The sequence below is a fragment of the Sphingomonas sp. GV3 genome (genome assembly GCF_031082075.1).
Taxonomy (GTDB): domain Bacteria; phylum Pseudomonadota; class Alphaproteobacteria; order Sphingomonadales; family Sphingomonadaceae; genus Sphingomonas; species Sphingomonas beigongshangi.
Window position 1 is genome coordinate 197,672 of sequence record NZ_JARWLE010000001.1, and the last position, 57,671, is coordinate 255,342.

General features: G+C 68.2%; 51 protein-coding genes and 1 tRNA gene (1 of these 52 cut by a window edge). 24 read left to right on the top strand and 28 right to left on the bottom strand.

Translation table 11 applies throughout. From position 1 onward, the window contains the following. The first annotated feature begins 131 nt into the window (after positions 1-131). A complete protein-coding gene (locus tag RF701_RS00965) occupies positions 132-2,084 on the top strand; it encodes a DUF3857 domain-containing protein (RefSeq protein ID WP_308813775.1) in 1,953 nt (650 codons plus the stop codon). A 94-nt stretch (positions 2,085-2,178) separates the two neighbouring features. Beyond that, entirely contained in the window at positions 2,179-3,585 is a 1,407-nt protein-coding gene (locus RF701_RS00970) for an MATE family efflux transporter (RefSeq protein ID WP_308813776.1), read from the top strand. A 5-nt stretch (positions 3,586-3,590) separates the two neighbouring features. Here RF701_RS00970 and RF701_RS00975 read toward each other — a convergent pair whose 3' ends face one another. Continuing rightward, on the bottom strand, positions 3,591-4,511 hold the full coding sequence (locus RF701_RS00975; RefSeq protein WP_308813777.1) for an NADP-dependent oxidoreductase: 921 nt from the start codon (positions 4,509-4,511) through the stop codon (positions 3,591-3,593). A gap of 96 nt (positions 4,512-4,607) precedes the next feature. Continuing rightward, positions 4,608-6,047 (bottom strand): L,D-transpeptidase family protein, encoded by a 1,440-nt coding sequence (locus RF701_RS00980; RefSeq protein ID WP_374758573.1) that lies wholly within the window; start codon positions 6,045-6,047, stop codon positions 4,608-4,610. Between the two features lie 253 nt (positions 6,048-6,300). Between RF701_RS00980 and RF701_RS00985 the strand changes: the two genes are divergently transcribed. Genes RF701_RS00985 through RF701_RS00995 form a run of 3 tightly spaced genes read left to right on the top strand, consistent with a single transcriptional unit; the run spans position 6,301 to position 8,421 of the window. Beyond that, entirely contained in the window at positions 6,301-6,687 is a 387-nt protein-coding gene (locus RF701_RS00985; protein WP_203311220.1) for a hypothetical protein, read from the top strand. After that, a complete protein-coding gene (locus tag RF701_RS00990; protein WP_308813778.1) occupies positions 6,672-7,307 on the top strand; it encodes a PAS-domain containing protein in 636 nt (211 codons plus the stop codon). The genes RF701_RS00985 and RF701_RS00990 overlap by 16 nt, the downstream gene beginning before the upstream one ends. A gap of 52 nt (positions 7,308-7,359) precedes the next feature. Continuing rightward, positions 7,360-8,421, top strand: a complete 1,062-nt coding sequence (locus RF701_RS00995; protein ID WP_246848451.1) for a retroviral-like aspartic protease family protein — start codon at positions 7,360-7,362, stop codon at positions 8,419-8,421. Here RF701_RS00995 and RF701_RS01000 read toward each other — a convergent pair. Genes RF701_RS01000 through RF701_RS01025 form a run of 6 tightly spaced genes read right to left on the bottom strand, consistent with a single transcriptional unit; the run spans position 8,372 to position 15,386 of the window. Continuing rightward, positions 8,372-9,358: a glycosyltransferase gene (locus RF701_RS01000; protein ID WP_308813779.1), complete on the bottom strand. Its 987-nt coding sequence runs from the start codon at positions 9,356-9,358 to the stop codon at positions 8,372-8,374. The two genes, RF701_RS00995 and RF701_RS01000, sit on opposite strands and share 50 nt — an antisense overlap. After that, complete coding sequence (locus tag RF701_RS01005; RefSeq protein ID WP_210359464.1) at positions 9,355-10,242, bottom strand: polysaccharide pyruvyl transferase family protein; 888 nt, start codon at positions 10,240-10,242, stop codon at positions 9,355-9,357. The genes RF701_RS01000 and RF701_RS01005 overlap by 4 nt, the downstream gene beginning before the upstream one ends. Next, the gene (locus RF701_RS01010; protein ID WP_210359465.1) at positions 10,239-11,312 is read right to left on the bottom strand and encodes a glycosyltransferase; all 1,074 of its coding nucleotides are present in this window, start codon (positions 11,310-11,312) and stop codon (positions 10,239-10,241) included. The genes RF701_RS01005 and RF701_RS01010 overlap by 4 nt, the downstream gene beginning before the upstream one ends. Next, positions 11,309-12,232 carry a galactosyltransferase-related protein gene (locus RF701_RS01015; protein WP_308813780.1) on the bottom strand — a complete coding sequence of 308 codons (924 nt, stop codon included), beginning with the start codon at positions 12,230-12,232 and terminating at the stop codon, positions 11,309-11,311. The genes RF701_RS01010 and RF701_RS01015 overlap by 4 nt, the downstream gene beginning before the upstream one ends. Then, entirely contained in the window at positions 12,229-13,371 is a 1,143-nt protein-coding gene (locus RF701_RS01020) for a glycosyltransferase (protein WP_308813781.1), read from the bottom strand. The genes RF701_RS01015 and RF701_RS01020 overlap by 4 nt, the downstream gene beginning before the upstream one ends. Continuing rightward, on the bottom strand, positions 13,368-15,386 hold the full coding sequence (locus tag RF701_RS01025) for an HAD-IIB family hydrolase (protein WP_308813782.1): 2,019 nt from the start codon (positions 15,384-15,386) through the stop codon (positions 13,368-13,370). Before RF701_RS01025 ends, RF701_RS01020 begins: the two co-directional genes overlap by 4 nt. A gap of 298 nt (positions 15,387-15,684) precedes the next feature. On the opposite strand from RF701_RS01025, the gene RF701_RS01030 reads away from it, so the two are divergent. From RF701_RS01030 to RF701_RS01040, 3 genes are all read left to right on the top strand, one after another. Continuing rightward, positions 15,685-16,317, top strand: coding sequence for a DNA starvation/stationary phase protection protein (locus RF701_RS01030; protein ID WP_287980042.1), 633 nt, complete (start codon positions 15,685-15,687; stop codon positions 16,315-16,317). A gap of 190 nt (positions 16,318-16,507) precedes the next feature. Continuing rightward, a complete protein-coding gene (locus RF701_RS01035) occupies positions 16,508-16,843 on the top strand; it encodes a hypothetical protein (protein WP_308813783.1) in 336 nt (111 codons plus the stop codon). A 636-nt stretch (positions 16,844-17,479) separates the two neighbouring features. Continuing rightward, entirely contained in the window at positions 17,480-18,268 is a 789-nt protein-coding gene (locus tag RF701_RS01040; protein WP_308813784.1) for a PEPxxWA-CTERM sorting domain-containing protein, read from the top strand. A 174-nt stretch (positions 18,269-18,442) separates the two neighbouring features. On the opposite strand, the gene RF701_RS01045 is transcribed toward RF701_RS01040, so the two are convergent. From RF701_RS01045 to RF701_RS01085, 9 genes are all read right to left on the bottom strand, one after another. After that, on the bottom strand, positions 18,443-18,988 hold the full coding sequence (locus RF701_RS01045; protein ID WP_308813785.1) for a hypothetical protein: 546 nt from the start codon (positions 18,986-18,988) through the stop codon (positions 18,443-18,445). 106 nt (positions 18,989-19,094) lie between these two features. Beyond that, the gene (locus RF701_RS01050; protein ID WP_308813786.1) at positions 19,095-19,457 is read right to left on the bottom strand and encodes a hypothetical protein; all 363 of its coding nucleotides are present in this window, start codon (positions 19,455-19,457) and stop codon (positions 19,095-19,097) included. A 221-nt stretch (positions 19,458-19,678) separates the two neighbouring features. After that, positions 19,679-20,968, bottom strand: a complete 1,290-nt coding sequence (locus tag RF701_RS01055) for an RHS repeat-associated core domain-containing protein (RefSeq protein ID WP_308813787.1) — start codon at positions 20,966-20,968, stop codon at positions 19,679-19,681. After that, positions 20,947-21,150 (bottom strand): hypothetical protein, encoded by a 204-nt coding sequence (locus tag RF701_RS01060; protein WP_308813788.1) that lies wholly within the window; start codon positions 21,148-21,150, stop codon positions 20,947-20,949. Before RF701_RS01060 ends, RF701_RS01055 begins: the two co-directional genes overlap by 22 nt. A 250-nt stretch (positions 21,151-21,400) precedes the next feature. Continuing rightward, positions 21,401-21,475 (bottom strand) — tRNA-Glu (locus RF701_RS01065). Between the two features lie 79 nt (positions 21,476-21,554). Beyond that, positions 21,555-23,363, bottom strand: a complete 1,809-nt coding sequence (gene recJ, locus RF701_RS01070) for a single-stranded-DNA-specific exonuclease RecJ (RefSeq protein ID WP_308813789.1) — start codon at positions 23,361-23,363, stop codon at positions 21,555-21,557. Then, positions 23,363-24,043, bottom strand: a complete 681-nt coding sequence (locus RF701_RS01075; RefSeq protein ID WP_210358667.1) for a 2OG-Fe(II) oxygenase — start codon at positions 24,041-24,043, stop codon at positions 23,363-23,365. The genes recJ and RF701_RS01075 overlap by 1 nt, the downstream gene beginning before the upstream one ends. 93 nt (positions 24,044-24,136) lie before the next feature. Beyond that, positions 24,137-25,057, bottom strand: a complete 921-nt coding sequence (locus RF701_RS01080) for an RcnB family protein (protein ID WP_308813790.1) — start codon at positions 25,055-25,057, stop codon at positions 24,137-24,139. 127 nt (positions 25,058-25,184) lie between these two features. Further along, the gene (locus RF701_RS01085) at positions 25,185-25,730 is read right to left on the bottom strand and encodes a 2Fe-2S iron-sulfur cluster-binding protein (RefSeq protein ID WP_308813791.1); all 546 of its coding nucleotides are present in this window, start codon (positions 25,728-25,730) and stop codon (positions 25,185-25,187) included. 207 nt (positions 25,731-25,937) lie between these two features. On the opposite strand from RF701_RS01085, the gene RF701_RS01090 reads away from it, so the two are divergent. After that, positions 25,938-27,245 (top strand): sugar MFS transporter, encoded by a 1,308-nt coding sequence (locus RF701_RS01090; protein WP_210358670.1) that lies wholly within the window; start codon positions 25,938-25,940, stop codon positions 27,243-27,245. A 6-nt stretch (positions 27,246-27,251) separates the two neighbouring features. Here the strand turns inward: RF701_RS01090 and RF701_RS01095 are convergent, their stop codons facing one another. From RF701_RS01095 to RF701_RS01115, 5 genes are all read right to left on the bottom strand, one after another. Further along, positions 27,252-28,412, bottom strand: a complete 1,161-nt coding sequence (locus tag RF701_RS01095; RefSeq protein WP_308813792.1) for a CaiB/BaiF CoA-transferase family protein — start codon at positions 28,410-28,412, stop codon at positions 27,252-27,254. Then, entirely contained in the window at positions 28,409-29,593 is a 1,185-nt protein-coding gene (locus RF701_RS01100; RefSeq protein ID WP_308813793.1) for an acyl-CoA dehydrogenase, read from the bottom strand. Before RF701_RS01100 ends, RF701_RS01095 begins: the two co-directional genes overlap by 4 nt. A 90-nt stretch (positions 29,594-29,683) precedes the next feature. Beyond that, positions 29,684-31,828, bottom strand: coding sequence for a TonB-dependent receptor domain-containing protein (locus RF701_RS01105; protein ID WP_308813794.1), 2,145 nt, complete (start codon positions 31,826-31,828; stop codon positions 29,684-29,686). Positions 31,829-31,915: 87 nt separating this feature from the next. Beyond that, complete coding sequence (locus tag RF701_RS01110) at positions 31,916-32,224, bottom strand: hypothetical protein (RefSeq protein WP_308813795.1); 309 nt, start codon at positions 32,222-32,224, stop codon at positions 31,916-31,918. Further along, positions 32,221-32,397: a hypothetical protein gene (locus RF701_RS01115; RefSeq protein ID WP_203311198.1), complete on the bottom strand. Its 177-nt coding sequence runs from the start codon at positions 32,395-32,397 to the stop codon at positions 32,221-32,223. Before RF701_RS01115 ends, RF701_RS01110 begins: the two co-directional genes overlap by 4 nt. Positions 32,398-32,514: 117 nt before the next feature. On the opposite strand from RF701_RS01115, the gene RF701_RS01120 reads away from it, so the two are divergent. Next, a complete protein-coding gene (locus RF701_RS01120; RefSeq protein ID WP_308813796.1) occupies positions 32,515-33,105 on the top strand; it encodes a S24 family peptidase in 591 nt (196 codons plus the stop codon). A 19-nt stretch (positions 33,106-33,124) separates the two neighbouring features. On the opposite strand, the gene RF701_RS01125 is transcribed toward RF701_RS01120, so the two are convergent. Beyond that, the gene (locus RF701_RS01125; RefSeq protein ID WP_203311196.1) at positions 33,125-33,295 is read right to left on the bottom strand and encodes a hypothetical protein; all 171 of its coding nucleotides are present in this window, start codon (positions 33,293-33,295) and stop codon (positions 33,125-33,127) included. 161 nt (positions 33,296-33,456) lie between these two features. Between RF701_RS01125 and RF701_RS01130 the strand changes: the two genes are divergently transcribed. The 3 genes from RF701_RS01130 to RF701_RS01140 all read left to right on the top strand — a co-directional run bounded on the left by RF701_RS01130 (position 33,457) and on the right by RF701_RS01140 (position 39,953). Continuing rightward, on the top strand, positions 33,457-33,690 hold the full coding sequence (locus RF701_RS01130) for a hypothetical protein (protein ID WP_238941145.1): 234 nt from the start codon (positions 33,457-33,459) through the stop codon (positions 33,688-33,690). Positions 33,691-33,864: 174 nt separating this feature from the next. Beyond that, on the top strand, positions 33,865-35,838 hold the full coding sequence (locus RF701_RS01135; RefSeq protein ID WP_308813797.1) for an autotransporter assembly complex family protein: 1,974 nt from the start codon (positions 33,865-33,867) through the stop codon (positions 35,836-35,838). Continuing rightward, complete coding sequence (locus RF701_RS01140; RefSeq protein WP_308813799.1) at positions 35,835-39,953, top strand: translocation/assembly module TamB domain-containing protein; 4,119 nt, start codon at positions 35,835-35,837, stop codon at positions 39,951-39,953. Before RF701_RS01135 ends, RF701_RS01140 begins: the two co-directional genes overlap by 4 nt. Here the strand turns inward: RF701_RS01140 and RF701_RS01145 are convergent. Beyond that, positions 39,947-40,492, bottom strand: a complete 546-nt coding sequence (locus RF701_RS01145; RefSeq protein WP_308813800.1) for a TetR/AcrR family transcriptional regulator — start codon at positions 40,490-40,492, stop codon at positions 39,947-39,949. The two genes, RF701_RS01140 and RF701_RS01145, sit on opposite strands and share 7 nt — an antisense overlap. Positions 40,493-40,549: 57 nt before the next feature. On the opposite strand from RF701_RS01145, the gene RF701_RS01150 reads away from it, so the two are divergent. Further along, positions 40,550-41,011, top strand: coding sequence for a monooxygenase family protein (locus RF701_RS01150; RefSeq protein WP_308813801.1), 462 nt, complete (start codon positions 40,550-40,552; stop codon positions 41,009-41,011). Between the two features lie 4 nt (positions 41,012-41,015). On the opposite strand, the gene RF701_RS01155 is transcribed toward RF701_RS01150, so the two are convergent. Continuing rightward, complete coding sequence (locus RF701_RS01155; RefSeq protein ID WP_308813802.1) at positions 41,016-42,440, bottom strand: aldehyde dehydrogenase family protein; 1,425 nt, start codon at positions 42,438-42,440, stop codon at positions 41,016-41,018. 112 nt (positions 42,441-42,552) lie between these two features. On the opposite strand from RF701_RS01155, the gene RF701_RS01160 reads away from it, so the two are divergent. The 7 genes from RF701_RS01160 (at position 42,553) to RF701_RS01190 (ending at position 52,124) form a co-directional block, all read left to right on the top strand. Beyond that, on the top strand, positions 42,553-43,527 hold the full coding sequence (locus RF701_RS01160; RefSeq protein WP_308813804.1) for a quinone oxidoreductase: 975 nt from the start codon (positions 42,553-42,555) through the stop codon (positions 43,525-43,527). A 172-nt stretch (positions 43,528-43,699) separates the two neighbouring features. Then, positions 43,700-47,074 carry a glycosyltransferase gene (locus RF701_RS01165; RefSeq protein WP_308813805.1) on the top strand — a complete coding sequence of 1,125 codons (3,375 nt, stop codon included), beginning with the start codon at positions 43,700-43,702 and terminating at the stop codon, positions 47,072-47,074. A 161-nt stretch (positions 47,075-47,235) separates the two neighbouring features. Then, entirely contained in the window at positions 47,236-48,297 is a 1,062-nt protein-coding gene (locus RF701_RS01170) for an aspartate-semialdehyde dehydrogenase (RefSeq protein ID WP_308813806.1), read from the top strand. Then, positions 48,294-48,740: a GFA family protein gene (locus tag RF701_RS01175; protein WP_308813807.1), complete on the top strand. Its 447-nt coding sequence runs from the start codon at positions 48,294-48,296 to the stop codon at positions 48,738-48,740. The genes RF701_RS01170 and RF701_RS01175 overlap by 4 nt, the downstream gene beginning before the upstream one ends. Positions 48,741-48,856: 116 nt before the next feature. Then, positions 48,857-49,549, top strand: coding sequence for an alpha/beta fold hydrolase (locus RF701_RS01180; protein ID WP_210358900.1), 693 nt, complete (start codon positions 48,857-48,859; stop codon positions 49,547-49,549). 56 nt (positions 49,550-49,605) lie between these two features. Beyond that, the gene (locus RF701_RS01185) at positions 49,606-51,423 is read left to right on the top strand and encodes a M2 family metallopeptidase (protein ID WP_308813808.1); all 1,818 of its coding nucleotides are present in this window, start codon (positions 49,606-49,608) and stop codon (positions 51,421-51,423) included. Continuing rightward, positions 51,417-52,124 carry an SIMPL domain-containing protein gene (locus RF701_RS01190; protein ID WP_308813809.1) on the top strand — a complete coding sequence of 236 codons (708 nt, stop codon included), beginning with the start codon at positions 51,417-51,419 and terminating at the stop codon, positions 52,122-52,124. The genes RF701_RS01185 and RF701_RS01190 overlap by 7 nt, the downstream gene beginning before the upstream one ends. A gap of 84 nt (positions 52,125-52,208) precedes the next feature. Here RF701_RS01190 and RF701_RS01195 read toward each other — a convergent pair whose 3' ends face one another. The 3 genes from RF701_RS01195 to RF701_RS01205 form a co-directional block, all read right to left on the bottom strand. Next, positions 52,209-52,784 (bottom strand): hypothetical protein, encoded by a 576-nt coding sequence (locus tag RF701_RS01195; RefSeq protein WP_308813810.1) that lies wholly within the window; start codon positions 52,782-52,784, stop codon positions 52,209-52,211. A gap of 113 nt (positions 52,785-52,897) precedes the next feature. Further along, positions 52,898-54,334, bottom strand: a complete 1,437-nt coding sequence (locus RF701_RS01200; protein WP_210358689.1) for an AMP nucleosidase — start codon at positions 54,332-54,334, stop codon at positions 52,898-52,900. Between the two features lie 179 nt (positions 54,335-54,513). Beyond that, the gene (locus RF701_RS01205) at positions 54,514-54,993 is read right to left on the bottom strand and encodes a peroxiredoxin (RefSeq protein WP_203311182.1); all 480 of its coding nucleotides are present in this window, start codon (positions 54,991-54,993) and stop codon (positions 54,514-54,516) included. A gap of 107 nt (positions 54,994-55,100) precedes the next feature. Here RF701_RS01205 and RF701_RS01210 point away from each other — a divergent pair, with 107 nt between their 5' ends. The 3 genes from RF701_RS01210 to RF701_RS01220 form a co-directional block, all read left to right on the top strand. Then, positions 55,101-55,661, top strand: a complete 561-nt coding sequence (locus tag RF701_RS01210) for a YqgE/AlgH family protein (RefSeq protein WP_210358690.1) — start codon at positions 55,101-55,103, stop codon at positions 55,659-55,661. A gap of 125 nt (positions 55,662-55,786) precedes the next feature. Continuing rightward, the gene (ahcY, locus tag RF701_RS01215; protein ID WP_203311180.1) at positions 55,787-57,205 is read left to right on the top strand and encodes an adenosylhomocysteinase; all 1,419 of its coding nucleotides are present in this window, start codon (positions 55,787-55,789) and stop codon (positions 57,203-57,205) included. Between the two features lie 206 nt (positions 57,206-57,411). After that, positions 57,412-57,671: the 5' portion of a PAS-domain containing protein gene (locus RF701_RS01220; protein WP_308813811.1), read on the top strand. It continues 2,089 nt past the right edge of the window; 260 of the gene's 2,349 nt are visible here — the first part of the coding sequence; it begins with the start codon at positions 57,412-57,414; its stop codon lies beyond the right edge, outside the window.

Genomic DNA, 57,671 nt, shown 5'->3' on the forward strand with positions numbered 1-57,671 from the left:
TGTTCCGATGTGAAGCAAAATATTGCCTCCCCACAACATATCGTCAGCTTCTTGTAAGCAACGGCCGATATCATTTTTCGATACATGCCCCGTCAGGTGGCCTGCCTGACGGTCCAATCGAAAGAATGACCATGAAGATCTTTTCATGCGCGGTTGCGGCCGGGTCTCTGCTGGCGGCTGCGGCAGGCGTGCGCGCGGAGGATGCCCCAAGCTTTTCCGTCGGTGCGCCCGCCGCGTGGGTCAAGCCGGTCGCGACGCCGGTCGAAGTGGTTCGGGCCGGCCACGCCCCCCATCACATGTTGCTGCGTGCAGACCAGCTGGTCTTCGAACCGGAGGGCGGCATGTCGCTGCACTGGGTCGCCGCGAACCAGGTCGTGACCCCTGACGATCTCGCCAAGCTCGGCACGATCTCGCTGACCTGGAACCCGGAAACGGAGACGTTGCGCATCCATACGGTGGTCATCCGTCGCGGCAGCCAAGTCATCGACGTGCTGAAGGACCAGCACTTCACCGTGCTGCATCGCGAGACGAACCTAGAACGGGCGGCGATCGATGGCCGGTTGACGGCGACGCTGCCGATCGCTGGCCTTGCGGTTGGCGATATCGTGGAGATCAGCGGTACCCGGACCAGCCACGATCCGGCGCTCGGCCGTCACCACGAGGCGCGACTGAACCTGTCGCCCGGCACGATGCAGACGCAATTCGACGCGCAATGGGAAAAGGCCATTCCGATCCGCTGGCGCGCACTGCCCGGCGTTCCCGATCCGCGCATCACCACGGGCCGGACCGAGACGCTGTCGATCAGCGAGACCGACGTACCCGATCCGCATCTGCCCAAATACGCGCCCGAGCGCTTTCGCCAGGCCGACGCGATCCAGTTCTCCGACTGGCATGACTTCGCGGAAGTCTCCGCGACGATGGCGCCGCTGTACGACAAGGCTTCGTTCGTCAAGCCCGGCGGTGCGGTGGAGGCCGAGGCGACCCGCATCGCGCATATGACCGCCGATCCCGTTGCGCAGGCGGAGGCGGCGCTGGCCCTGGTGCAGGAACAGGTACGCTATCTGTACGTCGGGCTGAACGATGGCGGCTATGTCCCTGCTGCGGCGGAGGATACCTGGACCCGTCGATATGGCGACTGCAAGGGCAAGACGGTGCTGCTGCTCGCCCTCCTGCATCAGCTCAAGATCGAGGCGCAGCCCGTCCTCGTATCCGCCGGTTCGTTCGGCGATGCGATCCCGAACTTCCTGCCCTCAGCCGGCCTGTTCAACCATGTTTTAGTCCGCGCGGTCATCGCCGGGCGAACCTATTGGCTCGACGGTACACGCATGGACGATCGGCATCTCGCCGACATTCGCACGCCAGCCTTCCACTGGGGGCTGCCGGTGCAGGCGCAGGGCGGGGCCCTCGTCGCGATGATGCCGCCGCCCGCCGACAAGCCGCTGCGCGAGACGGCGTTGCGGCTGGACGCATCCGCAGGCTTCGATAAGCCGGTCGTCGCGCATGCGGAGGTGACGTTCCGGGGCGATGGCGCGCTGGCCATCCGTCGACAGCTTGCCGCGCTGTCGACCGAGCAGCGCGAACGGACGCTGCGAGGCGTGTTCGGCAAGCAGTTCGACTATATCGCGCCGACGGACGTGCTGTCGCGCTTCGATGCCACCAAAGGCGAAGAGACGCTGGTGCTCAACGGTATAGCGTCGCTGGACTGGACCGACGACGCGCTGGAACTGACCGGCGTGCAGCTGGGCGAGTCGCTGGATCTCGCGCGCGAGCCGGGGACGCCGGCGGACATACCCTATGCCCTGCCTTACCCGAATGCCCGACGCTTTCGGGAGACGATCGTCCTGCCGAATGGCGGGCACGGCTTCACCCTCGACCCGCTTCACTTCGACCAGACGGTTGCGGGCGTCGCGACCCACCGCGACGGGCAGATCGTCAACGGCGTCGTCGAACTGGAAACCGACACCAACAGCCTCGTCCCGGAATTCCCGGCGTCCGAAGCGGCGCCGGCCCAGCAGATGCTGCGCCACCAGTTGCGTGAACATGCCTATCTGCATCGTCCCCCAAATGCGGGTGCTGCATCCTGAGCTGACGGGGGGCGGGGCGGCGATAGCCGGCGCGCGTGACGGGAAGGGCGCGGAAGGCGGTCGGCACGGCGCGCATTTGCTGTAAGGCACTGGCATGCAGCCGACCCTTTCCCCGTCTATTGCCGCTCCGCCACCATCGTCGGTCAAGGACGAGGGGAGGGCGTTGCTGTCGCTTGCCGGGCCGCTGGTCGGCGCGAACCTGTTGCAGATGGCGATCGCCGCGGTCGACGTGATCTTCGTCGCGCGGCTCGGCGCCGTCGACCTGGCGGCCGCGACGCTGGCGGCCTTTCTGTTCAATCTCCTGAGCTATGCGCTGATCGGCCTGACGAGCGCGGCGGCGCCGCTGATCGCCGCGGAGCGTGGCCGCAAGGCGCACGCCGTCCGCGGCGTGCGGCGCGACGTGCGCATGGCGTTGTGGGTCGGGTTGATCGGCGCGGTGCCGGTGATGCTGCTGCTCTGGCATGGCCAGGCCCTGCTGTTGCTTGCCGGCCAGGATGCCGAGGTCGCGCGACGGGCCGGCCTGTTCCTGCGTATCCTGTTCGCCGCCGTGCCGCTGTCGGTCGCGGCGGGCGTGATGCGCATCGCCGCCGCGGCGCTCGGCCGGCCGGGCTGGGCATTCCTCGCGACGGGCGTCGCGCTGCTGGTGGACATCGTCGGCAATTGGGTGCTGGTCTTTGGCAATTGGCACGCGCCGGCGCTGGGGCTGGCCGGATCGGCGCTGGCGAACCTGGTCAGCTTCGCGGTCATGACCCTGACCTATGCGGTGATCCTCGTGCGCGATCCGCGGTTGCGGCGCTATCGCCTCTTCGGCCGCTGGTGGCGTGGCGATGGCGCCCGCGCGCGCGACATCTGCCGTATCGGGCTGCCGATCATGGCGACCTGGATGCTGGAGGGGGGTCTGTTCGGCGGCGCGGCCTTGCTGATGGGCCTGATCGGCGTCACCGACGTTGCAGCCCATGCCATCGCGCTCAACATCGCCGCCTTCGCATTCCAGCTGCCGTTCGGCATCGCCCAGGCGGCGACGATCCGCGTCGGCCTGGCGTACGGCGCCGCGGATCGTCGCTGGATCGCGCTTGCGGGGAATGTCGCGCTGGCGATCGGCGTCGGCGTGATGGCCGTCACCGCCACGATCATCTGGACCGCCCCCCGGTCCCTCATCGGTCTGTATATCGACACGCACGACCCCGCCAATGCGACGGTGGTGGCATTGGCCGTCCGCTTCCTGACGGTGGCGGCGGTGTTTCAGCTGGCGGACGGCGCGCAAGCCGTGGCGGCCGGCGTCCTGCGCGGCATCCAGGACACGCGCGTACCGATGCTGATCGCCGCGTTCGGCTATTGGGTCGTCGGCTTTGGCAGTTCGGTGGCGCTCGGCTTCGCAACGCCGCTCGCCGGAGCCGGCATATGGTGGGGCCTTGCCGCGGGGCTGCTCGTCGTCGCGATCCTTCTCACCATGCGCTGGCGCGCGCGCGGCCGGCTCGGGCTGGAACCCGCGCCGGCCTGAGCGGCTCAAACGACCAGGATGACCTTGCCGCGCGGGTGATCGTTGCGGGCGAAGCGATGCGCATCCTCGACCGCGTCCAGCTTGAACCGGCGCGATATCTCGACCCGAACGGCGCCCTCGGCGACGAGGTCCAGCACCCGGCCGAGCGCCACCGCGTCGGGCTGCGCATGCCAGCGGGGTACGGTGCGAACGCCGAGCGCGGCGGCACGCGCCTCGTCCGGGTCGAGCGTCGACACCAGGATGCCCCCCGGTTTCAACGTCGCGAACGACCTGGCCTGCGTCTCTCCCCCCTGCGTGTCGAAGACGAGGTCCAGTTCAGTGGCGACGTCCTCGAAACGCTGGCTACGATAGTCGATGACGGTATCGGCGCCGAGCGAGGCGACGAAATCGAGATCGTCCGCGGCAGCGGTCGCGAACACGGTGCAGCCCTTCCAGCGTGCGAACTGGACCGCAAGGTGTCCCACCCCGCCTGCCGCGCCATGGATCAGCACCCGCTGACCGGTCGCCAGCCCGCCATGGTCGAACAACCCCTGCCAGGCGGTCATCGCCGCCAGTGGCAGCGCGCCGGCGATATCGGTCGACACCCGATCGGGGATGCGTGTCAGTTCTTCGGCGGTCACCCGCACGCGAGTGGCCTGCGCGCCGCGATCCTGACCGATGAAGGCGCACACGCGGTCGCCCGGCGTCCAGCCTTCGATCTCGCTCGTCTCGATCGTGCCGGCAAGATCGCGGCCCAAGGTGATCGGCAGCTTGGCCTCGCCGACGGGGGCATAGGCGCCTTCCGCCGTCTTCCAGTCGACGGGGTTCACGCTTGCCACCTCCGCGGCGACGATCACGCCGCCCGCAGAGGCGGGAGGATCGACGCGCTCGACCACCAGCGTTTCGGGTTGCGTGAAGCGGTGAACCCGCACGGCTTGGACTGTCATCGTTGGATCCTCGATTGGGGTGCCGCATGCCCAACCAAGGTCTTCACGCGCCGTTCCCGTACAGCTGCCGACGGACGCGTCAGGCGAGCGACGGCGTCACGGCCCGATGTCCGCGGCGCCCTTCTGGACGCGCAAGGCCTTGCCCGCCTTGAAGCCGAGCGCGGCACCGACGCGATCGTCCCACCCGTACGGGTCGTTGCGGACGATCGGTTCGCCGTCGTCCCCGAACAGCACAGTCTGGTACAGCATGCGAACGGGGATCTGCCGCGGCAGCTTGACGAACGTTTCCTTGCCTGTTGCGCGCGCTTGATGCCAAGCGTCTAGCACGCCCTCGTCGGTGGCGATCATTTCGGCGAAGCCGAGCGCGTCGTCCACCCGAACGCAGCCATGGCTGCGCTGGCGCTGCACCATGCCGAACAGCGCCTTGGCCGGCGTGTCGTGCAGGTAGATGGCCTGGTCGTTGAGCATGTCGAACTTGACGAGGCCCAGCGAGTTCTTCGGACCGGGCTGCTGCACGATCCAGCCGTCCTTCCACACCATGTTGTTGGCGCGCAGATAACCCTGACCCTTCCCCGCGATCTCCTTCTGCTGGATCGATCGGGGCACCGTCCAGGTCGGGTTCGCCACCAGACGGAAGACGGGCGAGCCAAGCTGCGGCGTTTCCCGGTCAGGCTCGCCGACCACCACCTTGCGGCTGTCGACGATCGCACCGTCACGCCAATAGGTCAGCCGCGCCGCCGCGAGATTGACGTCGATGCGCGTCTTGGGCGGATTGCGATCGAGCCAGCGGAGCCGCTCCATCGCGACCGCAATCGCGCGCGCACGATCCGCGTCGGACATGTTGAGGATGGCGAGCGCTTCGGCCCCGATGATCCCATCGGGCTTCATGCCGTAATCCGCCTGCATCCGCCGGACGGCATCGACCAGTGGCGGAGCGTAGATCGAGCCCGATGGCGGCGCGCCGTCCAGATAGCCCAGCACCACCAATTCGTGGGCGACCGCCGGGATGCGTGGATCGTTCGCGCCGGGCTTTACCGGCTGGTCGGTCACGGCGATGTCGGGGGTCGACTCCGGTGCCGGCTGCCGGCGCTTCAGATAGGCCGCCGACAGCCTGGCGTAATTGGCGTCCTGCGGGGCAAGCCCGTTCAGCCAGCCGGCCAGATCGCCGTTGTGCAGCGCCGCCGCCAACCCGGCCTTAAGATCCGGATGGGGACGGGGGACTGTGTAGATGTCGTAGAGCTTCGTCGGGTCGGTCGCGCCCTGCGCCAGCGCGGCGGCATAGCGCAGCGCCTGCTCGGTTCGCTGACGATCGTCCGCTGGCGGTGGGCCGAAGTCGACATGGTCGAGCCCATGCGCCGCGCGGCCGTCGATCGCCGTGCGCAATTGGTCCGTCGTCTTGCTGGTCCAGCCCGCCTGCGCGACGGGCGCCTGCGGCGTCGCCGTCGCACTGGCGTTGCGGTCCTGCGCGACCTCGACGTTGCAAGCCGACAGCAGCAACGCGACGACGATACTTCCTGACCTTGATTGCACGCTCATCTCCCGCCTGTGCAGAGGGTAGAACGGCGTGGCAGGCAGTCTGCTCCCTCTGGATCATAGCGGATGCGCAACATTATGCGCCGGCGCGTTGCGGTGGCGAGGGCTGGTTCGATTTCGGTACGGTTCTGTCCCTCTGCCAAAGTGATTTTATTAAGGCTTGTGGGCGATGGTCCCGGCCTGAAGACGCGGTTCGTCGGTTAGGGTGACCGGACGGTTTGCGACCGCGTCTTTCGTACTCGGAACTGGACCCGGAATGTCTCGCGAACACTATGAAATCGCATTCGATGAGCAAGCGTCGCTGTTCTCAATCACCGCGCGGGGATTCTGGACCGTGCCGGTCGCAACGAAGTTCACCGCAGAGGCACTGGCGCGCGCCACCGCGGCGCGCCTGCGCCACGGTCCTTTCCGGGCAATAGCCGACCTGCGTGAATCCAGCGTCCACTCCGGCGCGGTAGTGGACATTTTGGCGTTGTTCGTGCCGAAAGCGATGAAACTGACGTCCGCCCCGGTCGCCGCGGTCGCCTCGTCGAACCTCGCGAAGCTACAGACCGAACGCTACCTGCGCGGTCCGAACTGTCGTACGTTTCTGTCGATGGACGAAGCCCGCGCGTGGATGGATCGGCTGTGGGAGCAGCGCTGACCGACACGCCGCTGGATGCGGCTGCACAGCTCGCGCTTCTAATGGCCCACGTCCGTCAGGGTGTGGTCATGTACGACGCCGACGAGTCGATCATGCTGATTAACGACCGCGTCCCGACGATCTTCGGATTCGCGCGGGGTTCGATCTCGATCGGCTCGACGCTGGGCGGCTATCTTGCGTCCGTCGGCAGGGCCGTCGGCTGGCCTGCCGATCGGGTGGCGCGCGTCCTTGACAATCATCGTAGCTGGTCGCGACAGGGGATACCGCAACGGTTCGACCACGTCTTCGACAGCGGCAAGATCTTTGAGGTGACGTTCGATCCGATCGCGGCGGGGGGTGCGATACTGACGTTCCTGGACGTCACGCATGAAAGGATGATGCACCGTCGCAGCGACTCGCGTGACGCACTGGCCCGCCAGTCCGGCTCGATGCTGGCGACCGTCGCGCGGATTTCGGCAGACACGCGCAACCTCGCGCTGAACGCCAGCATCGAGGCCGCCCGCCTCGGCGATCTCGGCCACGGATTTGCCGTCGTCGCGGCCGCGATCCGTGAATTGTCGCGCGAGACCTCCGCCGTGCTGATCGAGATGGCGCGCGTCAACGAGGACCTTCTGCGCTGATCCCGAGATCTGCGACGCGATCCGCCGGAAACATTGGATTGGCGTGGTTGCGATGCTAGGATCGGCCATGGTCGCGTGCTGCCTCTTCTGGCTTGCCGGTGCGCTGTCGCCTCAGGCGGCGCCGCTGCCGCAGCGCGTCCCAGAGCCCCCGCCCGCCGCCCGGCTCCCCCCCGGCGAAGCACAGATCGACGACGCGCTGGAGATCGCGGGCGAAAGCGTCGCCGGCGAGCAGCTCGACACGCGGATGGCCGTGCGTGTCACCGTCGATGGCCACGGCCCCTACCGCTTCGTCGTCGACAGCGGCGCGGATCGGTCGGTGATCGCGGACAGGCTTGCGCGCGCGCTCGCCTTGCCAGCCGGCGACCCGGTGATGTTGCACGGCATGGCCGGGACGAGCCGCCGCGAGACGGCGCGTATCGCTCGGCTCGGCATCGGCAGCAGTATCGTGGAGGATATCGCCGCGCCGACCTTGCCCGAGGCCACATTGGGTGCGCGCGGCCTGGTCGGGATCGATGCGTTGCGGGGTCAGCGGCTGATGCTCGATTTCGAGACGAACGCCGTCACCGTCGAGGATACGCGGCGGCCGGTGCAGACCCGTGCCGACGACATTGTCGTCACCGCGCGTCGTCGCGGCGGCCAGCTGATCCTGACGCAGGCGCGGGCCGGCGGCGTCGGCATCCGCGCGGTCGTCGATACCGGGTCGCAGCTGACGATCGGCAATCTCGCGCTTCGCGACGCCCTGTTCCATCGCCGTCGGACGCCGCCGCAGTCCGCCACGACCGAACTGATCAGCGTGACCGGCGAGCGGATGGAAGTGCCGCTGGCCATCGTTCCCGAGATGCGGATCGGCAGCATCACGATGCGCAACGTCGTCGTCGGCTTCGCGGATCTGCCCCCGTTTGCGCTCTTCGGGTTGCGCGACACACCGGCGATGATGCTGGGAACCGACCTGATGGGGAGCTTTCGCCGCGTCTCGCTCGATTTCGGGGCGAAGAAGGTCCGGTTCCAGCTGCGCCGGTGCGGACCTCCGCCCGCGCTCGACCGCGGCTGGCAGTCGCTTCGCCTCAACGGCGAGTCGCCGGGCGTCTGTCCACCGGCGCCGACGGGGCGCTGACGTCCCGCCCGTGTCCGCGCGTGCGGCGGTAGGCGGCGGTACGGGCTGCCACCCAAGCATAGATGACCATGCCGCGGATCTTGCAGCGCAGGCGGAAGAAGTGGAAGGCCCGGACGCTCGCGTGAGTGCGTATGGGGGCGAACACATCGCGCGGCAGCGCCGCGAGGTCGCCCAGCAGAAAGCGGAGCACGCGCGGGTCCTTGAACAAATACTTGGCGTAGAGCGCGCCATCGCCGATGCCGTAGCCCGCCAGCAGCGAGCGTTCCTCGGCCGGCAAACGACGTCCGTGATGATGGTCCACCACGAAGCGCGGATCGTAGCGAATGGCAACGCCAGCCGCCTGCGCGCGGACGAGATAGTCGGTATCTTCGGCTGCGCGGAACGGCGTGCCGGCCCCGAAGCGCGCATCGAACGGGCCGACGCGGCCGGGCACATCGCGGGTCATGGCCAGATTGGCGCCCATGGCGAAGCCGCCGGGAAAGCGGTGCGGCGCGGCGACCATCGGATGGTCCTCGAGCTTGATGGTGAGCGGCAGGTCCGCCGGATCGCCCGGCAGGATGCGACCGCCGACGATCGCGGGCGCCTGCAGGGCGGAGAAGCAGCCGACGAGCGCGGCGAAATAATCGGGATGGAGACGGCAGTCGTCATCGGTCATCGCGAGGATCGCGCCGCGGGCATGGGGCAGGCTGGCATTGCGGGCATGCGCCAGCCCTGGCCGCTCGGCCGTGATCAGCCGGACCGCGAACGGCTGATCCGCTGCCCAGCGCGCGAGACAGTCGGCCGTCCCGTCGCTGGAGCCATTGTCCACCAGCACCACCTCGATCCGCGGCGCCTCCGGATGCGCGGCGGCGCGCGTGATCGACGACAGCAATCGCGGCAGGGAAAGCACGCGATCGCGCGTGCACACCAGCAGGCTCACCACCGGCGTGTCCGTCACGCGGCCGCCGATCTTATGGCCGGAACCGAGCGATGAAGCCGATGACTTGCCGAGGTCCATGCCTCGACATAGCGACCGATCTTTCCATAGTCGTTGTCGAGGACGACATGGGGAATGTCGAGCAACAGCGCGAGGATATGGCCGTGCAGGCGGTCGGTGACGATCGCTTCTCCGCGCGACAGAAGACGAAGGCCGCGGCGGAAACGCGCCAGCGCTTGCGCCGCATGATCGCCCTCCACCGTGCCTTCGTCGTCGAGCCAGTCGCAGGCGAGCGTCCCAGGGGCAAGCGCGGGGGCATGCGCATCGCGCTCGACATCCGTTCGCATCAGCGCCAGCAAGGGTACGTCTGTCCTTTGCCGCGGCTGGGGGCCGAGCGCGAACGCGGAATCGGGGGCGATAGCCGCCGAGGAGCCGATCATGTCGCGCGCGATGCCGAGACTGGGGCGGTCACGAACGTACAGCGTCAGCGCGGGATGGGCGGCGGCGACGCTCGCAAAGCGCGCGGCGGCCGTCGCATCGCGAAAATGGATCGACTGGGGCAATTGCACGATCCGGCGATCGGGCAGCGTCGCGAGCACCGTCTCGCGCAGCCGCTGGTGATGCGGCCAGATGTCGCCGAGATTGCCGCCGCCGTGCAGGAAGACGATGCCGTCGGGACAGGCGGCGCGTAGTGCCCGCTCATCGAAATCGTGCCAGGTGCAAACGTAGTCGGGGTCGCGGCCGGTGATCGCGCGCAGCATCGCCAGCTCGCCGAGCCAGATCGCGCTGTCGCCGACATTGGCGTGGTCGGGAAAATCGAGCAGCGCATAGCGGTCGCCCGGCCCGACATGGCTGCGATACAATCGATCCAGCGCCGCCTGCTGGACCGCGATGACATCGGTCATGCCGCCAGCCTGGCGTCACCCGCCATCACCGTGCGGTACAGCGCCTCGCAGCGATCGAGCCAGCGTTCGCGCGTGAACAGGCCCATCACCCGGTCGCGCGGTACATTGGGGGGTATCGCCATCGCCTCGCGCATCGCGGCGGCCAGTCCCTCGACGTCTGCGGGCGGCGCGAACCGGCCCGCTTCGCCGATCACCTCGCGCGCGGCGCCCATGTCGAACGCGGCGACGGGCAGGCCGCATGCCATGGCCTCCGCCGCGACCAGTCCGAAGGGTTCGTCCCAGCATGGCGTGAAGACGAACAAGGAGGCGCGACCGAGCTCGTCGGCGAGTGCCGCCGCATCGAGATGGCCGCCATAGACGACGGTGTCGGCGATCAGCGGTTCGACCTCGGCGGACCAGTAATCCGGGTCCTCGATCGCGCCGAACAGGGTCAGGCGAATGCCCGCCGCGCGTGCCGCCCGGGCGGCGAGATGGGGCCCCTTGTTGGGGGTGATGCGCCCGCACCAGACCGCGTCGCCGTTACCGTCCGGGCGGTAAGGCCAGCGCGCCGCGTCGATACCGTTGTGCAGTACCGAAACCTCCGCCGGCGCGCCGGCGGGCCACCATGCCTCGCGTTGCCGTGCGGACGTGACGGTCAGGTGATGGCGCGGCGACGGGCTCTGGCTGACGAACCAGTGCAGCGCGTCGTACGGCGGGACGTGGAGGGAGGTGACGGTCGGCACCATCGCGGTGCGTCGCTGCTCGAGCGGGAAGCGATGCAGACTGTTGTTGTGGACGACGTCGAAGCCCCCCGCGGCGATCCGGTCGCACGCCGCCGCATAGCCATGGTCCAGATGCGCGATGAGCGGGGCGGATCCACGATGCTCCGCCCAGGGAAAGGTCCGTTCGTAATGCTCGGGCAGGACGGGATCGATGGCGAAGCGCGGATCGCTGTCGCCCGAGGCGAACAGAACCACGTCGTGGCCGCGATCCTGCAGCCCGGCGGCGAGCTGCCAGCAATGCGCCTCCATGCCGCCGGCGAACGGTTCCGCTATCCGCTGACGGACATGGGCGAGGACCGCGATCCTCATGCCGCGACCGTATCCGGCGCTCGCGCGGTCGCTTCCAGGTGACGAAGGACCGTCGCCGTATTCGCATAGGGCTGGTGGCTCTGCTGTCCGGTCAGCGCGCGATCGTCGTCGTCGGGCGCGCGCAGGATCCGGATCGGCCGGCCGGGGGCGTCGTCGATCAGGCCCATCAGGCGAAAGGCGTGCAGCCAGTGGCCCATGGTGCGATAGCCCCATTTCTGCTCGAACAATTGCGCGTTGCGCACCACGCTGTCGAGATGGTGGACAGGCGGCATGTGGTGCGGGTGATATTGATGATAGGCGAGTCCGCCCTTTATCCAAGCGATCGGCACGCCCGCGCCGTCCAGCATCTTGCCGAAATCGGTGTCCTCGCCGCCATAACCGACATAGCGTTCGTCGAAGCCGCCGACGCGCAGGAAGGTGTCGCGCCGCATGGCAAAGTTGAGCGACCAGAAGCAGCGATAATCCGCGCACAGCTCCAGCCCTTGGGCGGGCGGCCCGCGCCGGTCCGAATGTTTTTCCGCCACCGCCGCAAAGGCGTCGTAGGACCAGTCGCCCGCCGTCGCGCCGCCGGGCAGATACATGACCTCACCCATCAGCAAGCCATCGAAGGTCGCCGCAAAGCCGGCATAGTCCGCGACGAGTTCCGGCGCCGGGATGCAATCCATGTCGAGGAAGACCAGCGTGTCGCCGCGCGCCGCGCCGGCGGCGACGTTGCGCGCCATGGCGAGCGGCAGAGAATCCGCCTCGATCCGGATCTGGCGGACGGGAAACGGCGCGTCGGGCAGGTCGTAGAGATCGTCCTGCATGACGGCGACGAGGAATTCGGTCGGCATCATGGTCTGTCGCGTCAGTCCGAGCACGACGTTGACGAGGTGATCGGGGCGGCCTTTCGCCAGCGTGACGACGGAGACGGAGGTCATAGGGGACGGGGCTCCAGGGAGGGGGCGAGGGTGATGGGGATCGGCGTCCACAGCCGGTCGGCCAGGGCTTCGAGCCAGAGCGCGGCCCGGTCGGCGGGCGCATCGTCGATCATTGCGCGCTGCCGGTCGGGCCGATGATGGGCACGCGTCTCGGCGAGCGCGGCGTTCCAGCCTTGCGCCGAAGAGGGAAGATGGGGGCGAACGGTAGCGACGCCGGCCGCGGCGAGCGCCTCCGCCTTGTGGTGCTGTTCGTCGAAATAGCGCCATTCTGGCACCGCGAGCCAGGGCCGCCCGGCGGCGAGGATCTGCTGGCACGTCGTGTTGCCGGTCGAGGCGATGACGAGGTCCGCCGCCGCGATATGATCGGCGGCATCCTCCACCCAGCCGCGGTGCTCGACGTTGGATGGTTCGGTGGCATGCCAGTCACGCTGCACCTTGCCGACCGTGATCCACCGAGCATTGGGACGCGTGCGCGCGCCGACGCCGATCGGCGCCTGGGCAAAGCCTTCGCCGCCGCCGCCCGACAGGACGAGGATCATCTCCTCGTCCGCGCCGATACCGATCCGCTGGCGCGCCACCTCGCGTTCCGGCACGCGCACGTCGACGCCGAGCCCGCCGGCGAAACAGGTCCGCGCGCGAAACGCATCGTCCCAGTCCGGCTGGCCGAGATCGGCGTGAAAGGGCGCGAGCAGCCCCGCCGCCCCGTCATAGGCGGCGCGATGACCCGGGTCGCTGCGGTCGCCGTGCTGCAGCACCTTGACGTGCGGCACGGAGCAGATGCGTGCGAGCTGGGCCACCTCCGCCGACACGTCGCAGAGGATCAGCGCCGGATCCGCGGTGTCGAACCAGTCGGCCAGCGTCCTCATCGCGCGGCGGATCCCCGGCCAGCCCAGCGGCGCGCAATGCAGCGTCTGCGGCGTCGGCACCCAGTCCATGGTCGTCGCCTCGTCGCCGGTGGCTTCGAACAGGGACGGGATACGGACGATGTCGACCTGCTGCGGAAGGGGCGGGAAGATATCGTCGCGCGCGCAGAAGATCGTCATCGGCCGCGCGGACGGCAGCGCCCGTGCGATGGCGGCGCAGCGCTCCGCATGGCCGCGCCCCTGATGATGGACGAAATAGCCGAAGGGACGCATCATGCCGCCGCCGCCACGCACGGCTTCGGCGTCGACCGGGCCACGAGACCAAGTGTCGTCAGCCCCTCCAACACACCGGCCGCGTGCCGGCCCGCGACGCGCAGCAGCCCTGGTCGCTCTGGCAAATGGTCGAGCTCCGCGCCGGCATTGCCGACGACGATGGCGTGACCGCAGGCAGCCAGCATGTCGTCGTCGTTGCCGCTGTCGCCCGCCGCGACGCAATCCGCCAGCGTCAGGCCTGAGCGGGCGGCAAAGGCGGCGATCGCCTGCGCCTTGCCGCCGGTGGGCGCGAGCACATCGATCAGGCGACCGTGCGAGAAGACGGTGCGTGCGGCGAGGCCTCGCGCGCGAAGCGTCAGGCGGATGCGTTCCGCATCGGTCGCGGTGCCGTAGAAACTGACCTTGTGCGGCCCCGCCGTCGCCTCCGGCTGACGGGTGACCTCCAGCGGCGCCAAGGCGTCCTCCACGGCCTCGCGATCCCAATTGGCGTCGAGCGCGCGGGCATAGTCGGGGCAGGCGCGCCATCCGCCACGTCCGTCGGCGAGCATCAGCCGCGTCCCGACGTCGACGATGAACGCGTCCGGCTGGGGAAGCCGCCAGCGCTTCAGAATCATGCGTGCCGCATCGAAGCCGCGGCCCGTCGCGATGACGAAGGGCAGGTCGGTCGCTTCGCGCCACGCGGCGAACGCGCGTGCGCTCTCCGTGCAGCCCGTCAGCGTGTTGTCGATGTCGCAGGCGAGCAGGCGCGGGGCGGCGAGGCCGCGATACAGCGTCGATGTCGTTGCGGCATAGCTGTGCCAGCAATAGCGGCCGACATTCGCCCGGGCGGCGGCTGCAAAGCCGGCGTGGCGCGTGGGATCGGCGACGATCGCCTCCATGGCGGCGCCGATCGCGGCCTCGTCCTTCGGGTCGACGAGCAAGCCGTGGCCGATCGTCGCGAGGATATCGGCCGGCCCGCCGTTACGCGTCGCGACGACCGGCACGCCCGCCGCCGCCGCCTCGACCAGCGTCAGACCAAACGGCTCGTGCAGTGCGGGGTTGACGAACACGCCCCCGTCGGCCGCACGCGCATAAAGGGCGGCGACGTCGTCCGCGTCGTGAGACGCGGGCAGGGCGAAACGGCCGCGCAGGGCCGAGCTGTCGGCCATCGCCCGCAGCTCGGCAAGCGCGGCACGCTCCTCCCCGCTGGCATGCGCGTGCTGCCCGGCGAGAATGACGAGGTTTGCGCGTGCGCGCAGCCCGGCGTTGCCGGCGAAGGCGCGCGCGATCGCGCCGAGGTTCTTCTTCGCGACTGGCCGGGCGATGGCGAGCACGATCGGCAGTTCGGGGCGTTCGAGCCATCGGTCCAGCCGATCCGCCAGCGTCCGCACGGCCCTCTCGCGGCCTTGGCGCGGCACGCCGGGCGCGACGACCCGGATGCGGTCGCCGAGCGCGACGCCATAACCTGCGACCTGCCGCCGCGCTTCCTCTTCCGTCGACACGACGATGGCGGAGGCGGCGACAATGGCGGCGCGTTCGGCAAGGATGCGCGCGTCCAGTCCGGGGCTTTCGATCCGCTGTTCCCGCTTGTCGATGCCAAGCGCATGCGGCGTGTAGACGAAGGGGATGCCGAACCGTCGCTGTGCGGCCATCGCGACCGCGGCCGCATCGGCGAAATGCGCGTGGATCACGTCGGGCCGACGCGGCAGATCGGCGAGCATCACGACGAACGCCTCGATGAACGCACCGAGGTCCGCCCCCAGTGCCTCCTTCTCGAGGTAGCGACGATCGTCGGTGGCGATGCGGCGAATGGCGACTTTGTCCGCGACCGTCTCATGGCTGCGGCTATGCGTCGCACCCAGACGTATGTCGTCGAACGCGCGCGTGACGATGACGACCTGTTCCACATCGTCGCGCAGCGCCTGATGGCGAGCAGCATCGAGCACATAGGCGATATGGCCGCCCGTGTCCGCCGTGATCCCGAAATCGACAGGCGGCGCCTTCAGGCAGCCGCCGAGCGCCAGATGAAAGATGATCATGTGCGCCCCTTTCGTTTTTTTGCTGGAGCTCAACGTTGTTCGGGAAAATTGTGTCCAAGAATTATCACTTAGGTTAATCGCGAAGATTGCCGGAAATGGTTCCACGAGCATCAAAGTCTTTTGTATTGATATCGATCAATGCCGCTTGTTACTTTTCGAGACTCGATGGGTATTCGGCCGAACCTCAATACAAAGGTCCGATCCGGCGGCATGTGGGAAGCTGAACGAGAATTTAGACAACGCTATCGGCGCTGGCCGCGTTGTGGGCTGTGTTCATTTTTCCATGAAGGAATTGCCGATGCGCCTCCCACTGTTCGTCGCTGCGTGCCTCGTCGCCGCGCCCGCCGCCGCCCAGAGTCAGCAGGCGTCGGGCAGTTTCCCGCAGAACAGCATTTCGGACCGCGACCATGGCGGCCCGCGCGGCGAGGCGCAGCGTGCTTCGATCGCCGCCCTGCAACAGACGCTGACCGAATTGCAGCAGCTTCAGCTCCAGACGAAGCAGGCGCATTGGAACGTCTCCGGCACGCTCTTCTATCCCCTGCACGAGCTGCTGCAGGAACATTACGAGGGCGTCGGCAAATATGCGGACGAGGTCGCCGAGCGGCTGCTCGCGATAGGCGCCTCGGCCGATGGCCGCGCCAACACGATCGTACGCACCAGCCGCGTGCCCGAAATCACCGGTGGGTTTATCGACGACGGGCAGGTGATCGTCTGGTTCGCGCGCAACTATCGCGTGGTCAGCGATGAGGTGGGGCAGGGGATCAAGGCGACCGAAGACGGCGATCCGACGACGTCGAACCTCCTGCAGGAGGTGCAGCACGCGATCGACAAATATCAGTGGCAGATGCGCGCCATGATCCAGCCGACGCCGACCGACCAGAATACGGGGGCGCCGCTCAACGGCGGGCAGCCACTGCCGATGGCGAAATAGGGCCCTGCCGCCGGTCCTTCCGCATGCTGGGGGACCGGCGGACCTGTTGGCCTACCCACCAGGCCAAGCCCCGTCCTTGCTCCTTGCGGCATCGGCAAGGATTTCGCGCGGTCCGCGGGATCATTTGATCATCGTCAATGCATCGCGTCTCTACCTTCGCCACGAAGGTGTCGGAAAAAGCATGCGCGCGATGGATCCGATCCTGCCTCAGCCCGATGTCGTTTCTTTCGCACCCCGTTGCGACGTGATCCTCGAGATCGACGTTATCGCCCTGGTGGAGGAGCATCGACATCGGCTTGTCCTGTGCCGCCAGGCGGAAGCAATCGCGGATAGTCTGTCCGACCACCCCGGCAGGGCGGCGATGGTCAAGTTCCTGCATGGGCTCGATGCGCTGGCCATGGATAGCGGCGGCGGCGGCGGTGGCGGCGTGGACGTTTTCGCTGGCGCGACGCCCGACGATCGTCTCCGGCCACGCTGCTCGGTCACATCCGGCGTCGTCACATGGCCGATGTGGCGCCGCTCGTGAGCTGGTCGCGGCCTTCGGCGAGACGCACGCGTTCGGCGCGCCGGACACGCTGGGACGCCTGCTGCGGACCTTCTCGACGAGCGGCCGGAAGGCGATCAATTTCGAGCAACCGACCGTCCTGGCGCTTGCCGGACATCATCTGACGCCGGATGCACGCAACGTGCTGGTCGATACGCTCGCCTACAGCTTGCTGGGATAACGCGCGCCGCCCCGGGCAGGCGAACGCGCCCGGCGTCACGTTCCTGGGGTGTTCCTGCCGCCCGGTCTCCGCTCGCCGCGGCACGGGTTAAGCCTCGTGTCTAGGCCGCAGCGTGTACCATGGTCGCGGGTGCCGGCCGTCCGCCTGATCGCCGTCACCGCCGTGCGCTCGCATGTTTCTGATGCAACGGAGGGCGAGAAACGGGCCCGATCGATGCGGTCGATCCCTGCGCAAGAATACCGCGAGCGAGCGGGTCGAAGCGCCCCTCGTTACCTAAGACGGATCCCACTCCTGTAGCCGCAGGTCGACCGAGGACAATGTATCGCATTGATACACAGCAAAAAACTTAGGGATGGGGGACTGTCCTTCTGGTGAACGCGAGATTAACACCATGTTCATGCTTCGCGCAGGGACGGAGCGTCGAGAGGATGAATCACATGAAAGTGCATACCGCGATCGTCGCCACGTTGCTGGCGTCAACCATTGTGGCTGCGCCGGCGTCCGCCGCTACTGTTGTCGTGAACACCGTGTCCGGACTGCCCAGCGCGTCGACCTGGGGCACCATTCCGGGAGAGAATACCGGCGGCGGTACCGCGACGGTGAGCACCACGGCGCCCCGGTCCGGCAACGGATCGCTGGAGATGACCGGCGACCGCACGCGCACGCAGCTCGGCATCCAATATGCGGGCGCGCGGACCGATCTCGGTGCGCTTTCGGCGGTGACCGGCCTGACCTTCGACTGGCGGATCGCGGCGGATTCCACCAACCCGTACAACACCGACTATACGCCGGCGCTCCGCCTGCTGATCCAGGATGGATCGGCACGCAAGGAACTGATCTGGGAAGGGGCCTATAACGGCACCTACGGCAACACGCTGCGTGACACCTGGTATTCGTCGTCCGTCAACGACAAGTTCTACATCACCGGCGGGGACGTCAACGCCGGACAGACCATCGCGCAATGGGCGGCGCAGTTGACCGGTGCGACGGTGTCGGGGTTCTCGGTCGGCGTGGGTAGCGGCGCGACCACTGGCTATCATGCATTTGCCGACAACGTCACGTTCATCACCAACAGCGGCAGCACGACCTACAATTTCGAAGCGGCGACCGGCGCGGTGCCCGAACCCGCAACCTGGGCGCTGATGATCCTCGGCATGGGCGCGGTCGGCTTCGCCATGCGTCGTCGCAACACGACCACCACCACGACGGTGGCATACGCCGCCTGATCAGCCGCGACGACCAAAGCATAACGTCCGTCAAGCCGCCGTCCTTTGAAGAAAGGGCGGCGGTTTCGCGTCATGTCCTGCGGCATCAGCAATCGTGATGCGGAAAATGCGCGAGCATCACCCGGTCTCAGTCTGAGCCGGAGGGAGGGTGATATGGGGATGATCAGATCGCTACTACAGCGGGGGAGCAGCTGTGCAGGCCACTCCGGCATAGGCCCCTAGCGGAGCTCCCCTTTCCATTATCGGCACCGTGCTTACGTCGCATTTCACGGCGACCCGAATGACGGTTTTCGCACCATCCCTGAAGCTTTCGCTCACCAGAGCATCCATCAGCTGGAAGGCCCTTCTGAGTTCATCAGCGCGCTCCGCCTTGGCCTTGACGGAAGAGTCGGCAAATCGCGCCGTCACCTGCGCGACGCGGCCCGCGGCGTCATAGCCGTAGCGGGTGATGCGGTCGGGACCCGACGGACCTTCGGCCTGCGCCGTACAGGCAGAGGCCGGCAACGTCCCCCAGACGGCGTTGTTGAGGCGAACCGCCGAGCATTCCAGCCGCTGCCCGACGTAGCTTTTCTGGACGACCAAATAGACCGTGCCGCCCGCACTCGTCGTCTCCGACGTCTGGCGGTCGAGCCCGTCGAACCCGCGCGCCACCTGCTGCAGCGACGAGAAGCCGTTCCAGCCGCCGTCGGAAGCGTCGGCGACGGTTCCCTGCTCGACCAATGTCGCCGCGCCAGGTCGGATCGACCTCAGCATCCCTCCTATGCGCCCGGCATGTTGTGGATTACCGGCGCAAACCAGCGCTGCTCCCTTGCAGATCGTTGGCTTGCTATTCTGCGGTTCGACCCTTCATCTCATTAACATTTCTGGGCTTTAGCCATACTAGTGAAACAATCGAGAAACCGGTGATGAAATTAGCCAACCCAATCCACCCCCATGTAAACGGCAATGATGGTGCACAGAAATCAAAACAAACCTCATCTTTTCCGTAAGGCTTGGCCACACCAAATGTTCGAGAAAAGTAATCCCAATTACCAAGAGCAACTGTCTTAATATATAGATCGATTATCATGGCCTCATAAATAAAACAGCAGAATGCAGCAAAAAAACATATCAACGAAAATAGCAGGCGCTTATCGCGCTTACTCCCTCCTTCTTTTTCCTTATCATGTCTCAAGGTATCTTGCTCCATAAGGCTTTCCCTCGCGCTCTCTTACTTTCGCGCCGAGAAGCATATTCCGCGCCACTGGTCCCCTCTCTTCTCGTAAACAGCAAACGTAGCGGAGGGATACAGCTTAGATTTGGCCTTATCTGCGTCAGAAGGACCGGAGGGTGCATAACCTAAAGGGAATATCGGCCCGACCGGGGTCGGATGTATATGCCCACTCAGCAACAGAGTGCGCCCCGGCCGATCTAATTTCGGATTGACACCGGCCTTTTTCCCACATCGAAGTATGTCTCAATGTTACCATATTGATCGTTTCTAAACGTCGTAAACGCAACTTCCTTCCTCTGGCCGATAGAGTTGAACAGGTCGAAGGCCGCGTCCCGATCCTTAAAATATGCTTGCCTTCGATCACCACTTAATGCGCAAGTATCATTGTTCTGCGGCTGCTTACCAGTCGGCGCGCCGCCGCCGCCGCCGCCGCCGCCGCCCGGGCCGCCACCGCCGTAGCTTGTGCCGTCGGGAATCTCGATCCATTTTACGGTACACCGGGGTTTGGTGTTGACGATGTCACCAACGCCATCATTCTGTTGACTGCCCCCCGTCGGGCAGTTCTCGATAGGAATAATTCGCACCAACCCACTCGGATCGGTGAAGTTTACCGGATCGTTGCCCACATAGGCATACCAGTTCAGCCCGTCTCCGTATCCGATCGGATCGGTCTGCATGAACCGGCCGAGCGTCGGCGAATAGACGCGCGCCTTGTAATGGTACATGCGCAGGCTCGCGAGCCACGCCTGGCCGGTATATTGGAAGCGCCCGATATTGGTCCCTGCGGGAATGCCGAACTCGTCGTAGCGGTTGATCCCGATCGCATTGCCCGCGCCATCCGTCACCGCGACGACGCTGCCGCGTTCGTCCGCGACCAGCCAGCGGCGATCCCCGGTACCGGCGCCTTCGTACCAGACGATCGGCTCGTCGTCGCCGGGGCCGAAGACGTAGCGGCGCAGGATCGTCCCGCTCGTGTTCTGCTCCGAGATCAGGTCCGACCCGTCATATTGCAGGGTGAACTGCCCGTCCTCGTTGAGCAGCCGACCGACCGGGTCGTAGGCGAGCGAGGCGCCCGGGCCCGACACCAGCCGGTTCTCCCACGTATAGCCATAGGCCGAGCCGCCCGAGTTCGTCAGGTTGCCGCGCGCGTCATAGGCGAAGCCGACGCCGCCGGCCTGCGTGTACTGGTTCAGGCCGTTGAAGCCATAGGCCCGGTCGACGTTGGTCGGGGCCACCCAGGTATAAGCGTTGTTCGAGCTGGCGCGGCTGCTGATCTGGCCCGCCGTGTTGTAGCCCAGCGTCAGCGTCAGATCGCCGGCCGTGCCCGCCAGGTCGTGCGTCAGGCCGGTGTGGGCGACCGATTTGTCTAGCGGATGATCAGGTCGGTCGGCTGCGCTCCTTCGATTTTGCAAGCCGCAGCAGGCCGATGGATATCGGCATCGCTGCCGGAACCGGCGGATCCAACCTATGCCGGCTGCCGCTTCCACACATACGATGACTGCGGCGCGACCAAGAGTTGCTGCGGAACCTGCGCCACCAGATATCCGCCTTCGGTGATCTGGCCGACCGCATCGCGCTCGAACCCATCGTTGGAATGCGGCTTGCCAACTTCTGTGCCCAACAAGCTCGATCGCAGCATGTCGGCAAATGAGAAGAAACGTTTGGGCACGCTAGCGCGTGTGGCCCGATAAACCGACGTCGACGGGAAGAGCGGCTCACGCGCGGGGCGTGGCGGCCGTCATGGGGCCCGAAACGACACCCGGGTACGAGACGCTATGGCATATCCAAATCGATAACCTTCGACCCAAGGAGGACCATATTGGACCATCACCGCCAGATTATTTTGGGGGACGAGATGATGTCGCTAATCGCACCGGGTCCGCAAAAAGCGCGAATTTCTACCGCTTTTGTCTTGGCGCTGGTGACCCCTACGGGAATCGAACCCGTGTTTCAGCCGTGAAAGGGCCGCGTCCTAACCGCTAGACGAAGGGGCCGCCGCGATGGCGTTGGGGGCCATTAGGGGAGGGCGCCCGGCCGGTCAAGCCGCTTTCGGGTGGGGATTTTGCGCGCCGCTCACTCGACCCAGGCGGCATCGTCGAGATGGAGCTCGGCGACCGCCCGGCCGCTCCAGTCGTCACGGCGTACGCGGCCGGCCAGCCACAGCCGTCGGTGGGGTGGGGCGGCGAGCAGCGTCTGGCCAAGGGCGGTGTCGGCGGCGCGGAACGCCATGGCCTTGAAACTGCGGCCGTCTTCGCCGGCGACGATGGCGCGCACGTGATTGACGCCCACGCGGTCGACCTTGACCAGGCGCACCGGCCCGGTTGCGATCCGCGGCGCCGGCCATCCCGTGCCATAGGGGCCGCCCGCGTCGAGCGACTCCACCAGCGCGGGCGTGACGCCGCCTGGCGCCACGACGGCGTCGAGCCGCAGCGAGCGTCCCTCCCGCGCGATGGCGACCGCCGCGGCGAGCCGATCCTCCAGGAAATCGGCGAGGGCCTCGATCTTGTCCCCGGCCACCGTCAATCCCGCCGCCATCGCATGACCGCCCCCCGCCAGCAGCAATCCGTGCTCGCGCGCCGCCAGGATGGCCGCGCCGAGATCGACGCCCGTGATCGACCGGCCCGATCCCTTGCCCATACCGTGTTCGTCAAGCGCGATGACGATCGACGGCCGGTCCAGCCTTTCCTTCAACCGCCCGGCAACGATGCCGATGACGCCGGGGTGCCAGCCTTCGCCCGCAACCACGGTCACCATGCGATCGCTGCGCGCGCGCTCCTCTGCGACCACCTGGACATCCGCTTCGATCGTGCGGCGTTCCTCGTTGAGCCGATCCAGTTCGACCGCGATGGCTTGTGCCTCCGCGGCATCGTCGGTGACGAGCAGCCGGACGCCGAGGTCGGCCCGGCCGACGCGACCCCCCGCATTGATCCGTGGCCCGAGGGCAAAGCCCAGGTCCTGGCATGTCGGGGCTCGCGTCAGGCGCGATGCCTCGATCAGCGCGGCGATGCCGACGTTGCGGCGCTGTGCCATGACTTTGAGCCCCTGCGCCACGAACGCGCGGTTCAGCCCGCGCAGCTGGGCGACATCCGCCACGGTTCCCAGTGCGACGAGGTCCAGCAGGTCGAGCAGCCGCGGCTCCGCGCGATCCGCGAAGAAGCCGCGGGCGCGCAACGTCCGGATCAGCGCCGCGCCGAGCAGAAAGCAGACGCCCACCGCGGCAAGGTGACCGTGCGCCGCCGCCTCCGACGCCTCGTCCAGACGGTTCGGATTGACCAGCGCATGCGCGGGCGGCAGCGCCGACAGGCATTTGTGGTGGTCGACGACCACGATGTCGGCAGGTGCAGCGCGCGCCGCCTCCAGCGCCTCGAACGCCTGTGCGCCGCAGTCCACCGTCACGATCAGCGACGCGCCTTCGCCGGCAAGCCGCAGCAGCGCGGCGCCGGAGGGGCCATATCCCTCCATCAGGCGATCGGGAATATAGGGGCGGGCCGTCAATCCCAATGCGCGCAGCAGGCGGATCAGCAGCGCGGCGGATGTGGCGCCATCGACGTCATAATCGCCGAACACCGCCACCTGCTCGCGGCCCTCAACCGCATCGGCGAGCCTGTCCGCGGCGCGGTCCATGTCGCGAAAGATCGAGGGATTGGGCATGAAGCCGCGGATCGACGGCAGGCGATGGGCGTCCAGCGCCTCCCGCGGGCAACCGCGGGCGAGCAGCAATTGCGTGACCAGATCGTCCGTGCCGAAGCCTTCGCGCGCATCGGCGGCGAGGCCGCGCCAATGCCACGGCTGGCCGAGGAAGGACGAGGCAACGCCGAGCGCGAGCGGCGGCCCCGCGGCGCCGACGTCGCCGGCGACGGAATCGGAAGGACGAGGCGGCATCAGTAGCGCGTCCAGCGCCCCTCGCGAAACCATTTCGTGACGACGTACTTCGTCCCCTCCACCACGGCCATCCCCTCGTGGAGGGTCAGCGTGTTGGGGCTGCCGTCGGGATTCATGTTGTTCCACGCCAGCAGCATGCCGGCGCGGGGCGCGACCTTGAACCCCGCCTGGGGGAACCAGGTGGCACCGCCGTCCTGGACGTCGTTGAGGTAGATCATCGCGGTCCAGGTGCGCTGGCCGCCCGACTTCGCCATCGCCGCCCAATAGCTTTCGGTGTCGTGGAAATAATCGTGATGCGCGCGAAACTGCTGCCCGGGCGCGTAGCGCTGTCCCTGCATCGTCTCGCCCTGCTCGGGCGCGATTCCGAGCAGCGCGGCGATCGCCTCGTCGATCGGGCGTATGTCGGGCGACCAGCGATCCATGTCGCAGCTTTCGCTGGTGCGAAAGTCGTCGCCTGCCTTGTCGGACAGGAGGGTCGACGGGCGGCGATTGGCGTCGATGATGCCGATCAGCATCGCGCACTGTGCGGGCGTGAGGAAATCGAGCTGATAATAGGCCTGCACACCGGCCACGCCGGCCGAGACGACGGCCGGATTGTCATCAAGGCGGCGGACGACCTGTTCGCCGATCAGCTGGCGAAGCGGGTTGGCGGCGGAGGCGGAAGGCTTGCGCGCGAACATCTCTGCGGGATGCCGCCGCTCGGCGGCAAAGGCAAGGGGCGGCGGGAGCGCGCGGGGCGGCGATGCGATCGGCCGCTGCCCCGACACGCCGGGTCAGAAGAAGATGTCGTAGACCACGTCGACCACCCGGCCGCTGCGCAAATCGACGAGCAGCGCGTCGTCGTAATAGCGCACCCAGCGATAGGGCCCATAGGCTTCCGGCAGGCGATAGTCCCAGGGATCGTCGATCCAATAGTTCGAACCCCACAGGCCTGAATATAGGGTCGAGCCGATCGAGAAGCGGCGGTACCCATAGCCCCAGCCGGACGGCGCATAATAGTGCGGCAGGCGGTATGCGCCCCGGTTGCTCGCGCGATACCGTCCCCAGTCGTACCGGCGGTCGTCCCGCCAGCCGCGGTTCCACGCGCCGCGATCACCACCGCGTGGACCATCCCAGTTCGGCTGCCGGTTCCAGTCGCCGCCACGCCAGTCGGGGCGCCCGGCGGCGAGCGGCGGGCGGGCGCCGGCGTCGCCGCGGTCCCAGCCGGGCCGGCGATCGCGCCCGGCTGCGCCGTCCTGCGCTCGTTGCGGGCGACCGTCCACCGCCGCCGGCCGGTCGCGCCAGTCCTGACGGCCTTCGGGGCCGGCGCCGCGATCGGGCCGATCGCCGCCGTCCGGCCGGCGCCAGCCGCCACTGCCATTGGGATCGCGCCATCCGCCGCGATCCCCGCCACCGGAGCGGTCGAACCCGCGCTGGGCATCGTTCGGAGCGGGCTGTCGATCGTCACGACGATCCTGCCACGGACGCTCGGCGCGAAAATCCGGACGCGCGCCTTGGAAGCGGCCGGGATCGCCGGGGGCGGGTTGCGGCGCGGGCGTGGGGGGCGCCGCACGGGCGTCGCCGGGCGGGCGGGGACGCTCCGGCCTTCCGTCCCGATCGCCACCCCATGGGCGACCACCATCCTGCGCCTGCGCCTGCGCCGCAGCCGGCATCAGCATCGATGCCGCGAGCAGCGCCTTGATAAAGGTCTTCATTGCCTGCCGTCCTCACTCGCCGGCGCACGAGCCGGCCCCGATCATGCATGATATTTGCATGAGCGCGGGTGTGTCGAAGCTGAATTGCTCCGTCAGCGTTGCGACAGGAAACGGGCGGTCCGGCCGGTCATCTGGACGGCGGAGGCACGAGAGCGGGGACCGCGCGCGCGGCGTCGGCCGGATCGATTCCGGGGCGGGCGCCGGCGGGGATCGTCTCCTCGCCGCGAAGCGCTCGGCCGGCACGCTGCACGGCTTCGATCAGCCGCGGGTAGACGCCGCATCGGCAGATGTTGGGCAACGCCGCCTCGATCGCCTCTTCGCCGGGATCGGGCGTGCGGCGCAGCAGCGCCTGCGCCGCCATGATGATTCCCGGAATGCAGAATCCGCATTGCGGCAGATTGGCGGCGATGAAGGCGAGTTGCAGCGGATGATTGCGCTCGCGCGACAAGCCCTCGATCGTCGTGACATAGCTGCCCTCGATCCGGCCGATCGGCACGGTGCACGCGGCCACCGCGCGTCCGTCGATATCGACGATACAGGCACCGCATTCTCCCGTGCCGCAGCCGTATTTCGCGCCGGTGAGATTGGACGCGTCCCGGAGCGCCCACAGCAGCGGCGTGTCGGGATCGAGCTTGTACTCGACCGGCTGGTTGTTGACCGTGAGGCGCGCCATGACGAACGCCCTAGCCGAAAAGCGGCCGTACGATCCAGCGATGCGCCAACATGCTTGCGTCGCGCGGCGATCTGCGGAAAGCCTCCGCCGTCGCAAGGGCTTCTCGCCAGGTCGGCAGGCGCCCGTCGCGGCAGCTTGCCAGCATGGCACGGGCGTGCTTGTACATCCTGAAACCGATTACATGGGAAGAGAGGGGCCGCGCGCCATATGGCAATCAACGTCACCACCCACCAGCCGGACGGCGCCGCTGCCGGCGACGCCGCCCACGGCTATGACGCACCCGACCTGCGCGTGTTCGTCATCGCGCTGTTCTTCATCTTCGGCGGCATCACCAGTCTCAACGACATCATCATCCCGAAGCTGAAGGAGCTTTTCACGCTCGACCATGCGACGTCGATGCTGGTCCAGTCGGCCTTCTTCCTCGCCTATGCGCTCTTCTCCTTGCCGGCGGCGGCCATCGTGCGGCGCGCGGGTTACATGCGCACCGCGTCGATCGGCCTGGTCACCATGATGGTGGGCTGCCTGCTCTTCATCCCAGCGGCGCAGAGCGCGAAGTTCGAGATGTTCCTGGCGGCGCTGTTCGTGCTGGGCGCGGGCATCACCATCGTCCAGGTCGTCGCCAATCCGCTGATCTCGCTGCTCGGCAAGCCGGAGACGGCGTCGAGCCGCCTGACCTTCGCGCAGGCGTTCAACTCTCTGGGCACCACCATCTTTCCGCGCGTCGGTTCGTCGCTGATCCTGGGCGGCCTCGCCAGCGTCAGCGCCGCCTCGCTGAGCGGCGCCGCGCTCGTCGCCTATCGCCAGGAAGCGTCACAGGCGATCGTCCATACCTATATCGGCCTCGCCGTCGCGCTCGCGATCATCGCGGCCGTGGTCTGGACCCGGCGCAACCGGCTCAACGAGGAACAGGACCAGACGGGCAGCATCCTCCACGCCTTCAGCCTGCTGAAGCGGCCGCGCTTCGCGATGGGCGCGGCCTGCATCTTCCTGTACGTCGGTGCGGAAGTATCGATCGGTTCGGTCATCGTCCTGTACCTGATGCAGTCGTCGGTGTTCGGGATCAGCGACCAGGCCGCGGGCAATTACGTCGCTTATTACTGGGGCGGCGCCCTGGTCGGCCGGTTCATCGGATCCTACGTCCTGACGCGCATCGCGCCCGGCAAGGTGCTGGCGACGGTGGCGACGGGCGCGATCGCGCTGATCCTCGTGTCGGCCAATTCGACCGGTACGCTGGCGGGCTGGACGCTGCTGGCCATCGGCCTCATGAACTCCATCATGTTCCCGACCATCTTCAGTCTCGCCAGCGAGGGGCTGGGCAAGCGCGCGGCGGAAGGATCGGGCGTGATCGCCACCGCGATCGTCGGCGGCGCCATAGTGCCGCCGCTGACCGGGCTGGTTGCCGACGCCAGCGGATCGATGCAATTCTCGCTGATCCTGCCGGCGATCTGCTATGCGATCATCCTCGCCTACGGCCTCTACGCCCGCAAACCGGTGCGCGAGGTCGAGGGCGCCTGACGCCGTTCAGGGCTCGGCGTCGGCCGAGCCCTTTCGCGGCGCGGGCCGGCCGAGCACGAGGCTTGCGTCGGAAAAGCGGATCGGCGTGCGCAGGCCGCGGATCGGTTGCTGGTCCAGCACCATGCCGCGCGCCACGACCTGCGGGTCGGTCAGGGCCTGCTCGACCGTATTGATCGGTCCTGCGGGCACCCCGGCGACCTCGAGCCGGGCCAGCAGATCGTCGCGGCCGAAGGTGCGGGTCCTTTCGGAAATCGCGGCGAACAGCGGCGCCTGGTGGTCCAGCCTGCCGGCATTGGTCCCCCATTCGGGCTGGGGAGACAGCGCCACCACGTCGCAGAAGCGGCGGAACTGCCCGTCGTTCCCGACCGCGAGAATGAACCAGCCGTCGGCGGTCTCGAACACCGCATAGGGCGACACGTTCATATGCGCGTTGCCGACGCGCGGCGGACTGTCCCCGGTCGCGAAGTAATTGGCGGCCTGGTTGGCGAGCACGCCGACCATCGTGTCGAGCAGCGCCATGTCGATATGCTGCCCGCGGCCCGTGCGCGCACGCATCGCCAGTGCCGCTTGGATCGCGATGACGCTGTAGAGGCCGGTGGCGATATCCGCCATCGCGACGCCGATCTTCTGCGGCGCGCCGTCTGGCTCGCCGGTCAGGCTCATCATCCCGCTCATGCCCTGGACGATGTAATCATAGCCCGCGCGGGCGGCATAGGGGCCGTCCTGCCCGAAGCCGGTGATCGAGCAATAGACGAGGCGCGGGTTGAGCGCGGACAGGCTGGCATAGTCGAGGCCGTATTTGGCGAGGCCGCCGACCTTGAAATTCTCGATCAGCACGTCGGATTCGGCGGCCAGCGCCCTGATCCGCGCCTGACCCTCCGCCGTCGTGAAATCGACGACGTGGCTCGTCTTGCCGCGGTTGCAGGCGTGGAAATAGGCGGCGTCGCGGCTGCCGTCGGGATTGGTGACGAACGGCGGGCCCCAGGTGCGGGTGTCGTCGCCGGCGGGCGCTTCGATCTTGGTGACCTCAGCCCCGAGATCGGCGAGCACCTGTCCGGCCCAGGGACCGGCGAGGATGCGGGCGAGCTCGAGGACCCTGAGGCCGGCGAGGGGGGCCGACGCGCAGCCCGCCCCGGAGGGGGAGGGGGCTGGCCCGTCGTCGCTCAAAACGCGGCGATCCCGGTGATGGCGCGGCCGAGGATCAGCGCGTGGACGTCGTGCGCGCCCTCGTAGGTGTTGACCGTCTCCAGGTTCATGACGTGACGCATGACCTGATATTCGCCGGAGATGCCGTTGCCGCCGTGCATGTCGCGCGCGGTGCGGGCGATGTCGAGCGCCTTGCCGACATTGTTGCGCTTGACGATCGAGACCATCTCCGGCGCGAAGCGGCCTTCGTCCATCAGGCGACCGACGCGCAACGAAGCCTGCAGCCCGAGTGCGATCTCGGTCTCCATATCGGCGAGCTTCTTCTGGTACAGCTGGCGCCCGGCGAGCGGCGTGCCGAACTGCTTGCGGTCGAGCCCATATTGCCGCGCGGCGTGGAAGCAGAATTCCGCCGCGCCGAGCGAACCCCAGCTGATCCCGTAGCGCGCCCGGTTGAGACAGCCGAAGGGACCCTTCAGACCCTCCACGTTCGGCAGGAGGGCGTCCTCGCCGACCGCGACCTCGTCCATCATCACCATGCCGGTGATCGACGCGCGCAGGCTGAGCTTGCCCTCGATCTTGGGCGCGGACAGGCCCTTCATGCCCTTTTCGAGCACGAAGCCGCGGATCGCGCCGCCGTGCGCGTCGCTCTTCGCCCAGATGACGAAGACGTCGGCGATCGGGCTGTTCGAAATCCAGGTCTTGGCGCCGGAGATCAGATAGCCGCCTTCGACCTTGGTCGCGCGGGTCGTCATGCCGCCCGGATCGGATCCGGCGTCGGGTTCGGTCAGGCCGAAACAGCCGATCCATTCGCCGCTCGCGAGCCTGGGCAGGTACTTGCGGCGCTGTTCGTCCGATCCATAGGCGTGGATCGGATACATGACGAGGCTCGACTGGACGCTCATCATCGAGCGGTAGCCCGAGTCGATCCGCTCGACCTCGCGGGCGACGAGGCCATAGGCGACATAGCTGGCGCCGACGCCCCCGAATTCCTCCGGGATCGTCGGGCCGAGCAGGCCGAGTTCGCCCATTTCGCGGAAGATCGCCGGGTCGGTGTGCTCGTGCTGGAAGGCCTCGACGATGCGAGGCGCGAGCCGATCCTGCGCATAAGCGCGCGCGGTGTCGCGGATCATGCGTTCGTCTTCGCTTAGCTGCTCGTCGAGCAGGAACGGGTCCGCCCAGTCGAACTTGCCCATGCCGGCCATCGTCTCACTCTCCTTTTGGAGGGTCCGGTACGGCGGTTGCGGCGGGGAGGCAACCACCTTCCCCGCTGGCCGGCGGAAGCGACAGGTCCGTCACAGGCCGAAGCGCAGCGTCGCGCGCAGATCGCGGCCAGCGAGGGGGGCAAAGTCCTTCAGGAAGCTGGAATGCCGCCGGGCGACCACGTCGAAGACGTTGTTGGCCGAGAGCAGCAGACTGGTCCTGCTGTCCGAGCCGAAGGGCTTCAGCGACACCGACGCGTTGACCATCGTATAGGCCGGCGTGCGGGTTTCGAAGGCCGCGATCCGGCCTTGCGCGAAGGCGTGTTCCACCTCGACCCGGCCGCTCAGCCGGTCGCCCTGCGCCTCGATGCCGCCGAGCAGGCGCGCGGGCGGGATGCGCGGCACCGGCCCCTGGTCGACGATCGTCGCGCGGACATAGTCGCCGAGCAGGTCGGCATTGATCGCATAGCCGCCGAGCTGCCCTAGCTTCACCGATCCGTCCGCCTCGAAGCCCCAATAGCGGGCATCGCGCTGTTGATACTGGAAACAGGGCAGGTCGACGACGCGGCCGGACGGCGCGGCTGCCGCGGCGCAGACCGCCTGATCGACCTGGTTTTCAGAGATGTAGTTGGTGAACCAGTTGTAATAGGCCGATGCGTCGAGGCTGAAACCCGGACCGTGCGCGTGCAGCGTCGCCTCGAGCCCCCACGACTTTTCGAGGCGGAAGTCCGGATTGCCGAGCTCATACGCCTGCGTCCCGGCGTGGGCGCCGTTCGCGAACAGCTCCTCCGCCGAGGGCGCGCGCTCCGTGCGCGAACCGTTGAGGCCGATGCGGATCGTGTCGGTCACCGCGTAGGACGCGCCAAGAGACCCCGACACCGCGTCGAAATGACGCTTGCCGGCGAAGAAACGCAGGTCGCCGGCGGGCGTGCGCGCGGCAAGATCGCTCACCTCGTAGCGCAGGCCCCCCTCCGCGCGGAACGGGCCGCTGGCATATTGCTGGAGCGTGAAGAACCCCGTCTGGTTGGTCTCGTTCTTCGGCAGGAAGGCCTCGTCGCCCTTCACGTCGAACTGGCGGTTGAAATACTGGACGCCGCTCGCGCCCTGCCAGCCGCCGCGATTGGCCTGGACCAGTTCCAGCCGCCCTTCGAGCCCGTTGTTGAAGAAGGCGGTGCCGACGCTGCCGTCCTCACCCAGCTCGAAATGGCGATAGGTCGCCTGACCGGCGCGGATGCGGATGCGGTCGAGAAAGCCGCCGCCGGTCTGCACCTCGCCGCGCAGGTCGACGCGGTTCTGGACCACGGACAGGCGCGGCGCCTCCTGAGCCTGGCCGACGGCGGTTGCGTAGCGGATCGGCACCCCATACAGGCTGTCATAATGGCTGTAGCTGACGCCGAGATTGCCGGTGTCGGTGATGATCGATGCGCCCGCACCCGCGGTCCAGGTCTCGGCGGCGGAATTGGGCAAACGGCCGCGCAAGCGTGCGGAGGCGGCGAAGTCGATCGGCTCCTCTGCGTCCGGCTGCGGCAGGCCGACCTGGCTGAGCGCGGCGGCGCGCGCTTGCGGCGAGAGCAGATAGCCGCGCCCGGTCCGCAGATCGTCGGACTTGAGGTACGAACCATCGGCATGGAGAACGAGATGCTCCCCGACCGCGACGTCGCCCGCCGCGCCGGCCGAGCGTTCATTCGCGGCCGACCCGTAATTGGCAATACCGTTCAGGCGATAGCCGTCGCGCGGCACGCTGCGGGGGATGCGGGTGTCGATCACGTTGACGACGCCGCCGACGGCCGACGATCCGAACAACAGGGCGGAGGGCCCGCGGAGCACCTCGACCCGTTCGGCGAGCAACGGGTCGATGATCACCGCGTGATCGACACTTGTGTTGCTGACGTCGATCGAGCCGATGCCGTCGGTCAGCACGCGGACGCGATCGCCCTGGAAGCCGCGGAGGATCGGGCGCGACGCGCTGGGGCCGAATGACGTCGCGGATACGCCCGGCTGACGGGCCAGCGTCTCGCCGATCGTCGGGCGCAGTTCGCGGGTCAGCGCCTCGCCCGACAGCACGGTGGTTCCCTGCAGGACGTCGCGCTCGCTCTGATCGACCGGCGCGGTAACGATGATGTCGCGCCGCTGGTCCTGCTGCGCGGCCTGGTCGGCATTCGGCCCGGTCTGGTCGGCGAGGGGGAGGACGGGCAGCGCGAGCGCGGCGACGCCGGCGAGCAGGATGGGCGTGATCATCGATACTCCAAGCAACTGAACGACGAGTTAGTCGGCGGTCACCTAGACGTCATGTTACATTATATCAAGTCTTGATGAGCGCGACGATCATGCGTCGTCGATCAGGAGGATCGCGACCCTCGCAGTGTCTTCGGTTCGATGCTCGACGTGCAGATCGGCGACGAAGGCGCCGCGTACCGGCAGTTCCGCCTGCGGCAGCGCCGACAGCCAGCACTGGCGATCACTGCCCTCCAGCGCGAGCGTCAGGCGCAGGCGGTGCCCCGCGAAGGTCGCACTCGCCCATAGCTGCTCCTCGTGGCCGATAACCTCGATAGCGACTTGATATGTCTCGGCATTTTGGTGCAGCGCGCGCAGCAACCGTGCGATTGCTCCAATTTGGAAGTTCACAAAAGTCACGGTCGTTGCTCTCCCATGAAGGCGCGGACGCGCGCGGTCAGCGCGGCACGCGGCAGCCGGCCTTCGCGAAGGTCGCGGACCAGCCGCGGGTCGTTGACCGCCAGTCGGCCGAACACGCTGGGCTTCATGCCGTGACGTCGCAGATAGGCGTTGATGTCGGCGAGCAATGTCATCGTCTCCCTCCCGAGTCCGAATCTCGTGTTCTTGAAATGTTCTCTAAAATCCAACTTGTCTAGGAAATTTTCCTACGGTACCGTCCGGGCGTGGAGCGACACGATCCAAGGGCGCGCTTGCGTGCGCTGACGGAGGCGCGCGGCGTCAGCCTGGCGGCGCTGTCGGCGATGCTCGGCCGCAACGCCGCGTACCTCCATCAGTTCGTGACCCGGGGTTCGCCGCGTTCACTGGCGGCGGACGACCGTCGCAGGCTGGCGGATTTCTTCGGCATCGACGAGGCGGAGCTCGGCGCCGAGCCGCCGCGGAATGCCTTCCCGCTGCCCCGGCTGGACGTCGCCGCGTCCGCAGGTCCCGGGTCGCTGGTCGACAACGAGACGCTGCTCGGCACGGCGGCGATCGACCCCGCGCTCGCGCGACATCTCGGCCTGCGCGCCGGCAAGGCGGTGATCGTGCGCGTCCGCGGCGACTCGATGGAGCCCGGGCTCGTCGACGGCGACCTGATCGTCGTCGATCAGGCGAAGACGCGGCCGGACGCGCAGGGCGGCGTCTTCGTCGTCCGCATCGACGGTGCGGTGATGGTCAAGCGGGTGCGGGCAGGGCGGGGTGCGCTGGTCGTGACCAGCGACAATGTCGCCGCGCCACCGCCGCCACCGGGGCCGGTCGAGGTGATCGGTCGCGTCGTCTGGTTGATGCGGGCGCCGCGATAGGCGCCGCGCGAGCGGCGGGTCAGCGACGCCGGTCGCGTAGCCAGATCGCGATCGCGCCGCCGCCGCCGATCGCGAGTCCGGCGAGGAATCCGATCGTCACCTGCCCCTCGACCAATCCGATCACGGCGCCCAGGATCGAACAGACGGCGATGAGGACGCCGCCGGCGGCGGAGGGAGGAGTGTCGGCCATGATGCGGCGTCCTGCCACGTCCCGCCGCGGGACGCCAGTACGGCCGATCCGTCCCGTCGCGGGAAGATGGGGACGCCAGGCGCCGGCCCCGTTTACCATCGAATGCCGCCGCGAGCCGTCGCGGCCCGCGAACTGGCATACAGCTTGTAAGGGTCTAACCTATGTCCGTGCTGCATCCTTTCGCCGATTCCCCCATCCATGTCGTCGACGCCGACCAGGTCACCGAGGCGGCCAGCCTGCTCGCCGATTTCGGGGAACATGCCGCGCTGGAGGCTGCGATCCGCGCAGGCCGGATGCGCGACATCGGCAATCACGTGCATTTCTGCCGCTGGCGGCAGACCGAGCGGCTGATCGAACTTCTCGCGCGCGAGGAAGCGACCGGCACCGTGCACTGATCGGACCCGTCGGCGCACCGGCGATGCTGCCGGGATGATCGGCAGGGGCCGTCCCGAAGATCGCCGCGCAGGATACTGCCAGAGCCGCACCGGTCCCGTCCCGCGCCGGACCGAAGCCCGGGCAACCGACGTCGGGGCTGTCGCGGCGCGTCGCGGGGCGCTACAGACCATGGCATGACGGCGCGCTTTGGGTGGTTCGGGCTGAGCGCGACTGCCGCGATTCTCCTTTCCGGGCAGGCATGTGCGCAGACGGCGCCGCCCGTCGCCGTGCCGCCGACGGACGATCCCGTGCCGCTCGATCCCAATGCACCGCTCGCGCCGATGCCCGACATCGGCGTCGCCTGGCCCGATCTCGGTACCGGGGCGGGCGGACCGGCGGCTGGCGCAGCGGCGGCGACGACGCGAACCGACGATGCGGGGGCGGAGCGGCGCTATGGCTGGCGGATCGACGGCATCGACGCGGTCGAGACGCCGCTGCTGCGCCGCCGCTTCGCGCAATTGTCGACGCTCGACGCCAATGACGGGACCGCCGCCAATGCCGCGCAGCTCGAACGGCGCGCGCGCGAGGATGCCGAACTGTTGACCACCCTGCTGCGCGGCGAGGGCTATTACGATGCGCGCGTCGCGACCCGGATCGAGCCGGGCGACAAGCCGGTCGTTGTGCTGTCGGCGGAGCCGGGGCAGCTCTATCGGTTCAGCGGCGTCACCGTCGCCGGGCTGGCGGGCGCGGGCGCGCAGGCGGCGCCGCTCCGCCAGGCGTTCGGGGTCAAGCCGGACGACCCGGTCAATGCCGATACGGTCGTGGCGGGGCAGGCCAGGCTGAAGACGGATCTGTCACGGCAGGGATTTCCCTTCGCCGAGGTCGGCGCGCCGGAACTGGTCGTCGACCATGCGACGCGGACCGCGACGCTCGATCTTCCCGTCACGACCGGGACCGAGCGGCGGTTCGGCCGGATCGTCGCGCTGCCCGGCAACCGGGTTTTCGGCATGGACCATGTGGCGGAGATCGCGCGCTTCTCTCCCGGCCAGCGCTACGACGCGGCGTCGCTGGACGATCTGCGCCGCGCGCTGATCCAGACCGGCCTTGTCTCGTCGGTAGAGGTGAAGCCGATCGACAGCGCCGCCGATCCCACGACGGTGGACGTCGGGGTCAAGCTGGAGCCGGCGCCGCCGCACACGATCGCGGGCGAGCTGGGCTATGGCACGGGCGAAGGCGCGCGGGCGGAGCTGAGCTGGACGCACCGCAACCTCTTCCCGCCCGAAGGCGGACTGACTCTGCGCAGCGTGCTCGGCACCCAGGAACAGCTCGGCAGCATCGTCTTTCGCCGCAATAATTTCGAGGGTCGCGACCGCGTCCTAACCGCCGAATTCGCCGCGGCGCATACGGTGCGCAACGCCTATGACGCCAAGACCTTCTCGCTGTCGGGCAATCTGGAACGGCAGACCAACATCTTCTTCCAGAAGGCCTGGACCTGGTCTTTCGGCGCGGAACTGCTCGCCTCCGACGAACGCGACGTGATCGCCGCGACCGGGCAGCCGCGGCGGCGCACCTTCTTCATCGGCGCGCTGCCGACCAGCCTCAACTACGACGGTTCGGACGACCTGCTCAACCCGACGCGCGGTTTCCGTCTGGGCGGCCGCGTCAGCCCCGAGCTGTCGCTGCAGGGCGCGGTATTCGGCTATACCCGCGTCCAGCTGGACGGCAGCGCCTATCATCCGCTGACCGACGGCGTCGTGCTGGCGGGCCGGATACGGCTGGGATCGATCCTGGGCGCGCCGCGCGACCAGATCGCGCCGTCGCGGCGCTTCTACGCGGGCGGCGGCGCATCGGTACGCGGCTATGGCTATCAGGCGATCGGTCCGCGCGACGTCAACAACGACCCGATCGGCGGCCGGAGCCTCGCCGAATTTTCGATCGAAACCCGCGTCAGGGTGAAGGGGAATTTCGGCATCGTGCCGTTTCTCGACGGCGGCAACATCTACACCAGCGCGCTGCCGGGGCTGAGCCGCTTCCAATATGGAGCCGGGATCGGCGCGCGTTACTATTCGAACTTCGGCCCGATCCGCCTCGACCTCGGCACGCCGCTCAATCCGCAGAAGGGCGACAGCCGCGTCGCGGTCTACGTGTCGCTGGGGCAGGCGTTTTGAGGCGCGCCTGGCGCTGGATCGCGGGGCTGCTGGCCGCGCTGCTGCTCGTCGTTGGGGTGGCCTTCGTCGTCGTCGACAGCGATGTCGGCCATCGCTGGGTCGCGACGCGGATCGGCACGATCCGCACGGCCAACGGCCTCCGCTTCGCGATCGGGCGGATCGACGGCTCGCTCTACGGGCGCAGCCGGTTGCGCGACGTGCGCGTCTACGATCTTGACGGGCTGCTGGTACAGGCGCCGGAGGCGACGCTCGACTGGCGTCCCTTGGCATGGCTTCGCAACCGGCTCGACATTCGGGCGCTGATCGTACCGCAGGCCACGATGTTCCATGCACCGCGCACGCGACCCGGCGCCAAGGGCGGTCCGGTCCTGCCCGGCTTCGATATCCGCATCGGCCGCCTCGCGGTCGGGCGGCTGATGCTCGCGAAGCCGGTCCTCGGCAGCGCCCGCACCGGTCGGCTCGAGGGGGATGCCGATGTCCGCGACGGTCGCGTGCGCGTCGCCCTCGATGCAGCCGTCGCGGGGACCGACCGCTTGCATGTGCGCATAGACGCGGAACCCGATCGCGACCGCTTCGACCTTGACGTGAAGGTGGCGGGCGCGCGCGGGGGCGTGCTCGCGCGCAGCCTCGCCCGCGGGCGTGCCGTCGCGGTCGCAATCGACGGAGACGGCAGCTGGACGCGCTGGCGCGGCCGGGCGGTCGCGCGGACGGCGGCGGCGCAGATCGCGGACCTGAAGCTCGCCGCCGATGCAGGGCGCTACCGCCTTGGCGGGCGCATCGCGCCCTCGTCGCTGCTCACCGGCAAGGCCCAGAGGCTGACCGCGCCGTCGGTCCGTGTCACGGGCGATGCGACCCTGGTGGCGCGACGTCTCGAGGGGCGGCTGAGCCTCGCCAGTGCGGCGCTGACCGCGAATGCGAGCGGCGGCATCGATCTGGCGGCGTCGGCGTGGCGGGGCGTCCGCATCCGGGCGCGCCTGCTGCGGCCGTCGGCGCTGTTTCCCAATATGAGCGGGCGCGACATCGTCGCCCGCGCGATCCTCGACGGCGGCTTCGCGGCGCCGCGGCTGGACTTCCGCGTCGCCGGTGCGCGGGTCTCGTTCGACCGGACGGGGTTCGAATCGGTCTATCTGGCCGGCGGCGGGCGGCTCGGTGCGAGGCCCGCGCGCCTCGTCGCGCGCTTCGCCGCCCGCCAGGTGACCGGCATCGGTGCCGTCGCTGGGGGGATCCTGCGAAACCTGTCGGTCGACGGACCCCTGCTGGTCACGTCGCGGCTGCTGCGCGGCGACGCGCTGAGGCTGCGGTCCGACCGGCTGCAGGGGCGGATCATGCTGGCGCTCGACCTGACCAACGGCCGCTACGAGGTCGGGCTGGTCGGCGCGCTGGGCCGCTACCTGATCCCCGGACTGGGCGTGGTGGACGTGCGGTCGTCGCTCCGCGTCGTCCCCGGGCCGGGCGGACACGGCACCCGGGTCGTCGGGCGGGGCAGCGCGGACGTGCTGCGGCTCGACAACGCCTTTTTCCGCACGCTTGCGGGGGGGCTGCCGCATCTGACCAGCGCGATCGAGCGGACCCCCGACGGTATCCTGCATTTCACCGACCTGCGGCTGTCGTCGCCGCTGCTGCAACTGCGTGGCACGGGGTACCGCCGTCGCGACGGCAGCTTCCATGTCGAGGCAAGCGGCCGTCACCAACGCTACGGCCCCGTCCAGCTCAAGCTGGACGGCAGGATCGAACGGCCTGCGATCGACCTGCTGCTCCAGTCGCCGGCACCGGCGCTCGGCCTGGCGAACGTCCGGGCCCATCTCGATCCCACGCCCGACGGCTTCACCTTCGGCGCCAACGGCGGATCACGGCTCGGGGCCTTCGCGACACATGGTGCAATCCTGCTCCCCAAGGGCGGACAGGCCGCGATCGACATCGGTGACCTGACGATCGGCGCGACCGTGGCGCGGGGACGGCTGACCATCGTGCCCGGCGGCTTCGACGGTCGCCTCTCGGTCGCCGGCGGCGGATTGGACGGGGTCCTGCACTTCCGTCCCGTCGGTGACAATCAGGGCATCGCCGCGACGCTGGACGCACGCGACGCGCGGTTCGCGGGTGCGACGCTCCGCCGCGGGCACCTGGAGGCGAACCTCGTCCTCGATCCCGCCGGCACGACGATCGACGCGACGGCGACCGGGCAGGGCCTGCGACAGGGGCGGCTCGTCCTCGCCCGCTTTGCCGGCAATGCGCAGCTGCGCGGCGGCACGGGCACGATCAAGGGAACGCTCGCGGGGTCGCGGGGCCGTGGCTTCGACATCCACCTGTCCGCCGACGTCGCGCCCGACCGCTATGCGATCGCCGCGGAAGGCAGCGTGGACCGGCGCCCCTTGCGGCTGCTGTCGCCGGCGGTGCTGACGCGCGACGGCGACGCATGGTCGCTCGCCCCGACCCGGCTGAGCTTCGCGGGGGGGACGGCCAGCATCGGCGGACGCTTCGCCGCGCGGGCGATCACGCTGGATGCGACGCTGTCGGCGATGCCGCTCGCGATCCTCGACATCGGCTATCCAGGGCTGGGACTCAGCGGCCAGGCGTCGGGATCGCTGCGCTACGCCGACGGCGCGGACGGGCCGCCTACGGGCCGCGCCGACCTGACCATCCGCGGCCTCAGCCGCGCCGGCCTGGTATTGTCGTCTCGACCGATCGACGTCGGGTTCGCCGCCGCCCTGTCCGCCGACCGGCTGGGCGTGCGCGCGGTGATGGCGGCCGACGGTCGGACGATCGGGCGGGCACAGGCGCTGGTGAAGCCGCTCGGCAGCGGCGATCTGCTGACGCGCGTGACGCATGCGCCGCTGTTCGCGCAACTACGCTATCAGGGGCCGGCCGACACGTTGTGGCGGCTGACGGGCGTCGAACTGTTCGACCTTTCGGGGCCCGTCGCGATCGGCGCCGATGTCGGCGGCAGCCTTGTCGCGCCGTCGATCCGCGGCGCGATGCAGGCCAATGGTGCGCGCATCGAAAGCACGACGACGGGCACGGTGCTGACCGGCGTGCAGGCGGCGGGTCGCTTCGCCGGGTCACGGCTGCGCATCGACCGCTTCGCCGCGGATGCCGGCAAGGGCGGGCGCGTCACCGGCACCGGCAGTTTCGACTTTGGTACCGGCCACGGCGTCGGCCTCGATCTCACTTTGCAGGCGGATCATGCGGTGATGATCGCGCGCGACGATATCGGCGCGACCGTCACGGGCCCGCTGACCTTCACGTCGGACGGCAGGGGCGGGCGGATCGCCGGCGAGGTCGTGCTGAACCGCAGCCGATACCGGCTGGGGCAGGCCAGCGCAGCGGCGGCCCTGCCGCAGCTCAACATCCGCGAGATCAACCTGCCGGGCGGCGGCGGGGACGAGGACGAGGCGCCGTCGACACCGTGGACGCTCGCGATCAAGGCGCATGCCCCTGGCAGCATGCTCGTCAGCGGCCTGGGTCTGTCGAGCGAATGGGGAGCGGACCTGACGATCGGCGGCCAGCCGAACAATCCGGCGATCACGGGGCAGGCGACGCTGATCCGCGGAGACTATGAGTTCGCGGGGCGCGAATTCACCCTGCAGCGCGGCATCATCCGCTTCGGCGGCGAGGTGCCGGCGAACCCCGCGCTCGATATCGCGGCGGATGCGAACACGACCGGCCTCAATGCCTCGATCCGGGTAACGGGAACCGCGCTGAAGCCCGAGATCGGCTTCACCAGCACCCCCGCGCTGCCGCAGGACGAGCTGCTGTCGCGTCTGTTGTTCGGCACCTCGATCACCAATCTGTCGGCGCCCGAGGCGTTACAGCTCGCCGCCGCGGTGGCGGCGTTGCAGAACGGCGGCAACGGGCTCAACCCGATCAACGCGGTGCGCCGCGCGGCGGGTCTAGACCGGCTGCGCATCCTGCCCGCCGATCGCCAGACGGGGCAGGGTACGTCGATCGCGGCGGGCAAATATGTGACGCGGCGATTCTATGCCGAGATCGTCACCGACGGGCAGGGCTATTCCGCGACCCAGGTGGAATTCCAAGTGACGCGCTGGCTGTCGCTGCTGTCGAGCATCTCGACGCTGGGCCGGCAGAGCGTGAACGTGCGCGTGTCGAAGGATTATTGAGCGATACCGGCGACGAGGATGCGCAGCGCCGCCTCGTCGCCGGCCGCGTCGCGCGGCTGTCGCCCGTCGAGCGCCAGTGTGGCGAGGCCATGCACCAGCCCCCAGCACGCGAGCGTCGCCGCTTCGGCCGCCGCGGCATTGTTCACCATGCCGGCGACCCGCTGCGAGAGCACGGTGAAGCCGCTGGCCTTGCAGGCCGCGTCGATCGTCGCCTCGGCGGGGCCGGCGAACATCAGCCGGAACAGCGCCGGGCGGGCACACGCGAAGGCGATGTAAGCCAGTCCCTGCGCGATCAGCGCCTCGCGCGGTGATCCTGCCGCATCCGCCTCCAGCAGCCGCTCGCGCAGCAAGGCATAACCGCGTTCGGCCGCCGCGCCGAGCAGCGCCGCCTTGTCGGCGAAATGCCGGTAGGGTGCCATGGCGGAAACGCCCGCGGCGCGCGCCACCGCCCGCAGGCTGAGATCGCCTGTTCCCGCCTCGAGCAGTTCGAGCGCCGCGTCGACGAGGGTGGTGCGCAGGCCATTGTCCGCTGGATTCATGTTTACACCGTAAACGTCAGATGGCAGTTTACGTTGTAAACGAGATGGAGACTCGAAATGCAAGTGCAGCGAACGACCGTCGACCTGACCGCCTATCCCGATCTGATGGTGGTCATGCTGGGATTCCGGCTGCGCGGCCTGCGCGCCATTCCGGCGATGATGGCGATCGGCAAGGGGCTGGGCGAGATCGCGCGGCGGCACCCCGATGGCCTGTTGCATCACGAAGGCTTCCTGTTCGGGTGGAATCACGTCGGCATACGCCAATATTGGCGCGATCCGGCCGCACTCGCCGCCTTCACGCGCAGCGAACCCCACGGCGGATGGTGGCGCAGCTTCCTGCGCGATCCGAAACAGGCGGGTTTCTGGCATGAAGCGTACAGCATGCGCGGCGGGATGGAGGCGATCTACGTCAACATGCCCGACGGCACCGGCATCGGCATGACGGGATTCGCACCCGCGCACGACGCCGGCGGCGCCTTCATGACCGCCGCCGGACGGATGGCGGCGGCGCGGGGCTGAAGGATCAGGCGGGTTCGCTGATGATCGTCTTCACCTCCATGAAGTCGGCGATGCCGTATTTGCCGCCCTCGCGGCCGTTGCCCGACTGCTTGTAGCCGCCGAAGGGGGCGCCGGGCGCGGGGGACCAGCTGTTGATCGTGACTAGCCCGGCGCGCAGCCGCGGCGCGACCTGCGCCGCCGCGGCGGGATCGCCGGAGATGGCGGCGGACAGCCCGTAGTCGGTGTCGTTGGCGAGCCGTACGCCCTCGTCCAGGTCGCGGTAGCGCGTGATCGTCGCGACCGGGCCGAACGTCTCCTCGCGTGCGATGCGCATGTCGGGCGTCACGTCCGCGAACAGCGTCGGGCGGATGTAATAGCCCGCGTTGCGCCCGTCGGGACGGCCAGGGCCACCGGCAACCAAAGTCGCGCCTTCGTCGATCGCGGACTGGATCAGCCCCTGGATCTTGTCGAATTGCGCCTTGTTGACGACCGGGCCGATATGCGCGCCCGCCTCCGCGGGATCGCCGACCGCGACGCCGTCGAAGATCGCCTTGGCGATCCCGGTCGCCTCCGCCACTTGGCTGTCGTGGACGAGCAGGCGGGTCGGCGCGATGCAGCTCTGCCCGGAGTTGGCCAGCACGCCCTGCAGCGTCGGCGGCAGCGTGGCGGCGAGGTCTGCCCCCTCCAGCACGAGGTTCGGCGCCTTGCCGCCCAATTCCTGGTGCACGCGCTTGACCGTCGCCGCGGCAGCCTGCGCCACGGCGATACCGGCACGCGTGGAGCCGGTGAAGCTGACCATGTCGACGTCGCGGTGCCGCGACAGCGCCGCGCCGACCCCCGGCCCATCGCCGTTGACGAGGTTGAACACGCCCGCCGGCACCCCCGCCTCGTGCAGGATGTCGGCAAGGATCATCGCGCAGCGGGGCGCTTCCTCCGACGGTTTCAGCACCATCGTGTCGCCCGCCGCGAGCGCCGGCGCGACCTTCGCGCAGATCTGGTTGAGGGGCCAGTTCCATGGCGTGATCATCGCGACGACGCCCAGCGGTTCGTGCACCACGCGCGCCTTGCCGATCCGCTCCTCGAACGGAAAGGCACGCAGCGCCTTGGCGGTGGCTAGAAAATGGCCGAGGCCGGCGGGAACCTGGCCGCCCGCGGCAAAGGCGATGGGCGCGCCCATCTCCTCGCTGATCGCCTTGGCGAGATCCGCCGTGCGCGCCTTCATGCCATCCGCGATCCGGTCGAGCAGCGCGGCGCGCGTCTCGACGTCCGTCCGCGCATAATCGTCGAAGGCGCGGCGCGCGGCGGCCACGGCGCGGTCGACATCCGCCTCGCTGCCCAAAGTGATCTCCGTCACGGGCTGTTCGGTGGCGGGATCGATCACCGCATGCGGACGGCCGCCGTCGCTATCGACCCAGACGCCGTCGATGAAATGCTGAAGATGCCGGTGCATGTCTCTCTCCCGATCGGTTATCCCGGTCAGACTGATCGTCGGCGAGACGGGTTGCAACCGGAAACGGGCGCGGACGTTCGCGGCTCGCGATCACCGGAAGAAAGGCAGGGATATGGAACGCGTCGCACGCATCGACCGCACCGGCGGACCCGAGGTGATCCAGTGGATCGATGTCGACCTGCCACCGCCCGCGGCGGGCGAGGTACGCATGCGGCATCGCGCCGTCGGCCTGAACTATATCGACACCTATCATCGCAGCGGCGTCTATCCGGTGGAATTGCCGGCCGGACTGGGCAGCGAAGCCGCCGGCATCGTCGAGGCGGTGGGCGAGGGCGTGCAGGGGTTCGCGGTGGGCGATCGCGTCGCCACCTTCGGTCCGGCGCGCGGCGCCTATGCGACCGCGCGCAACCTGCCGGCGGCGCAGCTTATCCACCTTCCCGAGGAGGTCGACGACCGTACCGCCGCCGCCCTGATGCTGAAGGGCTGCACGGTCGAATGCCTGGTCGAACGTTGCGCGCGCGTCCAACCCGACCAGACCGTGCTGGTCTGGGCGGCGGCCGGCGGAGTCGGTCAGCTGCTCACCGGATGGCTCAAGGCGATCGGTGCCAAGGTGATCGGTGTCGCTGGCTCGCCGGACAAGATGGCGCATGCCCGCGCCGCGGGCGCGGACCATGTCCTCGACCATCGGCACGAGGATATCGCTGCGCGTGTCCGCGAATTGACGGAGGGGAAGGGCGTCGCGGTCGTGTTCGACGGCGTTGGCCAGGCGAGCTGGGACGCGTCGCTCGCGGCGGCGGCACGGCGCGGGCTGATCGTCAGCTACGGCAATGCCGGCGGCGCCGTGACCGGCGTCCAGCTGGCGACGCTGGCCGCCAAGGGATCGCTGTTCGTCACGCGGCCGACGCTGTTCGATTATTACGTCACCCTCGAAGAGCGGCAACACGGCGTCGGCCGCGTCTTCGCGATGCTGCGCCAGGGTGCGATCCGCCCGCAGATTGGCCAGACCTTCCCCCTGGAGCGCGCCGCCGACGCGCACCGCGCGCTGGAGGCCGGTGAAACGCGCGGCAGCACCGTCCTGTTGCCATAGGCAGGCGGCTGCCGCCTTCCGCCCCGCACCTGCCGCGCGGGGGCAGGGGGTGAGCGGGCCTGAGGCGAGCGGGCGGGGCGGGCGTCCGGTCCGTCGCGGTCGTTATTGTTGCGCCGCCGTCTTGATCCGATCCGGGCGAAGCGGGCATGGAGGGCGCCGGAGTTCCTGATCGATGTCGCAAGCCCCCATCTTCTATGACGCCAGCGGCCGGCGCAAACGTCGCTTCACGTTCGCGATCATCGCGTTCGTGCTGCTGGTCGTGCTGGCCGTGGCGGTCTTTGTGACGTCGATCGGGGCGGTGCCGGCCGCGCCGCTGCTGCCCGTGCAGGCGGAGCGGGCGACGTTGCGCAAGCTGCCGCCGCCGCACGGCTTCCTCGGCAGGACCGAACGGAGCGTCGACTATTGGGCGCGTCGCCTGTTCGGGCAGGCGGGCGGCAAGGCGACGGGCAATGGAAACCCGTCGCTGGCGATCGGCTTCTATACCCCCTGGGATCAGTCGAGCACCGCCAGCCTTTCGCGCCACATCGACCAGCTCGACTGGGTGATCCCCGGCTGGATCTCGATCACCGGCCGCGACCACCACATCACGGTGTTCCGCGACACGGCAGGGCGCGAGGTGATCAATCACGCCGCCCGCAGGCCGATCGTGACGCCGATGGTGCAGAACGTGCTCAACGGCGAATGGGACGGCCCCGGGATCGCGGCGATGCTCGCCGATCCGAAGGCTCGCGGCGCCTTCCTCGACAAGCTCGTGCCCTGGCTCGCCCAGAACAACACCACGGGCGTCTTTTTCGATTTCGAGGAACTTCCGGCGTCGGCGCACGCCAATTATCGCGCCTTCCTGGCGGAAACGCAGCGCCGGTTCGCCCCGCGCGGGTGGACGGTGTCCATCGCCGCGCAGCTCGGCAATCCCGAATGGGATCTGCCCGCTTATGCCAAGGTGACCGACAAGATCTTCCTGATGGCCTATGACGAGCACGAGGTGAGCGGGCCGCCGGGACCGATCGCATCGCAGCAATGGTTCGCCCGCACGGTGGCCGATTCGGCGCGCGGCATTCCCAAGTCCAAGCTGGTCGTCGCCTTCGCCTCCTATGCCTATGACTGGCATGATGGCAGCGGCGACGCGCTCGACGTCGAGGAGGCCTGGCAGAATGCCTCCGACAGCGGCACGCGGCCCGCCTATGACCGGGCCAGCGGCAATACGAGCTTCGCCTATATGGAAGGCAACAGCCGGCACATCGTCTGGCTCGCCGACGCCGCCTCCGCCTATGACCAGTTGCTGCTGCTGCAGCGAGCCGGGGTGCGCAGCGTCGCGCTGTGGCGCCTCGGTTCCGAGGACCCGGGGGTCTGGTCGATCTTCGGGCGGACGCATCGCCAGTTGCCGGTGCCCTCCGCGATCAACGCGGTGCCGGCGGGCACCAATGTCGACATCGAAGGCAATGGCGAGATCCTGAAGATCGCCGCCGAGCCCGTCGCCGGCGCACGACGCGCGATCGCCGGACCTGACGGCCGCATCGCAGACGTGATCTTCGACCGGATGCCGTCGCCCTATGTCGTGGAACGGACCGGCTATCGGCCCGGGCTGCTCGCGCTGACGTTCGACGACGGTCCCGACCCGAAATGGACGCCGCAGATCCTCGACGTGCTGAAGCGGGAACATGCGCCCGGCACCTTCTTCATGGTGGGCGAGAACGCGCTGACGCAGCGATCCCTGCTGCTGCGCATGATCTCCGAGGGGCATGAGATCGGCAGCCACACCTATACCCATCCCAATCTGGCGACGGTCGGACCGGCGCAGGTGCGCTTCGAGCTCAATGCCAACCAGCGGCTGTTCCAGGCGTTCACCGGCCGGTCGCTGCGGCTCTTCCGTGCACCGTATTTCGGCGACGCGGAGCCGAGCACCGCAGACGAGATCGCGCCCGCGCTGATGGCGCAGCGCCGCGGCTATATCTCCGTCGGCCTCCACGTCGACCCGGACGACTGGAAGCGGCCGGGCACGCAGGAGATCATCGACCGCACCATCGACAAGATCGTCAACGGACCCAAGGTGTGCGACGACGAGTCCGACGCGAACTGCAGCCGCAACATCATCCTGTTGCACGACGCGGGCGGCAACCGGCAGGAGACCGTGGAGGCGTTGCCCGTGATCATCGAGCGTCTGCGCGCGCTCGGCTACCATTTCGTGCCGGTCTCCACACTCGCCGGCCTGTCGCGCAACCAGTCGATGCCGCCGATCTCGGCGAGCGATCAACTCGCGGCCCGCGCCGACCTCGCGCTGTTCTCGACGCTGGGCGGGCTGGTCATCGCGCTGCGCTGGCTGTTCGGCATCGCCATCACCGTCGGCATCCTGCGCGCGGTCACCTTGTCCGCGCTGGCACTGATCCAGGCGCGGCGCGAGGGACGCGAGGTCTTCCCGCCGATCGACCCGGCGCGCTTCGTCACGGTGATGATCCCCGCCTATAACGAGGAACGCGTGATCGAGCGCGCGGTGCGCGGCGTGCTGGCCTCCACGGACGTCGAGATCGAGGTGATCGTCATCGACGACGGGTCGAAGGATGCGACCAGCGCGATCGTCGCCCAGGCGTTCGGCGACGATCCCCGCGTAAGGCTGCTGACGCTCGAGAACGGCGGCAAGGCACGGGCGCTCAACCGCGGCCTGGAGCTGGCCCGCGGCGAGATCGTCATCGCTCTCGACGCCGATACCCAGTTCGAGCCTGCGACCATCGCGCGGCTTGCCCGCTGGTTCGGCGATCCGGCGCTCGGCGCCGTCGCGGGCAATGCGAAGGTCGGCAACCGCGTCAACGTCGTCACCAAGTGGCAGGCGCTCGAATATATCACCGCGCAGAATCTGGAACGGCGCGCGCTTGCTCGGCTCGATGCGATCACGGTCGTGCCCGGCGCGGTCGGCGCCTGGCGCCTCGCGGCGATCCGCAGCGTCGGCGGCTATCCCGACGATACGCTGGCGGAGGATCAAGACCTGACGATCGCGATCCAGCGTGCGGGGTGGAAGGTACGGTACGATCAATATGCCGTCGCCTGGACCGAAGCGCCCGAGAGCTTCCGCGCTCTGGCCAAGCAGCGCTTCCGCTGGGCTTATGGCACGCTGCAGTGCCTATGGAAGCATCGCAGCGCAATCGGCGGCTCGCGCCCGCGCGGGCTCGGCTGGATCGGTCTGCCGCAGGCGATCGTGTTCCAGGTGCTGCTCGCGGCCATCTCCCCAATCATCGATCTGGCGCTGCTGGTCAGCTTCGTCTTCACCTGGTTCGACGTGCAGGCGCACGGCTGGGCGCAGACCAGCCACGACATCTACACGATGCTGACCTTCTGGGCGGTCTTCACGACGATCGACCTGCTCGCCGCCACGATCGCCTTTGCGCTGGAACGGCGCGAGCGGTGGCGGCTGCTGTGGCTGTTGATCCCGCAGCGCGTCGGCTATCGTCAGGTGATGTACTATGTCGTGCTGAAGGCGATCGCCCAGGCATTGCGCGGGCCGATGGTCGGCTGGGGCAAGCTCCAGCGCACCGGGCGAGTGCAGGCGACGCGCTAACGTGCGATCCGGCAAAGCTGGATCGGCTTGGTACCGGCCGGAACCAGCCTCGACGGATCGCAGGCGGGTAAAGCGCCGCTTCGCCGCGCATCAAACGGAAACGTGTTGCCCCCTTTGGCGCAATGACGCTACGGGCGCGCTTCGCATGCGGAAGGAAGGTCATGGGGTATCGGGTCGTCGTCGCGGGTGCGACGGGCAATGTCGGGCGCGAGATGGTCAACATCCTCGCCGAGCGCGAGTTTCCGGCGGACGAGATCGCGGTGCTTGCCTCCTCGCGATCGGTGGGGGACGTCATCGACTATGGCGAGACCGGCAAGAAGCTGACGGTCAAGAACATCGAGCATTTCGATCCCGCGGGCTGGGACATCGCCCTGTTCGCGATCGGTAGCGAGGCGACCAAGGTCTATGCGCCCAAGTTCGCCGCCGCCGGCTGCACCGTGATCGACAATTCGTCGCTGTATCGGATGGATCCCGACGTGCCGCTGATCGTGCCGGAGGTGAATGCCGCCGCGATCGACGGCTACAAGGCCAAGAACATCATCGCCAATCCGAATTGCTCGACGGCGCAGATGGTCGTCGCGTTGAAGCCGTTGCACGACGCCGCGACGATCAAGCGCGTCGTGGTTGCGACCTATCAGTCGGTTTCCGGCGCGGGCAAGATCGGCATGGACGAACTGTTCGAGCAGAGCCGCAACATCTTCGTCGGCGATCCGGCGGAGCCCAAGAAGTTCACTAAGCAGATCGCCTTCAACGTTATTCCGCACATCGACAGCTTCCTCGACGATGGCTCGACCAAGGAAGAGTGGAAGATGGTCGTCGAGACCAAGAAGATCCTCGACCCGAAGATCAAGGTGACTGCCACCTGCGTGCGCGTGCCGGTGTTCGTCGGCCATTCGGAGGCGATCAACATCGAATTCGCCGACGAGATCAGCGCCGAGCAGGCGAAGTCGATCCTGCGCGAGGCGCCGGGCATCATGCTGATCGACAAGCACGAGGACGGTGGATACGTCACGCCGATCGAGAGCGCCGGCGACGACGCCACCTTCGTCAGCCGCGTGCGCGAGGACCCGACGGTCGAGAACGGCCTGTCGCTCTGGTGCGTCAGCGACAATCTGCGCAAGGGCGCCGCGCTCAACGCGGTGCAGATCGCGGAGCTGCTCGGCCGGCGCCACCTCAAGAAGGGTGACAGCGCGCTGATCGGCGCGGAGGACGACGCGGAATGATCGCAGGCGGCTGTCGGTGCGGCGCGGTCCGGTACACGATCGCCCGCGACGACCTGCCACGCAGCTATGCTTGTCACTGCCACGTCTGCCAGCGGTGGACGGGCAGCGCATTCAGCCAGAGCGTGATCGTTGCGGAGTCGACGCTGGCGGTCGACGGCCCGATCGTCGTCTACGAGCACGTAACCGAGGATCGCGTTTCGACGCAGCGGGTCTGCGGCACCTGCCACGCCCGCATATACAATACCAATACGCGGCGGCCCGGCTATGCGGTGGTCCGCGCGGGCACGCTCGATCGATCGGAAGAGCTCGTCTGCATTGCACACATCTTCACCGCGTACCGCCAGCGATGGGTAACGATCCCCGCCGACGTGCCGAGCTGGGCCGAAGCACCCGAGCCGGATACGTTCGGACGCTTACTCGCGGGGCAGACGGCGGCGCGCTGACGCGTTAGGGCGTCTCAACATCCTTCAGCCGAAACGGGACGCCGCGCGTGACCTCGACCACCACCGAACCGCAGACCTTCGCCAGCTTCGACGGCGCTCGTATCGCCTGGCGGGAGATGGGGGAGGGGCGGCCGGTGGTGCTGATCCACGGCTATTTCTCGACCGCGGAGGTCAATTGGATCAAATACGGCCACGCCGCGCGCATCGCGTCGCGGGGCTTCCGCGTCATCATGCCCGACCTGCGCGGGCATGGCGCGAGTGACAAGCCGCACGATCCCGCCGCTTATCCGGCCGACGCGCTGATGCGCGACGGGTTGGCGCTGGTCGCGCATCTGGGACTGACCGATTACGACCTCGGCGGCTATTCGCTGGGCGGTCGCACGACGATGCGGATGCTCGCGAACGGTGCGACGCCGCGGCGGGCGATCATCGCCGGCATGGGGCTCGACGGCATCCTGCGTACCGCCGGTCGCGGCAGCTATTTCCGCAGCGTGCTGAGCAACCTCGGCAGCTTCGCGCGCGGCACGCCCGAATGGCTGACGGAGGCGTTCCTGAAGACGACCGGCGGCGATCCGGTGGCGTTGCTCAACGTCCTCGAAACCTTCGTCGATACGCCGATCGAGACGGTGCGCGGCATCGCCCTGCCGACGGCGATCGTCACGGGCGTCGACGATGACGACAACGGATCGGGTGCCGCTCTGGCCGAAGCGATGCCGCATGCCAGCTTCCACGAAATCCCGGGCAACCACATGAGCGCGGTGACGAAGCCGGAGCTGGGACAGGTCATCGCCGACTTTCTAGCGGCTTGACCGCGGGGGTTCGCCCCGGCCATCCTTCGGCAACGATAGAACCGAAGGGGCTTTCAATGTTGCGCACCGCCATCTCCTCCCTTGCGCTCGCTGTGGCGCTGATCGCGTCGCCCGCGCTGGCCCAGCAACAGGCCAAGCCGACCGCCGCGGAGGCGGACGCCTGGGTGGCGGGCGTCGAGAAGGAGGCGGCGGCCATGTCGGTCGACGCCAGCCGCGTCTCCTGGGTCAACGCCACCTACATCACCGACGACACGGACGCCCTCGCCGCCAAATCCGGCGCGGAGATGACGGAGAAGGCGGTCGAATGGGCGAAGGGCGCAGCGCGCTTCAACGGCACGCCGGGCCTCTCCTTCGACACGAAGCGCAAGCTCGACCTGCTGAAGAACGGCGTCGGCCTTCCCGCGCCGACGACGCCGGGCGCCGCGGACGAACTGGCGACGATCACCACGCGCATGTCGTCGCGCTACGGCAAGGGCAAGGGGACGCTGGGCGGCCAGCCGATCAACGGCTCCGACATCGAGGCGGCGATGGGCACGACGCGCGATCCCGCCAAGCTGCAGGAAATGTGGATCAGTTGGAACGACAACGTCGGCGCGCCGCAGCGCAAGGACTATGCGCGGATGACCGCCATATCGAACGCGGGCGCGAAGGAACTCGGCTTCGCCGACGTCGGCGCGATGTGGCGTTCGGGCTACGACATGACGCCCGAGCAGTTCGCGCAGCTGACCGACAAGATCTGGGCGGAGGTCGAGCCGCTGTACAAGTCGCTGCACACCTATGTGCGCTGGAAGCTCAACGCCAAATATGGCGATGCCGTCCAGTCGAAGACGGGGCCGATCCGCGCGGACCTGCTGGGCAACATGTGGGCGCAGGAATGGGGCAATATCTACGACCTCGTGGCGCCGCCGGGGGCGGGCGACCTTGGCTATGACACGGGCGAATTGCTGAAGGCTAAGGGCTACGACCCGGTGCGCATGGTCAAGCAGGGCGAGGCCTTCTATTCCTCGCTCGGCTTCGCGCCGCTGCCCGAAACCTTCTGGCAGCGCTCGCAGATCGTCAAGCCGCGCGACCGCGAGGTGATCTGCCACGCCAGCGCCTGGGATATCGACAGCGTCGACGACATCCGGATCAAGATGTGCACCAAGGTGAATGGCGACGATTTCGTCACCATCCATCACGAACTGGGCCACAATTACTATCAGCGCGCCTACAAGGCGCAGCCGTTCCTCTATAAGGGCGGCGCCAATGACGGGTTCCACGAGGCGATCGGCGACACCGTCGCGTTGTCGATCACCCCGGACTATCTCGTCAACATCGGGCTGCTCCAGCCGGGGCAGGTGCCGAGCGCGGACAAGGATATCGGGCTGCTGCTGCGCCAGGCGATGGACAAGGTGGCGTTCCTGCCCTTCGGCCTGCTCGTCGACAAATGGCGCTGGGGCGTCTTCTCCGGCCAGATTCCCGAAGGCCAGTATCAGGCGGGCTGGGATGCGCTGCGGCTGAAGTACCAGGGCGTGGTGCCCCCCGTCGCGCGCGACGAGAGCAAGTTCGACGCCGGCGCCAAATATCACATTCCGGCGACGGTTCCCTATGCGCGCTACTTCCTGGCGCGCGTGCTGCAGTTCCAATTCTACAAGGCCGCCTGCCAGCAGGCGGGCTGGAAGGGGCCGCTGCACCGCTGCTCCTTCTACGGCAACAAGGCGGTCGGCGAAAAGCTGAACGCGATGCTCGCCATGGGCCAATCGAAGCCGTGGCCGGACGCGCTGCAGGCTTTCACCGGCGGCCGCGAAATGTCCGGCAAGGCGATGATCGAATATTTCGCGCCGCTCAAGACGTGGCTCGACAAGCAGAACAAGGGCAAGCCGCAGGGATGGTGAGACGCTGGGCCTCGCTCGCAATCCCGGTTGCCATGGCGGGATCCGCCAGCGCGCAGCAGGCGGTGCCGCTGCTCGCGCCGGGCGAGGCGCTGGTGCAGGTCAGCGCGACGGGCGAAGTGAAGGGAACCCCCGACATCGCCATTGTGGCGGTCGGGGTGTCGGCGGATGCCGCGACCAGCAAGGCCGCGCTGGCGGCCAATGCCGCAAAGGCGGATCGACTAGTCCAGGCGCTGCACGCGGCCGGCGTGGCGGATGCCGCGATGAAGACGAGCGACCTGTCGGTGCGGCCTCGACACCCCAGCGGCAAGGATGGGGAGGAGGGCGACGCGATCATCGGCTATCGCGCGAGCAACCGGTTGTCGCTGCGCGTGCCGGTCGACCGTGCGGGGCGAGTGATCGATGCGCTCGGCGATGCGGGGGCAAGCGAGATCGACGGTCCGACCTTCGCCTTCGCCGACCCCGATCGACTGACCGGTCAGGCGCGCGACGCGGCGGTACGGCAGGCGCAGCGGCGTGCGCGCGACTATGCCGACGCGTTCGGGCTGAAGACGATGCGCGTCGTCCGCGTCAGCGAGCGCAGCGCGGACGTCGACGCGGCAAGCGACATCGTCGTCACCGGATCGCGCGTGAGCGCACCGGTGCGACCGGGGGAGCAGTCGGTACGGGTCACCGTTTGGGTCGACTATGCGATGACCCGATGACGACCGCTTCCTCGCGTCGGGAACGGGTGGCGACGACGCGCTAACCCAGCGGCCGGCGCAAGACGTCGTCCCTTCCGTCAGCCTTTATTCCGGTATCGTGTTCTCGTCCGCGATTCCGGCTTCGAACGACTTTGAGGCGTCCTTTCCGTCGGGTGTATGCGCGCCCTTGCCGCGCTTTGGCGCCGCCTTCGGCGTGCTGCCGCGCAGCGAAAGGAGTGCCGCGGCCGCCGCCGCACCCGCGGCGGCGACGCCGGCGCCGATCGCCGCGACCCCCCAGGTGCCGCCGACCTTGCCGGCGAACCCCGTCGGTGCCGCCTTGGTCTCGGTCTTCCGCGACGGGCGGGGAGTGGGGCGCTTCGCAGCGCGGGGCTTGACGACGCGCGCCTTGGCGCCTTTCGCCGTTTCCGCCACCGCGCCCTCCGCCTTGGCAGCCGTCGCGCGCACGCGGCGCGTGGTCGCCTTGGCCGCTCCTTCGACCGCCTTCTCGACCGTGTCGACCGTCGATGCGGGCGCGGCGACCTTCGCGGCGGTGCGGCGGCGCGGCTTGGCCTCGCTCGCGGTCGTGCTCGTCGGACGCGCCGTGCTCGATTTGCGCGGTGCGCGGCGGCGCGGAGTGGTCGTGCCGGCCTCGGTCTTCGGCGTGTCGGTGTCGTCGGCCATGATGCGGCTCCCTGATGCGAAAACAGGTTTCGGTTCGCAGCCGTAACGCATCATCGCCACATGGTTTCCGGCCGCGCCAGCGACATCCCGAAAAACCAAAGTACGTGAAGGGCTTACCGGAAGGGCGGCTCGTCGAACGCGCGCAGCTTGCGGCTGTGCAGGCGATCGCCCTCGCGGCGCAGCTGCTCGCACGTTTCGATGCCGATCCGCATATGCTCGCTGATCGCCCGCTCGTAGAAGCGGTTCGCCTGTCCCGGCAGCTTGAGCTCGCCGTGCAGCGGCTTGTCCGAGACGCAGAGCAACGTGCCGTACGGCACGCGGAAGCGATAGCCCTGCGCGGCGATCGTCGCCGATTCCATGTCGATGCCGACCGCGCGGCTCAGCGAGAAGCGCAACGCGGAGGCCGAGTAGCGCAACTCCCAGTTGCGGTCGTCGGTGGTGACGATCGTCCCGGTTCGCAGGCGCCGCTTCAGCTCCTCGCCCGACTGGCCGGAAATGATCTCGGACGCCTTGGCGAGCGCCTGCTGCACTTCGGCGATGGCGGGCACGGGGATTTCGGGCGGGAGGACGTCGTCGAGCACGTGGTCGTCACGCAGATAGGCGTGCGCCAGAACATAGTCGCCGATGCGCTGCGACGGGCGCAGGCCGCCGCAATGGCCAATCATCAGCCATGCCTCCGGCCGCATCACCGCCAGATGGTCGCAGATCGTCTTGGCGTTGGACGGGCCGACGCCGATGTTCACCAGCGTGATCCCCGTGCCGTCCGCCGCCATCAGGTGATAGGCAGGCATCTGGTGGCGGCGCCAGGCGCTGTCGCTGACCAGCTTGTCGATGTCGTTCGGGCTGGTGATGACGATGTTGCCCGCGCCCGACACGGCGGTGAAGCGTGAGCCTTCCCCGAGTTGCGAAGCGCCCCAGCGGACGAATTCGTCGACGTAGCGGTGGTAGTTGGTGAACAGGACGAACCGCTGCGTATGTTCCGCCGGCGTGCCCATGTAGTGGCGCAGACGTGCCAGACTGAAGTCTGTGCGCAAGGCGTCGAACAGCGCGAGCGGCCGCGTGTCGCCGTCCGAGATCCACAGGCCGTCGGCGATCTCGTCACCGATATGCGACAGCTCGGTGGCCGGGAAATGCCGCGACAATTCAGTCGCCGACACCGTGTCGAGGCTGAGCGCATGACCAGGATCGAGCACGTAGGGGAACGGGATCTCCTGTCGCCCCGGCAGCGCCTCCACGGTGACGTCGTAATCCTCGATCAGCAGGGTCAGCTGCTCGGTCAGATAGTCGGCGAACAGGCCAGGCTTGGTGACGCTGATCGTATAGGTGCCGGGCGAGACGAGGCGACCGAACGAGCGGGGCGGCGTCGGCCGGTTCAGGTCCCCCGCATAATGCAGGCGGATGACGGGATAGGCGAAGCTGCCGTCGTGACGGCTTTCGGGCGAGGGCGGCGTGCCATCGGTGAGATAGGCGTTGAGCGCGGCCTGCAGGCGGTCGACGGAGGCGCGATAGAGGCGCTCGAGTTCGGAGACGATCTGGGATGCGGTTGACATCCCGGATGGTTACGCGCGGTCCGTGACGCTGGCAAGACGGGGGCGGGTGTAGTCCCGGCAAGCGGCCGTAGCGCGGGGCGCCGCGTCGGGTTGCGGCGGGGGCAGGGGGTGGGCGCCGCGCTCGGCCACGCCCTCCCTGCCGGTTGCCGCCCGGCCTGACGAAGGCCGGGAGGCTGCGCTCACATTTCGCTCAGCAGATGCTCCGCGCTGCTCACCTTGAATTCGCCCGGCGCCTCGACGTGCAGCTGCTTTACGACGCCGTCCTCGACCAGCATCGCATAGCGGGCGGAGCGGGTACCCATGCCGAACTTGCTCGCGTCGATCGCGAGGCCCAGCGCCTCGGCGAAGGCGGCGTTGCCGTCGGCGAGCATCGTGATGCCTTCCGCCCCCGCGGTCTTCGACCAGGCGGCCATCACGAACGCGTCGTTGACAGAGGTGCAGGCGATTTCGTCGACGCCCTTGGCGAGGATCGCGTCCTTGTGCTCGACGAAGCCCGGCAGATGACGGGCGGAACAGGTCGGGGTGAAGGCGCCTGGCACCGCGAACAGCGCGATCGTACGACCGGCGAAATAGTCCTGGGACGAGACCGTGTCGGGCCCGTCGGGCGTGACCTTGACGAGCGGGATGGACGGGATCGTATCGCCGACGGAGATGGTCATGACAGGCCTCTTCGATAAGGAGGAAAGGGGAACCGGCGATTGGTCGGGCAAAGCGGTCGAGATTTCAACGTGGGATTTCGCGCCTGCGCGTCCTATGTTGCAGGACGATGAAGGATCTTGCGTTTCTCACCGGCCAATTCCTGCTGGCGACGCCGGGCATGATGGACCCGCGTTTCGCCCATGCGGTGATCGCGATGTGCTCGCATGACGCGGCGGGAGCATTGGGCATCGGGATCGGCGCGACGATCGAGGGGCTCGGCCTGCACGACCTGCTCGACCAGTTCGATATCGATCACGGCGTCGCGCCGAACGTGCCGATCCACTTCGGCGGTCCCGTCGAATCGCGTCGCGGGTTCGTGCTGCATGCCACCGACTGGGGCGGGCAGGACACGGTCGACGTCGCCGGCCGCTGGGCGATGTCGAGCACCATCGACGTCCTGCGCGCCATCGCCGATGGCAGTGGCCCCAGCCGCTATCTCGTCGCGCTCGGCTATGCCGGCTGGGGCGCTGGGCAGCTGGAGGCCGAGCTCGCCCAACCGGGGTGGTTCAACGTCGCGGGCGACGACGAGCTGCTGTTCGGCACTGCCGCGGACCGGCGCTGGGCCGGCGCCTTCGCCAAGGCGGGGATCGATCCGCGGCTGCTCGTGGCGGACACCGGCACCGCCTAGGGAGCCCCGCCGATCAGATATAAAGATATCTTTATATTTGATCTCGCGGGCGTGACGACGTACATGCGCGCGCATCCGGCACGGGGACGAGCCCCGCCGAACAACGCACGTTCAGGAGAATCCTCGTGGCCACCGCGCTCGCTACCGAGACCCACGATTACGTCATCAAGGACATCGGCCTCGCCGACTTCGGCCGCGCCGAGATCAAGATCGCCGAGACGGAAATGCCCGGCCTGATGGCGCTGCGCGAGGAATTCGGCGCGTCGCAGCCCCTGAAGGGCGCGCGCATCACCGGCTCGCTGCACATGACGATCCAGACCGCGGTGCTGATCGAGACCTTGGTCGCGCTCGGCGCCGATGTGCGCTGGGCGACCTGCAACATCTTCTCGACGCAGGATCATGCCGCCGCGGCCATCGCCGCCGCCGGCATTCCGGTCTTCGCGGTGAAGGGCGAGAGCCTGGCCGAATATTGGGACTATGTCGGCGACATCTTCGACTGGGACGACGGTAACGGCCAGACCGCCAACATCATCCTCGACGACGGCGGCGACGCCACGATGTTCGCGCTGTGGGGTGCGAAGCTCGAGGCCGGCCAGACGTTCGGCGAGCCCGAAAACGAGGAGGAAGTCGAGTTCCAGCGCTCGGTCAAGGCGTTCATCGCCAAGAAGCCGGGCTATCTGACCCAAACCGTCAAGAACCTGAAGGGCGTGTCGGAAGAGACGACCACGGGCGTTCACCGCCTGTACGAGATCGCGAAGAAGGGCGAGCTGCCGTTCCCGGCGATCAACGTGAACGACTCGGTGACCAAGTCGAAGTTCGACAACCTCTACGGCTGCAAGGAGTCGCTGGTCGACGCGATCCGTCGCGCGACCGACGTGATGCTGGCCGGCAAGGTCGCCTGCGTCGCGGGCTTCGGCGACGTCGGCAAGGGCTCGGCGGCTTCGCTGCGCAACGGCGGCGCCCGCGTCCTCGTGACCGAAATCGATCCGATCTGCGCGCTGCAGGCGGCGATGGAGGGCTATGAGGTCGTGACGATGGACGAGGCGGTCAAGCGCGCGGACATCTTCTGCACCGCGACCGGCAATGCCGACGTCATCACCGCCGATCACATGAAGGCGATGAAGCCGATGGCGATCGTCTGCAACATCGGCCACTTCGACAGCGAGATCCAGATCGCCGCTCTGTCCAACTACAAGTGGACCGAAGTGAAGCCGGGCACCGACCTCGTCGAATTCCCGGACGGCAAGCAGATCATCGTCCTCGCCAAGGGGCGCCTGGTCAACCTCGGCTGCGCCACGGGCCACCCGTCGTTCGTGATGTCGGCGTCGTTCACCAACCAGACGCTGGCGCAGATCGAGCTGTGGACCAAGGGCGAGAACTACAAGAACGAAGTCTACGTCCTGCCGAAGCACCTCGACGAGAAGGTCGCGGCGCTGCACCTCGAGAAGCTGGGCGTGCAGCTGTCGAAGCTTTCCGACAAGCAGGCCAAGTACATCGGGGTGCCGGTCGAGGGGCCGTTCAAGCCGGATCACTATCGCTACTGATCGTCCTTGCGATCGGAACGGGAAGGGGCGGGGCCGCGAGGCGCCGCCCTTTTCGTCATGCGCCGCATTCCCGTTCGCACCGGCGGCAGGGGCAGGGGCATCGGGAAGGGGCGCGCGCAGGGACAGGTCATTGCCGCCCTCCCGCAATCCGTTCTACAGCTTGGCCGAAACAAGCGGCGCGACATGCGAACCGTGAGGGGTAGGCGTTGATCCAGCTTTCGGTGATGGCGGCGGTCGTGGCGGGGGCGGTGCTTGCGCTGCTGATCGCAGGCGGCGGCTATGCGCTCTACCTCGGCTGGCGCTGGCGGGGAGAGGCCGCGGCGGCCGTCGCCCGCGTGCGCGAGTGGGAGGCTTTGCGCCAGGTATCCCCCGCGATGGCGATGCTGGTGCGCGCCGACGGACGTGTCGAGATGCCGCCGCGCCTGGTCGACTGGTTCGGCTTGGCGAGCGCGCCGCGCTTTCTTCA

Coding starts and splice junctions, on each gene's coding strand:
- RF701_RS01200 (WP_210358689.1), bottom strand. CDS start 54,334: ATGTCAACCGCATCCCAGATCGTCTCCGAACTCGAGCGCCTCTATCGC.
- RF701_RS01035 (WP_308813783.1), top strand. CDS start 16,508: ATGGATCCGATCCTGCCTCAGCCCGATGTCGTTTCTTTCGCACCCCGT.
- RF701_RS01090 (WP_210358670.1), top strand. CDS start 25,938: ATGGCAATCAACGTCACCACCCACCAGCCGGACGGCGCCGCTGCCGGC.
- RF701_RS01050 (WP_308813786.1), bottom strand. CDS start 19,457: ATGGAGCAAGATACCTTGAGACATGATAAGGAAAAAGAAGGAGGGAGT.
- RF701_RS01125 (WP_203311196.1), bottom strand. CDS start 33,295: ATGGCCGACACTCCTCCCTCCGCCGCCGGCGGCGTCCTCATCGCCGTC.
- RF701_RS01080 (WP_308813790.1), bottom strand. CDS start 25,057: ATGAAGACCTTTATCAAGGCGCTGCTCGCGGCATCGATGCTGATGCCG.
- RF701_RS01170 (WP_308813806.1), top strand. CDS start 47,236: ATGGGGTATCGGGTCGTCGTCGCGGGTGCGACGGGCAATGTCGGGCGC.
- RF701_RS01020 (WP_308813781.1), bottom strand. CDS start 13,371: ATGATGCGTCCCTTCGGCTATTTCGTCCATCATCAGGGGCGCGGCCAT.
- RF701_RS01205 (WP_203311182.1), bottom strand. CDS start 54,993: ATGACCATCTCCGTCGGCGATACGATCCCGTCCATCCCGCTCGTCAAG.
- RF701_RS01115 (WP_203311198.1), bottom strand. CDS start 32,397: ATGACATTGCTCGCCGACATCAACGCCTATCTGCGACGTCACGGCATG.
- RF701_RS01040 (WP_308813784.1), top strand. CDS start 17,480: ATGAAAGTGCATACCGCGATCGTCGCCACGTTGCTGGCGTCAACCATT.
- RF701_RS01005 (WP_210359464.1), bottom strand. CDS start 10,242: ATGACCGATGTCATCGCGGTCCAGCAGGCGGCGCTGGATCGATTGTAT.
- RF701_RS01085 (WP_308813791.1), bottom strand. CDS start 25,730: ATGGCGCGCCTCACGGTCAACAACCAGCCGGTCGAGTACAAGCTCGAT.
- RF701_RS01190 (WP_308813809.1), top strand. CDS start 51,417: ATGGTGAGACGCTGGGCCTCGCTCGCAATCCCGGTTGCCATGGCGGGA.
- RF701_RS01025 (WP_308813782.1), bottom strand. CDS start 15,386: ATGATCATCTTTCATCTGGCGCTCGGCGGCTGCCTGAAGGCGCCGCCT.
- RF701_RS00975 (WP_308813777.1), bottom strand. CDS start 4,511: ATGACAGTCCAAGCCGTGCGGGTTCACCGCTTCACGCAACCCGAAACG.
- RF701_RS01145 (WP_308813800.1), bottom strand. CDS start 40,492: ATGAATCCAGCGGACAATGGCCTGCGCACCACCCTCGTCGACGCGGCG.
- RF701_RS00985 (WP_203311220.1), top strand. CDS start 6,301: ATGTCTCGCGAACACTATGAAATCGCATTCGATGAGCAAGCGTCGCTG.
- RF701_RS01075 (WP_210358667.1), bottom strand. CDS start 24,043: ATGTTCGCGCGCAAGCCTTCCGCCTCCGCCGCCAACCCGCTTCGCCAG.
- RF701_RS01180 (WP_210358900.1), top strand. CDS start 48,857: ATGGGGGAGGGGCGGCCGGTGGTGCTGATCCACGGCTATTTCTCGACC.
- RF701_RS01155 (WP_308813802.1), bottom strand. CDS start 42,440: ATGCACCGGCATCTTCAGCATTTCATCGACGGCGTCTGGGTCGATAGC.
- RF701_RS01135 (WP_308813797.1), top strand. CDS start 33,865: ATGACGGCGCGCTTTGGGTGGTTCGGGCTGAGCGCGACTGCCGCGATT.
- RF701_RS00980 (WP_374758573.1), bottom strand. CDS start 6,047: ATGAGCGTGCAATCAAGGTCAGGAAGTATCGTCGTCGCGTTGCTGCTG.
- recJ (WP_308813789.1), bottom strand. CDS start 23,363: ATGCCGCCTCGTCCTTCCGATTCCGTCGCCGGCGACGTCGGCGCCGCG.
- RF701_RS01100 (WP_308813793.1), bottom strand. CDS start 29,593: ATGGCCGGCATGGGCAAGTTCGACTGGGCGGACCCGTTCCTGCTCGAC.
- RF701_RS01210 (WP_210358690.1), top strand. CDS start 55,101: ATGAAGGATCTTGCGTTTCTCACCGGCCAATTCCTGCTGGCGACGCCG.
- RF701_RS01160 (WP_308813804.1), top strand. CDS start 42,553: ATGGAACGCGTCGCACGCATCGACCGCACCGGCGGACCCGAGGTGATC.
- RF701_RS00995 (WP_246848451.1), top strand. CDS start 7,360: ATGCTAGGATCGGCCATGGTCGCGTGCTGCCTCTTCTGGCTTGCCGGT.
- RF701_RS01130 (WP_238941145.1), top strand. CDS start 33,457: ATGTCCGTGCTGCATCCTTTCGCCGATTCCCCCATCCATGTCGTCGAC.
- RF701_RS01150 (WP_308813801.1), top strand. CDS start 40,550: ATGCAAGTGCAGCGAACGACCGTCGACCTGACCGCCTATCCCGATCTG.
- RF701_RS00970 (WP_308813776.1), top strand. CDS start 2,179: ATGCAGCCGACCCTTTCCCCGTCTATTGCCGCTCCGCCACCATCGTCG.
- RF701_RS01175 (WP_308813807.1), top strand. CDS start 48,294: ATGATCGCAGGCGGCTGTCGGTGCGGCGCGGTCCGGTACACGATCGCC.
- RF701_RS01030 (WP_287980042.1), top strand. CDS start 15,685: ATGCGCCTCCCACTGTTCGTCGCTGCGTGCCTCGTCGCCGCGCCCGCC.
- RF701_RS01105 (WP_308813794.1), bottom strand. CDS start 31,828: ATGATCACGCCCATCCTGCTCGCCGGCGTCGCCGCGCTCGCGCTGCCC.
- RF701_RS01195 (WP_308813810.1), bottom strand. CDS start 52,784: ATGGCCGACGACACCGACACGCCGAAGACCGAGGCCGGCACGACCACT.
- RF701_RS01015 (WP_308813780.1), bottom strand. CDS start 12,232: ATGACCTCCGTCTCCGTCGTCACGCTGGCGAAAGGCCGCCCCGATCAC.
- RF701_RS01165 (WP_308813805.1), top strand. CDS start 43,700: ATGTCGCAAGCCCCCATCTTCTATGACGCCAGCGGCCGGCGCAAACGT.
- RF701_RS01010 (WP_210359465.1), bottom strand. CDS start 11,312: ATGAGGATCGCGGTCCTCGCCCATGTCCGTCAGCGGATAGCGGAACCG.
- RF701_RS01185 (WP_308813808.1), top strand. CDS start 49,606: ATGTTGCGCACCGCCATCTCCTCCCTTGCGCTCGCTGTGGCGCTGATC.
- RF701_RS00965 (WP_308813775.1), top strand. CDS start 132: ATGAAGATCTTTTCATGCGCGGTTGCGGCCGGGTCTCTGCTGGCGGCT.